This is a genomic window from Dolichospermum circinale AWQC310F, from assembly GCF_000426925.1.
GTDB lineage: Bacteria > Cyanobacteriota > Cyanobacteriia > Cyanobacteriales > Nostocaceae > Dolichospermum > Dolichospermum circinale.
Map to the genome: position 1 here is coordinate 1 of NZ_KE384687.1, position 43675 is coordinate 43675.

The following is a 43675-nucleotide window of genomic DNA, read 5'->3' on the forward strand; positions in this document are numbered from 1 at the left end:
CTTTGCACTTAACCTTCATTTTCTCAAAAGCAGTCATGGTAAAGGTTAGATAGTTTTCGGAGATGTCTATTGAACAAATCTATCGCGGTTTAAATCTTGAACCAGAGAATGGGGAATAATAAAAGCATTACCTAACTAGGGCTTGCTGAATAAACACCGTGACAAATCAATGACTTGAGGGGGATAGAAGATGAATAGGTGCAAGAAAAAGAGTTAAAATGGGTAAAAACCCTTGCATTAAAGCTTAATAAGATATATAAAAAAGCGCAAGAACAAGAAACAGCACCAGAAAAAATCTCGGCGACAGCAGCCATAAAAAAACCCACCTGCGCGGGTTTCCAGTGGAAAGTTAGCAAAGGTGGTTGAAAATCAATGAAATTGAAAATTTAGCTACAAAATGTTTTAGCAGTTCACAAACAAGTTGTAAACTGCTATCAAAACGGGATTGTGTTTTTCTAAATGGGCAGTACCAGACTCGAACTGATGACATCCTGCTTGTAAGGCAGGCGCTCTACCAACTGAGCTAACCGCCCGTTTTCTTCACTCAATTAATATAGCATAGGCTTTGAAAATTTTGCAAGTCTTTTGAGAAAATTTTTTTTGAGGATTGGGAAAGGCTGATGTGAACGGGATTGAGCTATACTAATTGAGGGTTTTACTGTTAATTTGATATTTTTAATTTGCCAAGATGCCCTCTGGTCAAACGCACGATCGCATTACTATCTGGTCTATGCCTGTTGTGGCGGGTATAACGTTGATTTCCACTCACAGCAGTAATATGACTTTGTTAGTGGCGGGTGGGTTTATGTTTGGGGGGCTGATGTTTGGTCCGGATTTGGATATTTACTCCCGTCAATTTCAGCGTTGGGGTGTTCTGCGGTGGATTTGGCTACCTTATCAAAAAAGTCTGCGCCATCGGTCTTTTTTATCTCACGGTCCGATTATTGGTACAACATTAAGGGTGGTGTATCTGACAACTTTTTTAGCATTGGTGGCCATTGTGCTGGTGATGATTTTCACCAAGTTGGGAAATGTGGCTTGGAACTGGGGCGAAGTGTGGGGAACTGTGGGGAAGACCATCTATATATATTATGGAGAATTTTTTGCCCTCTTTGTCGGCTGTGAACTCGGTGCAATGAGCCATTCCTGTAGTGATTGGACTGTTTCCGGTTATAAACGATTTCAAAAACAGGGTATTCAAGGTTTACTTCCCCGTGGCAAAATTAAGAAACGTAAAGTTAGCCCCAGTCGTCGCAGTGTCAAAAAGCGGTAAAAATATGGCAGTTAATCAGACTTTAGAGGCATTACAAGAGTTAATAAATGTAGTAGCAAAATTGCGATCTCCCCAAGGTTGTCCTTGGGACTTGGCACAAACCCCATCAAGTCTAACTCCCTATGTAATTGAAGAGGCTTATGAGGTAGTAGACGCGATTCAAACTGGGGATAAACAGGCTATTGCTGAAGAATTAGGTGATTTATTATTACAAGTAGTACTACAGGCGCAAATTGCCAGTGAAGCGGGTGATTTTTCTCTGCAAGAAGTAGCTGAAGGTATTGCTCAAAAGTTAATACGTCGTCATCCTCATGTATTTGCTGATGTGACTGTAGAAAGTATGGAAGAGGTACACAAAAATTGGGAAATGATTAAAGCAGCAGAAAAAGGAGAAACTGTAGAAGAACAAAAACTCAGTCATAAATTAAATCGTTATCGTCGCAGTCTTCCCCCCTTAAATGCGGCCATGAAGATATCTGAAAAAGCTGCTCAGGTTGGTTTTGAGTGGAATAATGTAGGTGAAGTTTGGGGCAAATTTCATGAAGAGTTAGGGGAATTTCAACAGGCTTTAGCTGAGGAAACCAAAGAAAGACAAGAATCCGAATTAGGTGATTTACTATTTGCCATTATTCAAATTGCCAGATGGCATAAACTTGATCCTAGTGCGGGTTTACAAGGGACAAGTCAGCGATTTATTCAAAGGTTGCAAAAAATGGAGGATGTGATTGAACGTCCGTTGACAGATTATAGTTTAGAAGAATTAGAGTCCCTGTGGCAACAGGCTAAAGCTCAACTTGGTCACTAGGTGCTAAATATACCTTACTTACAGGCAACAATTTACAGCAATTGCAATGTTATATCCAGATAAGAAAGAAGCTTACTTGAGTTTAATTGAATGGAGTAATATACCTGCTAATTCGGTATCAGTATTTGAAAAAACGCTATAGTTATGTACTGCCAATGAATATTCCAAAATTCCCACTTTTTCCTATGCAAAAAAACGCCATTATTGGTGATAAAATTAAGTTTAGCTGATTTATACTCACTCAAACTACATCTCACCTTAAATTGCTCGGCTTTAATCCTCTAATCTATGTCTTACTATAAGTCTTGCTATAAATATTTCGTAATCAGTAGAACTTACGCAAGTGTCAAAGAACATATTTAATACTGTTAGCGCAGTGTATCCTCCTGAGAAAAGTGACTGAGCTTTACGCTTACTTAGTGTTTCTGTAAGATGAAGTAGTTTATATTGGAATTTTGAATTAATCTCAATGGCTGTATTTTCTCACATTACTGTTAAAGTTCCCGCCACGACTGCAAATTTGGGTCCGGGTTTTGATTGCATTGGTGCAGCTTTGAAGCTTTACAATGAATTTGAATTTACTACTCTTAATGTAGATGGTTTAATGATTCAAGTTTCTGGTATGGAGGCGGAAAAGGTACAAACTGATGAGAGTAATCTTTTATATCAGGCGTTTATTAAGTTATATCAGCATATAGAACAAACAGCACCATCAGTAAAAATAAGGATTAAGTTGCGTGTGCCTTTATCTAGAGGTTTGGGTAGTTCCGCGACGGCTATTATCGCTGGGTTGGTTGCAGCTAACGAATTGGCTGGTCAGCCTTTGTCTGAATTCGAGGTGATGAAATTAGCGATCGCTATGGAAGGACATCCTGATAATGTAGTACCAGCACTATTGGGTGGTTGTCGTTTGGCTGCTACTAGTAACAATTGTTGGGAAATTGGCGATATTCCCTGGCATCGAGATATAGTACCAGTGGTAGCAATTCCTGATTTTGAGTTATCCACCTCACAAGCAAGGAAGGTTCTACCCGCAGACATAAGTCGTGATGATGCGATTTTCAATATTTCTCATTTCGGTTTATTGTTACGCGGTTTAGCAACTAATCGAGAAGAATGGTTAAAAGCCGCACTACAAGATAAATTACATCAACCCTACCGTCAAGCTTTAATTCCTGGTTATGATGTTGTTAATAACGCTGCTATAAATGCTGGTGCTTATGGTATGGTAATCAGTGGTGCTGGCCCCACACTTTTGGCTTTAGTAGATACAAGCAGGGCAAAATTAGTAGAAATAGCCATGAAAAATGCTTGGTTGCAAACGGGAATCACTTCAACTGTGCGAATAGTCAACCTAGATATGCAGGGGACGACCACATTTTAAATGTTAAATAATGTTAAATTTTGTATTTTCCATTGGTAATGGGTGATGAAAAACCAATTACCAATTACCCATTATCCATTACCAGTCATAACATATATGGAGAAAATTCAGTCAGAAATAGCAGAACTGAAATCTCAAATCCAGGCACTTAGGCAAGAACGGGCTATGCTGACTAATAATCATGTAGAATTGAGCGAAAATGATTCACATTTAGCCATTGTTGAAGCTTATCGTCGTCAAGCTAGGGAAAATGCCCAATTATCTGCTGAACTTAAAGGCATAGATGATGCAATATCTTTCCTAGAAAAGCAAATAGAACAAAGGAAAGTCTATCTAAATAGGAATTTACCTATTTCTATCCGCATATCCCAACAAGAAGCACAGCTAGAAGAAGCCAAAAAAATCGCTCAAATTCATGCAGAACGGGTCAACGAACTAGCAGGTGAACTGGCCAAGGAAATTAAACTCCTCAAAACCTGCGCTGACGAACTTAGTCCTATGTATTGGCAAGTTTACTATAAACCTTTCATCACGGGCTTTAAGACCATTTCTGTTCCCTATGTTAGATCAGATTGTCAAGTGTGGACAATTGTCAACCGTATTGTTTAAGCATCCTAAACAACCTTGTGAAAATTTAAATTTATCCTTAACCGGGGAATTATAACTAAAGACAGCGACTAATGGCGCTGTTTTTTTGTTGACATCACAAAAATTTACATTTAGAATGGACTTGCACCAGACTTCAGTAGGTATTTATTACTAAAATAATCCACAAAACTGGAGATTTTCACAAGAAATCATTTACAAAAGTAAAAATTTCTTAATATAATGTAAACAAAAGCAAAACCAAAAATATATTGTCAACAGTTATGAATACAATAGAACTCCCTTGGTTATCAGCCATAATTTTCCTGCCATTAGTGGCGGCCTTGGCAATTCCGATTATTCCCGATAAAGAAGGTAAAACTGTGCGCTGGTACGGTCTGGGGGTGGCAATATTAGATTTTTCATTAATTATCTGCGCTCTTTGGCAGGGTTATGACTTGCAAAGTTCAGCCCTACAAATGACAGAAAGCTATTCCTGGATACCCCAAATTGGCTTTAACTGGTCTTTGGGGGTTGATGGTTTATCAATGCCCCTGATACTATTAACAGGCTTAATTAACACACTCGCAGTATTCGCGGCTTGGAAAGTAACCAATAAGCCGCGTTTATTTTATGCGTTGATGTTGGTAATGTACAGCGCCCAATTGGGTGTATTCCTTGCCCAAGATTTGTTAATGTTCTTTTTGATGTGGGAAATTGAGTTAGTACCCGTTTATTTGTTAATTTCCATTTGGGGAGGAGCAAACCGCCGTTACGCAGCTACCAAATTTATTATCTATACTGCTGCTGCATCCATACTTATACTAGTATCTGGTTTTGCCATGGCTTTCTATGGTGATAATTTGACCTTCAACATGACAGAATTGGGAATGAAAGAATATCCCAAAGCTTTAGAACTGGCACTATATACAGGTTTCTTAATTGCGTACGGTGTCAAATTACCTATTTTCCCCTTCCATACATGGTTGCCTGATGCTCATGGTGAAGCGTCCGCTCCTGGTTCAATAATCTTAGCGGGTGTATTGTTAAAGATGGGGGGTTATGCCCTAATTCGTTTTAATGTGGAAATGTTGGCTGATGCTCATATCACCTTTGCTCCTGTTTTAGTAGTTTTAGGTGTAGTTAATATTGTTTATGGTGCTTGTTGTGCTTTTGCACAAACTAACCTCAAACGCCGTTTGGCCTACTCTTCAATTGCCCACATGGGGTTTGTGTTAATTGGGATTGCATCTTATACAGAAATCGGTATTAATGGTGCTGTATTACAGATGGTTTCTCACGGTTTAATTGCTGCTAGTTTATTCTTTTTATCCGGTGTCACTTACGAACGTACTCACACCTTAATGATGGATAAAATGGGTGGTATGGCTAAAGTAATGCCAATAACTTTTGCGCTTTTTACCATGGGTGCAATGGCTTCTCTAGCGTTACCTGGTATGAGTGGTTTCGTCGGTGAATTGATGGTATTCTTGGGTTTTGCTACTAGTGATGTTTACAGTTCCGGCTTCAAAATTGTCATCATCTTTCTCTCAGCAGTTGGCGTGATTTTAACACCCATTTATTTACTTTCTATGCTGCGTCAAGTGTTCTATGGTGACAAGAATGAAGAATTGCATTTAGATGCTGTGGTTCTTGATATTAAGCCACGAGAGTTGTTTATTACTGCTTGTTTGTTAATTCCTATCATCGGCATTGGTTTTTATCCTAAGCTGATCACACAAGCTTATGATGTGAAAACAGTGGAAGTTGCGGCTCATGCTCGTCAAGTTTTACCAATTGTCGCTCGTCAACAACCTGCAAATTTGTACTCACAAATTTTCACCTCACCAACATTAGCTAGTTCCAAAATAGGGAATATAGTTGAATAATTATCAAGTCCAAAATGGCACTGTAGTAAATCTTAAACTTAAATATGAGGGGAATTTGCCAATAAGAAAGATCCTTGATTTTTTGAAGAAGTCAAGGATCTTCATTTTGGCGTTGCTGATTAAGAGTATGATTTTATTTCACGCAGAGGCGCTCCAGGCGCAGAGAGTAAAAGTTTCATTTCTTTGATTTTCCAATTTCATACCTCAATTCAGCAACGCCTTCATTTTTAACATATTTTTAACACTGTATGATTACAGTAATTTTTAGGTAAATAAACCACATTTTAAAGTCTCACGCCAAGGTGCAAAGTCCCAAAGCAAGAAAGGAATATAAAACAAAAGTGTGGTACAAGTACATTAAAATTGCTGTAAATCATTTGGGAATATTTACCATCCTAAACGTTTAGTAATATCGGTTGTGGTCTTGAGTTATTTACTGATTAATTTTCGACTGCCATCTGATTGTAGCATAAATTATGTTTTCTGAAAGCTCTATTTTAAAAATTACGGCATCAGTCTGAATAACCCCAACTTTTTCAAAAAGTCGGGGTTAGGTTTTAGGAATTACTTGTGTAAACCTTAATTCCATGGAGTAATAGACCTAAACTCCATCCTAATATGGGATAAATTGCCCAAAAATATCCGGGACTAACTACTAAATTTAATAACACTAAAAAACCATTAATTGCCATAAAAGCAAATAGGTGTGATTTAAATTCTTTTCGTTGTTGACTATGAGACATTTGTTCTTTTTTCACTTCTACGTTATTTTTTAACCATTCTTGTTCCGCTGCTTGCAAAGATTCTGAAGAAACACCTAATTCTGAGGCTATTTCTATTATTTGCTCTCTTGTATATTCTCCTTGTTGCTTACGTTTAAAAGCTACTTCGAGAATTTGCTGCATTTCTTCTGAATTGTAAGTCATTATCTCCACCTAAAATGGTCAAAAAATACTTGTGAGAGTTGTTTTTGCAACGGTAGCTACACAATGATTTAAAATATTTATCTGTTGTTATAGACTATTGAGAAACATATTTTATATCTAAAAAAATGATTTATATAGTATTTAAAAACACAAATATAGATGAAAGTAAAAATATCAAATGAATAATCAGTGATCAAAGTGACATAATTTGATAAAATCTAAAAGAATATAGGTCTAGTTTACACAACCAAAATGACCAATGACTAATCATTCATCTACCAAACGCTTACCTAATCAACGTTGGCAAATTGCCGCATTAAATCCAGAATTAGCCGAAAAACTGGCAAATTTAACAAATATTTCCCCCATTATCGGCCAATTATTAGTTAATCGGGGCATGGAAACTCCAGAAGATGCAAAGATCTTTTTAGAACCCGAATCTCTGATTTTACCTTCTCCCCTGGCAGAATTTCCCAATTTAGCTGCTAGTTTGGAATTATTAGAAATAGCGATCGCCAATCATGATAAAATAGCTATTTGTGGTGACTATGATGCAGATGGTATGACTAGCACTGCATTACTATTAAGAAGTCTTAGGGCTTTGGGTGCTGATATTGATTATGCTATTCCTAGTCGAATGCACGATGGTTATGGGATTAATAACCGTATTGTTCAAGAATTTTATGATGAAGGTGTCAAACTAATTCTAACTGTAGATAATGGAATTTCTGCTGTTGAACCTATTACTAAAGCCAGAGAATTAGGTTTAAAAGTTATTATCACAGATCATCATGATATTCCCGAAAAATTACCTCCAGCTAATGCAATTCTCAACCCAAAACTAATAGCTGAATCTTCTCCCTATCGGGGTGTGGCTGGTGTGGGTGTGGCTTATATTTTAGCAGTTTGTTTAGCACAACAGTTAGGGCAAATCAAAGGTTTAGTCCAACCACTTTTAGCTTTATTTACTTTGGGAACTATTGCTGATTTAGCCCCTTTAACAGGTGTAAATCGTCGCTGGGTAAAACGGGGTTTAAAGTTATTACCAAAATCTAATTTACCAGGTATACAAGCATTAATTCAAGTTGCAGGAGTGCAAGCTAGTGAAGGAGAAAAAAACCAAAATTCTAAATCTTTAAAACCGGAAGATATTGGTTTTCGATTAGGACCGCGAATTAATGCTATAGGTAGAATTGGTGATCCACAAGTTGTCATTGATCTATTGACAACTGATGATTTTAGTATCGCACTAGCTAAAGCTATTCAGTGTGAACAAACTAATACTCAACGTCAGCAAATGTGTGAGGAAATTGAACAAGAAGCTATTTCTATGGTTGAGGATTTATATATAAACTCTTTACAAAAAGACCGCGTATTAGTTATTATCAAAGATAATTGGCATCATGGTGTTATTGGTATTGTGGCTTCTCGTTTACTAGAACGTTATGGTGTTCCTGTGTTTATTGGTACTTATGAAAATCACAGCATAATTCGCGGTTCAGCGCGGGGAATTCCTGAATTTCATGTATTTGCGGCTTTAGATGGTTGTCGGGATTTATTAAATAAATTTGGGGGACACAAAGCTGCGGGAGGATTTTCTTTACCAGCAGTAAATTTACCAGAATTTCGATTGCGGTTGTCGGAATTTGCAAATAGATATTTAGAAATTCAACACCTCAAACCTCTTTTAAAAATTGATGCTCAAATTAATCTTCACGAAATTAATCAGGATCTTTTTCAACAATTGAATATTCTCCATCCCTGTGGTATTGATAATTCAGACCCTATATTTTGGACTCCTAATGTCCAAGTCATTGAACAAAAAATCGTTGGTAAGGGTCATATTAAATTAACTGTAGTTCAAAATATTGACAATAGCTTCGTGAAAATTCAAGGAATAGCATGGCGCTGGGGTGATTATTTTCCTTTACCATCAAGATTAGATATTGCTTACAAATTGCGGGAAAATAACTTTAATGGTAAAGTTAATATTGAAATTGAGTTAATTGGTGCAAAACTCCCAAATCATATTCTCAAACTTTTCACTAATTCATCAAATTTATCAACGGTGAGTTTTGAATATCAACAGCGTCAATATACTTGTGGAATTTATGACAATGGCATGGGTAAAGAATTAAGGGTGAAAAATTCTGAAGGTAAGGTTTTAGTGATGCGGCCAGATGATAAATTTGGTCTGTTGGGTTTCAACCGCGAAAATGCGGCACAGGTAAACTTATCTCAACCTATATATGAGGGAATTATTGAAAATGCAATGCGGGCTTTATCAACTTGTGTTGCGAATTAAAGATTTAAAACTTTTTTAAGCGGGGATTTAACCCCGGTTATTATCAATGGGTAATAGTGTTTAGATAAACTGTTACCTATTACCCATTAACTAATTTACAGGTTGCCGTTGCGAAATGCTAGGACAAAGATGACTATAGGACCTGAAATCACAATTAGTCCCACGCAAGTTAACTGTAAGACAACTTCCCAATTGATGTTAGCTAAAATGTCCATTTTTTCCTCCCAATGATTTAATGGTTTAAAAAGATTTAATAATTTCATAGCCAAACCCGTAATTCATCATATCTTTTTAGGGGATCTAAAATTTAATTTAGTTCACAAAATTATAGAAAAAGTCATAAAAAAGTAAAATAGCAGGAATAGCAGAAGGTTAAAAATATGGCTACTTGGCAATGTATATCTCAGTGTGGGGCTTGCTGTAACTTAACACCAGCGGATCGTCCAGATTTAGAAGAGTATCTTTCACCACCGGATTTAGAACTTTATCTCAGTATGGTAGGGGAAGGGGGATGGTGTGTAAATTATGATCATGGTACAAGGGAATGTAAAATTTATCCTCACCGTCCTCGGTTTTGTCGTGTAGAAGCGGAAATTTTTGCGGAGATGTATGGTATTGAAGCAGAGGATGTAAATGATTTTGCGATTGATTGCTGTCGTCAGCAGATTGAAGGGGTTTATGGCGATCGCAGTTTAGAACAAATCCGTTTTGATCAAGCTGTCGGTTTTTGACTATCTCAGAATAGATACAAGTAACCATCATCCATCCTTTTTACGTCTGCGAGATTCATAAGATTCTCGAAAACGAGGTTCATCAGGCAATAGTTCCATCGCTTTGCTATAAGCTTGAAGAATCTCAGTTTCAGATGCCCGTAATGAATTTAATGTTTTTGCTAAATCAAACCAACACCAAGCATTTCTGACTTTATCATCAGATAATTGAATGGCACGACGAAGTAATTCTACAGCCTCCCGATTTAATCGTCTTTTTGTGTGCATATCTCTGTTTATTTTCGAGAGATTAATTTTAGTTTGAGCATATTCCTGAAGAGATTTAGGATCATCTTTGATAAATTCATAATTATCGGCAAAAATTCTGTGAGCTTCCTGAAAACGCTTGGCACGTTTATATAGAATTGCTAACTCTACTGTATCATCAACTTGTATGGGTAGAGGAGCTTGTTCTAAAATTACTGAAGCTTCATTAAATTTTCTTTGATCTAAAAGAATTTTTGCCATAGCAGTGTAAGGCAAATGACGATCCATAATAGTCAAGTCAGATTCAATATCCCTAAACAGTTTCTCTGCTATCGAAAAATCACCTAATGATGTTCTATATTCAATAATTTGAGCGATTAATGCTCCCGATTTGGGAACTCGACTCAGGGATGATTCTAAATTTAATATAGCTCTTTGTCGTTCACCTACAGCCCATAAATGAGAACTTTCTCTTAGTGCATGAATAACTATATATTGTGGATGTGCTGGTAATGTTACGCGAAAGTAAGTTCGTGTTTCATCAAAATCAAAGCTGGGATCTGGAGAACCATTTTCTGTCATCTTGCGGCGAATTTTAGGAATACCAGTTCCTCTAGCTTCTGCCAAATCTAAATCCTTTAAAAAATCACCAATTCTCCGATTACGATAAGGAACAGGAGGAATCATTGCCTTTGGTTGAAAATGTTTCATTTCAATACCTGGAACTGGTCCAGGATAGCTAATAATCTCTAAACGATCAGGATAAAGATAAACTTTTACTGGTTCTTGAACCCCGTCATAACTACGATGGTAAACCGCATTCACTAAAGCTTCTTCCATAGCTTCATAAGGAAAAGCAACAGTTCTCTGAGCCGTTGATTGATTTGGAACTTTACGAACCATCGTTGTACTAAAGTTATTCAAATAATCTAAAGCTTGACGAAGTTGATGATGTAATGGTCCGCGAAATATTTTTTCTTCTATTAAATTTCCTCCGGCATCATCACCAAATTGTACAATCTCAATTCTTGCACCAGGGAAATATTGCTCTGGATTATCAACAAAGAATAATAAAGCAATATTTCTTGGTACTTCATGACTATTAATTGGTGTAGTAATTCGCATATTTCGATATAGGTCTAATTCGGGAATTACATTACCTGGTGCAACTAATTCACTCTTTATATCTGATAGGAAATTTCTGACCAGAGTTGGAGAAATGACATCAATAGACACGGCCGAATTACGACGATCATCAAATGGAACTTTTGCCGCCATTTGCATTAATTGAGTTAATATATCACCTCTAGCTTCAACAGTTTCACTTCCTTGTCGAACATAGTATGCTCTGTCTCTGCCGCTTAATGTTTTCGGAGCTTGATATGGACGAACATCCCCTCCTGACACCCAAATTACTAATATCTGCTTATCTTGATATATTTCAGGAGAAATAACTGGCTGATGTTCTGGATCAATTCGCTTGCAATTACCACGAATCCATTTCTGAATTTCATCTAAATTTTGATCTTCTAGTCCATGGGGAGGAAGAATAGGCTGACCGTTTTTATCTTCGATGCCAATAATTATATACCCACCATTTAAGTTGAAAAAATCATTGGCAAAAGCACAAATACTATGCAATACACTTTCTGCAATTGGCTGTGACCAAGTTTTTTTAAATTCTCTCCTCACGGACTCAACCGAGCGAGCGTGAATTAGATCTTCAAGATTAATAGGTAATATTTTCATACTTATTTTAAGTTTGCATAATATAACAACTGAGTCTGTATCAATCTACTCGCAGTAGCACTTTATTATCTCTATCGAAGTGTTTATATATAAATATATTAAAAAATCCTGTTGCAATTTATGATAACAATATGAGAAAATGAAAGGAATATGAAAACAACTGAAAGACCAAACTAACGACCGTGAAAATTGATACTGCACCATTCAGCATTCCTAAATTATCTGCAACCGAAAACCAGTCACATCAGCCTATAGTTAAGGATGATCCCAAAGGCAAAACATCTGTATTTATGGTCTTTGGGACAACCTTTATAACGATTTTTCTCGCGGAAATTGGTGATAAAACTCAACTTTCCACCCTGTTAATGAGTGCGGAATCCCATGCCCCTTGGGTAGTTTTTCTCGGTTCTGGTGTAGCATTAATTACTACTAGTTTATTAGGAGTATTATTAGGTGGTTGGATTTCTACGAAACTCAGCCCTAAAACGGTTGAAAAATCAGCCGGGGTTATGTTGCTACTAATTTCCCTGATGTTGGTCTGGGATGTCATTCAAGGTTAGTTTTTGTAATGTAATATTGTCAATTGAGGAAAATATGGACTGGAATCTTTTAGGGTTAAGCTTTGTGACAGTGTTTTTATCAGAATTAGGTGATAAGAGTCAGTTAGCAGCGATCGCTCTTTCTGGACAAGGACAATCTCGAAAGGCTATATTTTTTGGTACAGCTGGTGCTTTAGTCTTAACTAGTCTTTTGGGAGCATTAGCCGGTGGTGCGGTATCCGAGTTTTTACCTACACACATTTTAAAAGCGATCGCTGCCGTCGGGTTTGCTATCCTCGCTATCCGTCTACTCTTACCTAACACTGATGAGGCTTAGACTTCCCGCCAACACCAATTCAAAAGTATACCTCCTGCTATAACCTTAAAAGCCTCTAGCAGGAAGTAACCGCTGTGTAATAAGTTCATGATTGCCGGAACAGGTCCACTAGCGATCAAGCTGAAATTAGCTCCTAGAGCGCACATTTGGGGAGTTAAGAAATAAGTATCTAGTAATGCGACTGTTAACAATATTCCAGATAATGCAATACTACCCAAACGCCAATGAGATTGAGTTTTGCTAATAGCCAATACAGAAGTTAAAACCACAGTAGCAGCTAATAATTCTAGGCGATTAAAATTCCAAAAAACTACATAACCTGCTACAGAAAAACTAGCTTCGTTCATCATGCCAGCAAAGTAAAGACTAGGCATAATTACCCAATCTAAAACCAGACTAGCACTCAGCCAAAAGCCCAAAGTCAAGAGAATGGCTATTTGCCAAGTTGAGCGTTTAAATTCCAGATTAGAAATAGCGTTCATAAAAATAATTGCTTTGTTGTATTCCTAGTATCTAACTAAGAGAAGAATTTGACAACAAATATAAATTAATTGTTACAAACCCAAAATTTTAGTTATTAGTAGATAGATTTGTTAACAAATTTGAAGTTTGATTAAGAAATAATTGAGAATAGCAATATTTTACGTATTCCTTATTTACCGGTGAGTTTTCAGGAAACAGACAAGGGATAAAGCCATCAATATTTTTAATTATTTATTAACAATGTTTACTAAAAATAAAATAGTATTTTCATGTCGAATTAGGTTCGACATAGGACTCAGATTTGATTAGGTATTAATGAAGATATACGTTGATTTTTCACAAGGAATATCAGGAAATGAAGTGCGGGATATGAGCTAGAAAATCCTCAGCTATTTTTTCCACTTCTTGACGGTTAATTTTCCCTTGGTTATTACGGGGTAATTTAGCTAGGGAAATCCAATGTTTAGGAATTTTGAATTTACTCAGTTGATTTTTTAGTTGGGTTTGAATTTCTCTATGGGAAATATTTTCATCTTTGGGAACATAAATCGCTGTTAATGCTTGTCCCCAATATTTATCAGTTATTCCAATTACACAAACATCAGTTACCATTTGAGTTTTTCTAATCGCTGTTTCAACTTCTAGGGGGTAAATATTTTCCCCACCAGTAATGATTTTGTCGCTATTTCTGCCCATGATATGTAAATAGTTTTGATTGTCTAAAAAACCCATATCATCAACTACAAAATTCTTTCTATTTTCCCATATTTGTGGATAATAACCTAATGCTAATGATTTACTTTGAATATTTATATTTCCTGGTTGATTATCAATGATGATTTTAGCATGAGGAAGAATTTTACCACTATTAAATTTACCTTTTAAAAATTCATCAGGTTTAAGAGTTGCAATTTGAGAAGCGGTTTCTGTCATTCCATAAGTAGGTGCTAATCTAATTTGATGAAATCTCGCTTTTTCTAATATTTCTTCCCAAGGTGGCGCACCCCCTAAAAAAACAGTAGCAAATTTTGATAGCCATTGGGTTAATTCTGGACTTTGCAGGAGTTTTTGTAATTGGGTGGGAACTAAAGATATAAAAAATTCTGCTGGGTTAATATTTGGTATTTCACAAGTTTCTAATTTTTTAGATGTGGTAATTACTAATTTACCTCCCGTTGTCAAAGAACGCATAAATTGCATTAATCCACTCACATGATATAATGGTAATATACAAAATGAATTAACTGAATTTATGGCAAAATATTCTGTAAATCCTTCCACAGACGCTGTTAATGTTTCCCATGTATGAATAGCAAATTTAATCTTTCCTGATGAACCACCAGTAGGAATCATAATAGTATTATTAATTGGTAATTCATAATTAGTAATTACTGATTTTAAAAAGTTATTTTCTCTTCCTAAAACTATATCTGGTTGGACTAAATTAAAAACTTGTTCCCATTCATCTTCACCCCAATCTGGGTTACAAAGAAAAACTGGACATTCAGCCGCACAAGCAGCAATAAAACTGGCTATAAATCTCACTGGTGATCTTTCCGCAATCATGATTTTTGGAGTTGACAACTGGGTTATTTTTAAATATAATTCTGTTGCTATCCGTGGTAATTCCTGGCTATGATCACAAATCAGCCAATTATGATTTTGGACATTATCTAAAAGGTTTTCCATAGATTTTCTAACCAGTTTAATTCTTGTTCTTCAAAAAAGTGATTAATACCAAAACCAACAGCACGGTTATTTTTAGATAGTTCTGCTGCTAATTGTAATGAGGCTTGTCTCCCAATTTCTGTTTCAAATACAGATGAAAATACAACGTCAATTTGATGTTTTTTGCAAAACTCTTTTAACCTAGATGGTGAACCAAATATTGCCGGTTTAATCACAAAAATTCCTCCCCAACCGTGTTCAAAGCATGATTTTAATTGTTGGAGATTGGCGATAGATTCATCTAAGGCTATAGGAGTGGAATATAAATTACTTAATTCCCGCATTTCTCTAAATTTATTTGGTGGTAAAGGTTGTTCGATAAATTCGATTTTAGGTAAGAATTTATCACACTTATTCAACCATAATTCAGCCTGTTGATATGTAAGTCCACCATTAGCATCTAAACGTAATTTGGCTGAATTTGGTAAGCTGGAAATTAGTAAATCAAATATTTCTAACTCCTTAGTTATATCATCAACAGCAATTTTCCATTTGAATGTTTTATATCCTTGTTCCCATAAGCTATTCCATTGATTTAAAGCTAAATTTCCCGCTGATAATAAGCCGCTGTAGGTAAAATTTAAATTAGCATCTAGCGATTGGAAATCACGGCTACACAAACGAAACCCACCTGCGTGGGTTGAAGATTCAAAAGCAAATTGACAAGCTGGTAAGTTATCGGGAATGGTAAAAATTATCTCTTTGGTAATTGTTTTTGGAAGTTGACGACAAAAATCTAAAGCTTGTTCTATGGTTTCTGAACCAAACCAAGAAATGGGGGAGATTTCTCCCCAAGTAACATGATTTTCCCCATTAATTAAGCGAATAATTACGCTTTCGCGGATTTCCCAAACCCCATGATTAGTAATAATAGGATTTGTGAATTTTTGGCTAAAGTAACGAAAAGAAAATTGATAAATCATTAGGTACTTGCAAATAAAAAAACCTCTCGACCTCTCATTTCTCCGTGTTCTCTGTGTCTCTGTGGTTTTTTCCTGATTCAGATCACTTATTTCCCGAAAATTCCTTAACCAAATATAAATCCTAAACCTAAAAATAAGCAACTTAAAAAATGAACATTAATAGCGATAAATTTAGAATTACTAACTTTATCTGGTTGGTGATGATTTTCTAAAACGTGACGACATAATTTCACCGCAAAAGGTAAACTCAAGAAACTTAATAATGTGCAAATTGGGAAAATATTCAAGATGACAAACAGCAATATTAAAGGATAAATAATAGTAGTAAATACCACTAAAACCTTTGCACCTGCTTGAGTTCCTAAGCGGACAATTGGAGATTTTTTCCCTGCGGCTATGTCATCTGCAACTTGATGAAAATGGGAACAAAATAGCACTAAACTGGTAACAATGCCTAAAATTATGGAAGCTGCTAAATTCGTACTAGACCAGGTTTGAGTTTGGCTATAATAGGCTGCACCCATACCCAAAGGACCAAAGGCAAAAAAACAGAGAATTTCGCCTAAACCTTGGTATCCTAGACGAAAAGGAGGACCTTGGTAGATATAGCCCAAACCGCAGCATAATAAAATTATGCCGATAATTGTCGGATCTTTTTGCCAAAGAGCGATCGCTATTATTCCCAACAAACCCAAACCTAAACACAGGTTTCCCACCCAAAACATTAGGGTTTTATTACCAGTTAAATTCACCAATGAATGATGTTTATTCTGATCAATTCCTGTTTCGGCATCAAATACATCATTACTAATATTTTCCCATGCTAAAATTAGAATTGATGCAGCGATAAATAGAGAAAATATTGTGAGATTAAAAATCTTTGTTTCCCTAAATGCTACAGCCGAACCTACCCAAATCGGCATAATAGCAACACTGTACATTGGCGGTTTAATTGCCGCCATCCATAGTTTACCTTGAGGTGGTGAAATTTGATTTGAAGTCATCGGTTTTGATTAGTTAAATTACCAGAATTTTAGTTGTCAATTAGATCTTATAATTTTATCCGGCACTTGACCAGTCATTTTAGATTTGAGAGTTGGCTTGTTTATCTGTTTATATCCTACTCTTGTCGGTGTAATCAATCTAAAATTGTTTAACTTTGGTAAATTACCAAAAAATGCTAATTTTATGATTATAGGTTCACATCCTACAATAAAATCTGCTATCTTGTCACCAAAACAGGATAAACTCCCGAATCACCCTTAGTCTATGCTGGTTAATGGTAACTGAATTATGTTACCTATAGAAATACCATCATGACTTATGACATTTTAGGAAGATAACTTAATAAAAATTAACTTATACATCCATGACCATTTCACCATGTCGCAGCCACACCTTTGTAGACTACAAATACCTCAATCAATTACTATTAGAGGTTCAAGAAAATTGCTGTCTTCATAAGAATAGTAAAATTGTTAGCATTCCCGTGGAGATTGGTTTAGTTGATCCTTTGCTGGTTTTCGATAAATTTAGTCAAAAAAACACCAAAAACTTTTATTTTGAAAATAGAAGTAATGGTGAAGCGATCGCAGCAATTGATACTGTAGATAAAATAGAAATTTTTGGTAAAAATAGATTTATAAAATCAGAAGAATTTATCAAAAATTGTCTGAAAAATATAATTTCTATTTCTCTGCAAAATCAAACCTTTTCCCAACCTCATTTTTTTTGTACTTTCAGTTTTTTTGATCAGCATGAACAAGCCGATTATCCATTTGCTTCTGCTACGGTTTTCTTGCCTTGTTGGCAAATTGTATTAAGAAATAATTGCTGCACATTAATAATGAATACAATTATTAATTCTCAGGTAAATGTTACAAAATTATTAGATAATTTACAAGGCCATTTAAAAATTATTAAATCTTTGATAAATTACTCCATAAGTATTGATAAATTTTCCTTAAATCGCTATAGAAAAATTACTAAAAATGGTGATAAATTTAAAAATTCAGTCTCATCAATTTTAGAAATCATTCAATCTCAACATTTAAGCAAAATTGTTTTAGCTGATACCTTGGATGTCAGCAACAATCAGGATTTTAACTTACTACAATCTTTAAATAATCTGCGTCAATTGCATCCTAATTGTCATGTATTTTCTACCAGTAATGGTCAAGGACAAAACTTTATTGGTGCTAGTCCAGAACGGCTAATTAGTATTCACAAACAACAGTTAATTACTGATGCTTTGGCAGGTTCAGCACCGAGAGGTAAAACACCTATAGAAGATGCTGCAAATGCTAACAACTTAGTTAATAATACTAAAGAAAAACACGAGCATCAACTTGTTCTGGATTTTATTACTCAACATTTATCTCAACTAGGTTTATTCCCACAAGTTTTAGCTCCCAGACTCCGACAATTATCCAATATCCAGCATTTATGGACACCAATTACTGCTGTAGTCCCGACTAATATTCATCCCTTACAAATCATTTCTAAACTGCATCCCACACCAGCAGTTGCCGGTGCAGCAAGAGATATTGCTTGTACCGAAATTCGCCGTTATGAAAATTTTGAAAGAGGTTTATATGCAGCACCTTTAGGTTGGGTAGACGGAGAAGGAAATTGTGAATTTATTGTCGGAATTCGTTCGGCTTTAATTGATGGTAATTATGCTAGACTTTATGCAGGTGCGGGTATTGTTGCCGGCTCAGATCCTCAAAAGGAATTTGCAGAAGTGCAACTTAAACTACAAGCTTTATTAAAAGCCTTGGTTTAACATTTTTATCATTACCTCGTTTACCTCGTTCCTAGAATCTCCTCTAGTCACTAGCCACAGAGTCCGCAATAAGCATTCCCAGTCAGAGAATGGGAACGAGATTTTCACAATAAGATTTTAACAACAATATGATTATAAATCTCGATGACTAAATGATTTTGCATTTGCACCAGTGTAAGTTTTCACAATATGTCCATTACCAGACATTTGATATTTGTATGTGATCAAACCCTCCAAACCAACAGGTCCACGAGGTGGCATTTGTTGGGTACTAATTCCCACTTCTGCACCGAAACCATAGCGAAAACCATCAGCAAACCGGGTAGAACAATTATGATAAACTCCCGCTGCATTTACTAACCCTTGGAAAGTTTCTGCTGCTGTGATATCTTCTGTAATAATTGCTTCTGTATGCCGAGAACCATAATTATTAATATGGGATATTGCTTCTGTTAAAGAATCCACAATTTTTATGGCTAAAATTAAATCACTGTATTCTGTTCTCCAGTCTTCTTCTGTCGCGGCGGCAATATTAGGTAAAATTTGTAAACTGCGTTCATCTCCTCTTAATTCTACATTTTGTGCTGCTAAAGCTGCAGCAATTTGAGGGAGAAATTCCCCCGCAATACTACTATGAATTAGCAATGTTTCAATGGCATTACAAGCAGCAGGATATTGAATTTTAGAATCTACAGTAATACTAATAGCTTTGTCAATATCCGCTTTTTCATCTACATAAATATGACAAATTCCATCAGCATGACCTAATACTGGAATCCGAGTATTATCCTGCACAAATTTCACAAAAGCATTAGAACCCCTGGGAATAATTAAATCTACATATTTATCTAATTGCAACAGTTCTAATATTTCTTCCCTAGTTGTTAACAATTGCACCGCGTCAGCATTAACCCCAGTCTGAGATAATCCTTGTTTAATAGCTTTCACTATCGCTTCGCAAGAATTTAACGCTTCCTTACCACCTTTGAGAATTACACCATTACCTGATTTAATTGCTAAAGAAACAATTTGAATAGCTGCTTCAGGACGCGCTTCAAAAATAATCCCTAAAACACCCAAGGGACAAGTAATACGTTTAAGAATTAAGCCACTGTCAATTTCTCGATTAATTTGTACCTGGCCAATTGGATCATCTAGTTTACCAACATCTCGCACACCCGCGATCGCATCTCTTAATTTATGTTCATCTAATTGCAACCTTTTATAAAGAGGTTTAGCGATTCCTGCCGCTGTTGCTGCTTGACAATCAGCCAAATTTGCTTGCAAAATATCATCCTTAGCTGATTCTAACCCCTGAGCGATCGCTTCAATCGCTTGATTTTTCTCTTCAGTGGAAAGAATGGCCAGCTTACTTGCAGCTTGACGAGTTTGTTGAGCAATCGCACGTAGAGGAGAAGCAATGTTAAGACTAGTCATAGCACCTAATATCTTTCAAATGTAGCCACAAGTTGTTTATTCCCATCCTATCAATTTTCCCGTTGTGCATTTACTAGGTTAATGAGCGATCTGATCTTGTCAGCTAGATTTTGAGCAAAAATTAGCTATTTCAGCTAATTTTTACCCAATTTTCAGAAATTCACCAAATCAAGTTTAGAGACTTAACCTTGTCGAACCCGACGCTCAAATTCTGCGGAAGTTTTTCCAACCACATCCAATGCTAAGGGATATATATCATTGTGATCCTGCTTTAACCAGCCTAAGAGATTCGCAATCTGAGCATTTCGTAAATCTAAATCAGTCTGAAAAATGATTGAAGTGGCCATCGCTTCAGCATATTGACGTGGATGACCTTTCTGTACAAAAGTGTTCACTAAAGCAGTTAAAGCTTCCTGTGGCACATTAGCAGGATTTCCTTCTGTGGACATAATTTTTGAAAAAAATAAACTTAATAAATTAGAGTAATTTATCTAAACAAGTAGATGCCATTAGTAACATTACTTAATTTCCTCCATGTCAGCCTAAGGACACTTACGTAAGCTTACTGAAAATAAGCTCAACCTATTGACAAAATACATAAAATATGAATTATGCTCTCGCGGTATTTAAAGGTGATTTTTCGATGATTTATTAGGGAAGCCTTTGTTGCTTTACCCATAAGCTGTTCATCCCAACCTAATTTACAAAAGCCTTGTAAAACCCAGAATAATTCATCATTACTAACCTTTATTTATACAAATAAAACATGATCATACTTGATTTTTTGGACAGGAATCAATAATTTAATCCAAATAAAATCAGAAATATTATCTAGATTTTTTCAGTAGTACGGATGCGGTACTCATGTCCTTTTAATGGCTTTTTGGCTCATAAACTTTACATTTATTTACAGAAAAGTTCTTTACATCTTCAGAAATCAGTGATATTCATATAAATGTGGGTCGAGCGAAATGCTCAACCGAAAATCAAAACAACAACAAGGACTTAAAACAATGGCAGTTGAAAAAACCAATTCTTCCTCCAGCTTGGCAGAAGTTATTGACAGAATCTTAGACAAAGGTATCGTAATTGATGCTTGGGTTCGTGTTTCCTTAGTTGGTATCGAATTACTAGCAATTGAAGCTCGGATCGTTATCGCTTCCGTTGAAACCTACTTGAAATATGCTGAAGCAGTTGGTTTAACCCAATCCGCAGCAGTACCTGCTTAATTTTAATAGCGAATATTCAGAATTAAATTGATGTTTGATTCTGATATTGATTCTGCTTTTTTTAATTATCTATAGATTTGGAAATCAAGATTTCTCAAAGGATATTACAAAGAAGTATGAATCCTTAAAATACATTCACTGAAAAAATTGCCAGTGAATGTATTTGATGCCAGTTTACTATTTTATTTTCTGGAGAATTTCATGATTTCTTTAATGGCAAGAATCCGACAAGAGCATCAGTCAATAGCTGAGAAGGTTGCTCAACTGGCTCTAGAGACTAATGAGTTCTTGTCCGCTACCGCAGATCAAAGACAAGCTCAAGCTCAAAAACAAGCTCAAGAATTGCTAGACTTCCACAAAGAACTTCAAGCAACAACTGAGCAGTTCTTATCAGAAACAACCCAAGCAAGACAAGCTCAAGCTCAAAAACAAGCTCAAGAATTGCTAGACTTCCACAAAGAACTTCAAGCAACAACTGAGCAGTTCTTATCAGAAACAACCCAAGCAAGACAAGCTCAAGCTCAAAAACAAGCTCAAGAATTGCTAGACTTCCACAAAGAACTTCAAGCAACAACTGAGCAGTTCTTGTCAGAAACAGCTAAAGCCAGATTTGCTCAAGCTCAAAAACAAGCTCAAGAATTGTTAGCATTCTATCAAGAACTTCGAGCGACAACCGAGCAATTCTTATCAGAAACAGCTAAAGCCAGATTTGCTCAAGCTCAAAAACAAGCTCAAGAATTGCTAGACTTCCACAAAGAACTTCAAGCAACAACTGAGCAGTTCTTATCAGAAACAGCTAAAGCTAGATTTGCTCAAGCTAAACAACAGAAGGAATCTCTCGTTAAGTTCCGTCAAGATTTGTTTGTAAGTATCTTTGGTTAATCTATACTCTGAATAATTCAGTTTATTGGAGAATAGGGTTACATAATAAAACCCCCAATCTTACAGTTAAAAGACTGGCAAGATGAGGGGGTAATTAATAAAATTCAACAACAACAAGTTTTGGTGTGAGAGTTAGGAAGTCTATATTTATACTATGTTTTTGTTAGAGTAAACAATTAGTTAGAATTAATGCCTCTAACCTGATAAAAATAGGCATCCTACCGCATCAAACCAATGATATGATATTAGCGCATAAATTTTAAAAAAGCATTATATCATTCTTTTTTTCTACCCATCTTAATTTTCTCTTAACTGTTTACCATATTCAACTTATGAGCATCACCAAGGTTAATCATAAAAGAGCGGTTCTTCGGCTTCGTCCAGGTCAGTTTGTAGTCACACCTGCCATTGAGCGAGTAGTAATTCGGGCCCTGCGCTATCTCAGATCAGGGTTTCCTATTCACCTCCGCGGACCTGCAGGGACAGGAAAAACAACTTTGGGTATGCACTTGGCTAACTGTCTTGACAGACCAGTGATGTTACTGTTTGGAGATGACCAATTTAAAAGTTCGGATTTAATTGGTAGTGAATCCGGTTATACCCACAAAAAATTACTCGATAACTATATACACAGCGTTGTTAAAGTCGAAGATGAATTTAAGCAAAATTGGGTTGATTCCCGATTAACTTTAGCTTGTCGTGAAGGCTTTACTTTAGTATATGACGAATTTAACCGTTCACGTCCTGAAGTTAATAACGTCCTACTGTCAGCATTAGAAGAAAAAATTCTCAGTCTTCCTCCCAGCAGTAATCAGCCAGAATACCTGAGTGTTAATCCCCAGTTTCGGGTGATTTTTACATCAAATCCAGAAGAATATTGCGGGGTTCACTCGACGCAAGATGCTCTAATGGATAGATTGGTTACCATTAATATGCCTGAGCCAGATGAGATCACTCAAACAGAAATATTAATTCAGAAAACAAACATAGGCCGAGAATCTGCTAACCTAATAGTTAGATTAGTCAAATCATTTCGTCTGGCTACAGGGGCAGAAAAAACTTCCGGTTTACGGTCTTGTTTAATGATTGCTAAAGTCTGTGCGGATCATGATATTCCGGCTTCAATAGAAGATTTAGATTTTCGAGAAATTGCTATGGACATTCTGTTTAACCGCGCTCAGTTGTCTATCAGCGAATCCACTGATATTTTTATGGGATTACTTGATCAATTCTCAGCCGAAGAAATCAAGGTACTAAATGACACCCAGTTCTCTGCCGATGAACTTTTGATTAACAGTTCCCAGTTTACAACCCAAGAATTAGTTACTCAGCCAAATACAGAACTGGCCAGTGATATTGCCCAGGAGCTACGCAAAACAGAACAAAATTAGGGTATTAACCTTACGCAATAATAGGGTTTTCACTCATATCTTGTGTAAGTCCTGTTCCTTGTAAAAATTAAGTTTGCAACTACCTGGTTAAGCAAAAAAGTGAAGGATGAACGGGAATTCAAAAAGCCTTAAACATAGAGCGCGACATGAGCGTAAAAGCTCTATGTTCTTTGCATAAAAATTTTTAGCTTGCAAAGTCAATCGTGTTTATACCATTCAAGAGTTTAATCATTTGTGAATTCTAATCCAACACTGCCTACACGTCATCAAACAAACTCAAGTCGAACTATTAATACATCTACCCAAGGTTCGACTTTAGCGGACATTCTCGAAAGGGTTTTAGATAAAGGGATTGTGATTGCTGGAGATATTTCTATATCTATCGCGTCCACCGAACTGATAAATATTCGGATTCGCCTGTTGATTTCCTCCGTGGATAAAGCCAAGGAAATGGGCATCAATTGGTGGGAAAACGATCCTTACCTCAGCGCTAAGGCTCAAGGTTTGGTTGCAGAAAATGAACAACTTCGGCATCGTTTAGAAACTCTAGAATCCAAACTAAATTTGCTAACATCTTCTAGTAGTCTCAAAGAGGAAATTCCTTTACCAACAGATACTAAAGATGATTTTTTTCAAGAGAAGGAGGATAATCTATCACCTTTACATGCACCGATTGAAGTTCTAGATTTTCAAGCTCAAACCAGTCAAGAAGATTCATCACCTGTAGATACACAAGTGGAAATTATAGATCTCCAAGTTGAAGAGAATCAAGAAACTCCATTATCTTTAAACCCAACCATAGAAATTACAGATTTCCAATCAGAAACTAGTGAAGAAACTTCAACGATAGATCTCCAAGTTGAAAGTAATCAAGAAACTCCATTATCTTTAAACCCAACCATAGAAATTACGTATTTTCAACCGGAAACTAGTGAAGAAACTTCAACGATAGAACCAACGATTGACCTTTAACCTCAACTGAAAATGTAGAAGTTATGAGTTATCCACATCTAATTAATCAAAGCTGAGACTTTTAAAACTTTAATAGTCAACTTGTATCAAAGACATTTAAAACTTTAGGTTGCATCATCAAAATGCTTTGCACTCCAGCTGATAACTTCGACGAGTCACTGACTACCGTTTCTAAATCTAAGAATGAAGCCGGTTTAGCCCCTTTGCTTTTGACTGTATTAGAATTGCTGCGTCAGTTGATGGAAGCTCAAGTAATTCGGCGTATGGAAGAGAATTTACTCAGTGAATCTGAATTAGAACGGGCAGCAGACAGTATTCAAAAGTTAGAAGAACAAATATTACATTTGTGTGAGACTTTTGAAGTTGACCCAGCAGAGTTGAATGTAAATTTGGGAGATTTTGGTACTCTTTTACCACAATCTGGCTCTTATTATCCAGGAGAAACTGGTAGTCGCCCTTCCGTACTGGAATTACTAGATCGGCTTTTAAATACCGGAGTTGTTCTAGACGGTGAAATAGATCTAGGTCTAGCTCAACTTGATCTTATTCACGCTAAATTACGATTAGTTCTGACATCAAAACCAATTTAATACTAGTTTATCAGTCCTAATTTTAGGTTTAATTTATTTAAAACTTATGAACACAGATTTGGCGCATAAAAATTTTGGTCTTTATTTGTATGGCATTTTCCCAGACACAATTCCTGAAACTCTTGAGATTAAAGGATTGGATGGAAAATCTGTTCATAGCCAAGTAGTTGATGGGTTTACTTTTTTATATTCACAGGCCTGTCAAGAAAAATATTTGGCTTCTCGCCGTAATTTGTTAGCTCATGAAAGAGTTTTAGAGCAAACAATGCATGAAGGTTTTCATGTTCTTTTACCTTTGCGGTTTGGATTAGTTGTTAAAGATTGGGAAACAATCATGAACCAACTAATTAATCCTCACAAAGAACAATTACATAAATTGTTTGAAAAATTGGCAGGACAAAGAGAGGTAAGCATTAAAATTCTGTGGGATGCTAAGGCTGAATTGCAAGCCATGATGGAGTCTAATCATGAGTTGAGGCAGCAGCGCGACAACATGGAAGGTAAAAAGCTAACTATGGAGGAAGTGATTCAAATAGGACAATCAATTGAAAGTAATTTGCAAGCCCGCAAACAAGCTGTAATTGAAGTCTTCACCAGAGAGCTAAATCCTTTAGCTCAAGAAATTGTAGTCAGTGACCCCATGACGGAAGAAATGATTTACAATGCAGCCTTTTTGATTCCCTGGGATAGCGAACCTCTCTTTAGCGAACGCGTCGAAGCGATTGACAAAAAGTTTGGTACGCGCCTACGTATTCGCTACAACAATTTTACTGCCCCTTATACATTTGCCCTGCTTGATTCATAGGAGTTATTACGATGTTGACTCAACTTTTACTATTGCCAATCATGGGTCCACTTAATGGAGTTGTCTGGATTGCAGAGCAAATCCAAGAACGGACTAATACTGAATTTGATGCTCAAGAAAATTTGCATAAACAATTATTAAGCTTACAACTTTCTTTCGACATTGGCGAAATTTCTGAAGAGGAATTTGAGATTCAAGAAGAAGAGATTCTTTTAAAAATTCAAGCTTTGGAAGAGGAGGCACGCTTGGAACTAGAAGCTGAACAAGAGCAAGCACGTTTGGAACTAGAAACTGAACAAGAGCAAGCACCCTTGACACTAGAAGTTGAACAAGACGAATTTGAAAATCCACCTCTGTTTACACGGAACATTGATACATATAGGCATCTTGTGACACTATAGGTGACGGGACGGGAAATATATCTCCCCCTCTGCCGGATTTAACCCTTTGAAGATACGGTAATTACGAATTGCGAATTATACTATAACTAGTACAATATCCAAATAACGTTTAAGATGATCATAAAAAAACCCGCATTGGCGGGTGAATTATGGAATATCTGTTCATATTTTGCCAAATTGATCAAGATTTCGGATATTAATATTCAATCTCAAAAGTTTGGTAATTATTCGATTCAACAAAGGAGTTTGAACTGACTATGTTTTGAGTAGCACTAGGCTGAGGTTGACGCAATTTTTTAATCGTTTTCTCTGTATCCTCTATCTGGCTATTAAGGATGTCTAAACGCTGTTGCAATACGGCAGTCCGTTCCTTGATGTAACATAGTTCTCTCTGAATACGTTGCTTTTCCGTCACCATTTTATAAAGCTCTAATTGACTTGAAGCATCAGATTGATTTCTGGGCATGGTACTAACTTTAGCTCTGATAATACTGGGATTGCGAACATTTCTCATGAGAAATACCTGAATATTTCCTAGCATTATAACTAAGTTTTTGTTATTGTAAATCCCTAAATTATCCAGGTATAGATGAAAAAATTTATTCGGTATGGCAATGAATACGAATCTTAGGTAATTAATACCAGCAAATATTATTTTTATCTAGGTAAAATATATGGAATTAGAAAATTTCTACACTTATGCTTTTTTAGAAATACCCAGATTTCCCTTGGTTTTACCACAAGGCGCTGCTAATCAAGTAATACTGATTAATGGTTCGGGAATGTCGGCTATTGTCGAGCCAGGAATATCCTTGGAATCATTTCAAAATAATGATGAAAAAATTATCCAGATGGCTTTATCTCATGATCGAGTGATTTGTGAACTTTTTCAACAGGTTACAGTTTTACCCTTGCGTTTTGGAACTTGTTTTACTTCCACAAGCAACTTACTAAATTATCTAGAACTCCATAGACAAGAATATCAAGACAAACTAGAAAAAATTAATGGTAAAATTGAATTTACTTTAAAATTAATCCCGCGGACAATGGAAGAACCAGCAGCATTGGAAAGAGGAGGTAGGGATTATTTTTTAGCTAAAAAACAACGCTATCAAGACCAGAATAACTTTAGAATTGCTCAAGCCGCAGAAAAACAAAATCTGATTGATTCAATCACTAAAGTCCATCAATTGCCACTTGTTATTCAGGAAAAAGAAGAAGAAGTAAATATTTACCTATTGGTTAAGTCCCAAGATAAAACTTTGCTTTTAGAACAATTTTTAAATTGGCAAAAAGCTTGTCCACGTTGGGATTTACTTTTGGGAGAGTCTCTTCCTCCGTACCACTTTATTTAATGATTATTTATTAGTGTTTTAGTGATTTATTAAGTTTAATATGAACCAGTACGACTCATTTCATTTAATCATGTTTAGTGGTAAGGGTGGAGTTGGCAAAACTACCACTTCTTGCACTTTTGCTCGTTATTGGGCAAAACAGTTCCCGGAAGAAACAATTTTGTTACTTTCTACAGATCCAGCACATTCTTTAGGAGATGTGTTACTCACAGAGGTGAAAGATTATGCTTCACCATTACCAGATTTGCCCAATTTAAGTGTTCAGTCCTTAGATGCTGAAAAACTGCTGTTAGAATTTAAGGCCAAATATAGCAAATTTTTAGAATTACTGGTTGAGCGAGGAAGTCTAGCAGACGGACAAGATTTAGCCCCAGTTTGGGATTTGGACTGGCCTGGTTTAAACGAATTAATGGGATTACTAGAAATCCAACGTCTACTATCTGAAAAAAAAGTAAACCGCATAGTAGTTGATATGGCTCCTTCTGGTCATACCTTAAACCTGTTGCGATTGGAAGACTTTTTAGATGTGATTTTGAACTCATTAGAGTTATTCCAAAAAAAGCATCAGGTGATCACAGAAACTTTAACCGGACGTTATACTCTCGATGAAGTTGATGACTTTTTAGCTGATCTGAAATTTCAATTAGCAGAAGGTAGACGACTGCTACAAGATGATCAATTCACAGGTTGTATAGTTGTTGCTGTCTCTGAACCTATGTGTTTTGCCGAAACTGAGCGATTTATCGCCAGTTTAAAAAAACTAAATGTTCCCTATGGAGGAATGGTAATAAATCGAATTGTCAGTGATTCATCTATAGAGCCAGATCGCTATGCCGAACAGCAAAACTTTATCAATAAATTCTTAAAAATTTCTCAAAATAAACCTGTTTTTACAGTACCACAACAGCAATTCGCACCATTAGGAGGGTTAGCATTAGATAATCTAGCAGCAGAAATTCAATATATTGATCATGTGGAACTCGCTGCTCCACCACCAATTCAATGGCCGACTAAAATTACACCTAGCTTTGCTGACTTTGTAGCCGAAGGCTGTCAATTGATTGTTGTTGGTGGCAAAGGAGGAGTTGGTAAAACTACAGTGTCAGCAGCCATGGCCTGGGCGCTGGCTAATCGTTACCCTAACAAAAAAATTCGCGTCATTTCTATAGATCCTGCTCATTCCTTGGGAGATGCTTTTGGTGAAAAATTAGAACATGAACCAAAATTATTAGCTCCTAATTTAACTGGACAGGAAATTAATGCTGAGAAAATATTAGATCAATTTCGTGCAGATTACCTTTGGGAATTGGCGGATATGATTAGTGGTGAAGGAACAGAAGCAGACTCAACAATAAATATTGCCTATCTTCCAGAAGCTTGGCGGCAAATTATGTCTCAAGCTTTACCAGGTATTGATGAGATGCTATCCCTAATCACCATTATGGATTTATTAGACAGCAACGAGCAAGATTTGATTATTCTAGATACAGCACCCACAGGTCATCTTCTGCAATTTTTGTCAATGCCAACTGCATTAGGAGATTGGTTATCTTGGATATTTAAGCTGTGGATGAAATATCAGAATGTCCTGGGTCGAGTTGATTTCATGAAGCGGTTGCGAAGTCTGCGCGAACAAGTTGTTAAAGCTCAAAAGAAATTAAAAGACCCAAAACACACTCAATTTGTGGGTGTCATTCAGGCAGAAGCAGCAATTATAGCTGAACACATCCGCTTAACGAAATCTCTCAAAACTATAGGAATTCAACAGCGTTATGTGGTACAAAATCGCTACACACAAGATGTAGAGATTGAGAGCAGTTTGTTTTCACAGCAAACAATTATTCGCTTACCTAACTTACCCAGATCCGTCGAACCCATTGCCAGAATTAAAGCTGCTGCCGATCTTTTATTTTAAGTGGATAATATAGTCAAGAAAAAATGGTTTTTTTAGAGTCAATTTTTGGAGGAATGTGATGAGTGATTTATTTAAGGGATTCGAGCAGTTATTAGAACTGGTAAAAACTCTCGAAGAAAAATCAGAAAACGGAGAAATCAAAACCAATGTCCAGTTTAACTCCCGCCCATTAAGCAGTATTCCCAGAACAGGAAATATCCCCCGTACCAGTAATATGGGGGGTAATATGGGTAATATGGGTAATGACGTGGGTACAAGTCGCATGAACACTCAATCCCCCCCGGCTTCTGGTGCATGTCCCTCAGATCCAGTTGTTCCTCCCGATCCTACTTCAGGTATTGCTCTTAAAGATATCGGTGGACTGAGCGAAATTCTTAAAGAACTCAAAGAACTGGTTGCTATTCCGTTAAAACGCCCTGACCTATTGGCTAAATTAGGACTAGAACCCACCCACGGCGTATTATTAGTTGGTCCTCCAGGCACCGGTAAAACTCTCACAGCCCGGGCTTTGGCTGAAGAACTGGGCGTTAACTACATTGCTATTGTTGGTCCTGAAGTCATCAGTAAATATTATGGTGAAGCGGAACAAAGATTGCGCGGTATTTTTGAAAAAGCCGCCAAAAATGCTCCCTGTATTATTTTTATTGATGAAATTGATAGCCTCGCCCCAGACCGCAGTGCGGTAGAAGGGGAAGTTGAAAAGCGCCTCGTTGCCCAATTATTAGGCTTAATGGATGGTTTTTCCCATAGCCCAGGGGTGATTGTTCTCGCGGCTACCAACCGCCCTGACCACCTTGACCCAGCCCTGCGAAGACCAGGACGATTTGACCGGGAAGTCCAGTTTCGCATTCCTGATATCAACGGCCGTAAAGAAATCCTGCAAATTCTCACCCGTTCTATGCCCTTGGATAACACCGTTGACCTCGATTTTATCGCAGAGCGGGCGGTGGGATTTGTGGGGGCTGATTTGAAGGCCGTTTGTCAAAAGGCGGCTTATAGCGCCCTCCGTCGTCAAGTTCCTTCTATAGAGGTGCAAGCTCCAGAAAACATGACGGTTACTCAAACTGATTTTTTACAGGGACTAAAGGAAATCAAACCGGCTGTACTTCGCAGTGTGGAAGTTGAAGTTCCCCAAGTTGCTTGGGATGATATTGGTGGTTTAGAGAATATTAAGCAAACCCTCCGAGAATCTGTAGAAGGGGCGCTACTTTATCCAGAACTTTATCTACAAACTAAGGCTATTGCTCCCAAGGGGATTTTGCTATGGGGTCCTCCGGGAACTGGTAAAACTTTATTAGCAAAGGCTGTGGCTTCCCAGGCCAGAGCTAATTTTATTGGTGTCAATGGACCGGAATTACTAACCCGTTGGGTGGGTGCAAGTGAACAAGCAGTGCGGGAATTATTTGCTAAGGCTCGACAAGCAGAACCCTGTGTCATATTCATTGATGAAATTGATACCTTAGCTCCAGCAAGGGGAAGTTATAGCGGTGATTCAGGCGTGAGTAACCGGGTAGTAGGGCAATTATTAACTGAATTGGATGGTGTAGAGGCGGGTGCAAGTATTCTGGTCATTGGGGCTACAAACCGTCCTGATGCTCTCGACTCAGCATTATTACGGGCAGGTAGGTTAGATTTACAACTTAAAGTAGATTTACCTGATTTAGCTAGTCGTTTAGATATTTTGCGGGTTTATACTGAGGGACGACCATTATTAGACGTGAATTTAACATATTGGTCTGAAGTCACAGAAGGTTGGAATGGTGCTGATTTAGTATTGCTGTGTAATCAAGCTGCTGTGGAAGCTATTCGCCGTTTCCGAGCGCAAGGACAGACGGATCCTGCTGATATCAGAATTACTAATGATGATTTTGAATATTCTCATCAGGTTTTAGTCAGTCAACGTCATGCTTAGTTAGATTTTCGCTGTTACCCCTGGCTGCAAGTAATTTGTCCGGGGGTCACAAAGCATAGAAAAGTAAGTGCAATGGCCATACTACTGGTAATTGTTTTTAGCCTCGCTACAACTGGATACAATTGTTATGAGTTGATTTAGCCGCTTTACAGCAGTTTCCGATCTGATAACGTATCTAGGTTTTCTTTGGGTACTTTTTCAGCAACTCCTACTTAGCGAGCATTGGTAAAATAGGTTTAAAAATCTGATTCAGAACATTATTTCTAATACGAATAGATATATCCCACATTCCGCAATCTAAACCATAAGCCATGATTTCTACTCCCATATCTTCTCTATTTAATCTTACACTCTTTTTGTCTCATTCTTAAGTTAAACTACTATATTTATTCGTTTCACTTTCTCACACCATTTCCGTTTTAATGCTACTCATTCTCATTAAGCTTCTTTCTCTTTAATTTATCTTTAGTTTTTATGTACTACTTTAAGGGCTTTTCTGATCTGTGACAATTGAGGGTGCGGAATGTCGGTTTAAACCCAATTTTTTGATGATTTTTTAGCGAACTGCTTGCAGCAGCGCTTCGCTATGGTTATTTATCTGGACTTAATCCGCAAAAACTGAAACGACCAAATATACTTCATACAGATGATGGTTAATTTGTACAGTGGGTGAGTCATATATTCCCAACTCCGTAACTCCTGGATTTTCCTGTGAAGTATTTAAGTATGGTATTACATAAATGCACATCTGGAGATAAATATTGTATGGACAATTCCTGAATCGTCCATACAAGGGTTTTCGGTCACGCAGCCCATATTTAATTTAATTTCCAGAAGATATCTCATCTAAAACTGCTCAATGCCAATGTTTACCTAAATCACTTGACTAATATCTATCTATAGGGTTATACTCATTGACGTTTGGTGAAACATCAAAATAAAAAAGAGACATTGCATTTAATTATTTATTGGTCAAATATCGTCATTTATTTTTTCATTGATTGTGGGAGGTAAGAGTTTTAAAAATTGTATCATTTAGCTCGTAGTTGGCGGATGACACGCCCGTGAGTAGTATCCGATCACCTACCTAGTATCTCCTGACTGTTTAGGGGATATTTGTGCCGATGTGCGTGACAATATGAAAAATCAAAAATCAGGTGCGTAAATTTATCTAATTTCTGGGAATCTTCTCACAGCGATCATAATTCAATAAAGATTTGGTAAATTTAGTTAGTTAATCTGGGAGTATCTATGACATCATTGGTGGAATTAAAATCAGAGGTATTAAGTGATTCACAATCCCAAGTGGAGGGGTCGCGTTGGCTGATTTTTGGTGGTGGAGATCATGCCATCAAATTTGCTCAGATGCTGTTAGCTCACAAACCATCACAAGAATTAGTTATTCTCACAGAAAATCCCCATAATATCTTTGATATCTCCAACTTAGAAGAAACCGAAACCCAGATAACTTATGGGGGAAGACTAAGCGATTTATCCAACTGGAGTCAACAATCCTGGTCTGGCGTGGTAGTGGAGACCCAAACAGGCCTCCATGAGACACAAGTGCAAAGTCTGATGCAAATGCGACTAAAAGGTATTCCGGTTTATCGTCTACCCGATATTTGGGAAACCTTATATCACAAACTCCCTCCGTCCCTACTTGAGGATGAGTGGTTTACCTTTAGTAAAGGCTTTCGACTAGTATCTAGTAATACTAATCAAAAAATCAAGAGATATACAGATTTAATAGTCACTATGCTATTATTTGTATTGCTGTTTCCGCTCATGGTTTTGGTAGGACTGATGATTAAACTAGATAGTCCAGGTCCGATTTTCTATAGCCAATTGCGAACCGGACTCAACGGTAAACCATTTCGGGTTTACAAGTTCCGTTCCATGTATCAAGACGCTGAAAAACAGGGCGCACAATGGGCAAGCCAACGTGATTCCCGTATTACCAGAGTAGGACATTGGCTACGACTCCTGCGAATTGACGAACTACCCCAGATTTGGAACGTGTTGCGCTCAGAAATGAGCCTGATTGGTCCTCGTCCAGAAAGGCCAGAATTTGATGTCAAGCTCAAAGAAGCGATTCCTTACTACGAACTGCGTTATTTAGTCAAACCAGGAATCACAGGCTGGGCGCAAGTTCTTTATCCCTATGGTGCTTCCATAGAAGATGCCTACGAAAAGCTGTCCTACGACATATACTATATGAAGAACTATTCGCTCTGGTTGGATTTAGTTATCGCTTTTAAAACCATCAAAGTCGTCTTATTAGGTAAGGGCAGATGAATCAAAAAGTCTTGGTGACAGGCGGTGCAGGCTATATCGGTTCTCATGTAGTCCGTCAACTGGGAGAAGCTGGTTATGACGTAGTTGTCTATGACAACTGCTCCACAGGCGTGACCAATTCCGTACTCCATGGTCAACTAATTATTGGTGATTTAGCAGATATAGACCGCCTTTACCAAGTCTTTGCCAAGCATCAATTTAGTGCAGTACTTCACTTTGCCGCCAGTCTAGTTGTCCCAGAATCGGTTGCGTACCCCCTTGATTATTACGCTAATAACACCCGTAATACCCTAAACCTGCTCCGCTGTTGTAGTGTCATGGGCGTTAACCAATTAATTTTTTCTAGTACGGCCGCAGTTTATGGCGAGCCTCAAGAAAATCCGGTTACGGAAAATACTCCAACCCTACCGATTAACCCCTACGGACGCTCCAAATTGATGAGCGAATTAATGATTCGAGACTACGCCCTAGCGTCTCCTATGCGATATATAATATTGCGTTACTTTAACGTCGCCGGAGCCGACCCTGGTGGAAGAATCGGACAAAACTCACCGAATGCAACTCACTTGATTGCAAATGTTTGTAATGCTGCCCTTAAACGCCAATCAGAATTAAAGATATTTGGCACCGATTTCCCCACCCCAGATGGTACAGGAATCCGAGATTATATCCATGTTGAAGACCTGGCCACAGCCCATGTAGATGGTTTACGCTACTTGCAACAGAACGGAGAAAGTCAAATTCTCAACTGTGGCTATGGCAAAGGTTATAGTGTTAGGCAAGTTGTGGAACAGGCGAAAGCTATTTCTGGGGTAGATTTTCCCGTGATTGAATTAAAACGTCGTCCTGGAGACCCAGCCTGCGTAACAGCTTGTGCGGATAAAATTAGGCAGGTATTGAATTGGCAACCCAAGCATAATAATCTGGATGATATCATTTATAGTCATCTAGTTTGGGAAACCAGAAAGCTAAAAGATACAATATAAACCACGGGTTAGGGCAACAGGTGAGAGGGTTGGGTAGGTGTCAGGTTAACTGTAGTAGAGACGTTCCATGGAACGTCCCTACATAGATCAGACACTTTTAGAATGAAGCAGGAAGAAAAAACAGGAAGAATGTTAACATTAGTTGGCTTTTTTGGAGCGGATAACCTCTCACATTGACCACAGAAAGAAAAAAATCTGGTAATTGTTAACTTATGTTAACTTTTTTGGCGGAACTTATTTAGTCTACAAAATGTCTCTAATGTGGATAAATAAGTGATAAAATCAGTATATTTTATGAAATTAATATATGTCTATTAACCAAGAAGACCAAGATTCCATTGATATTCAACAGTATTGGCTGATATTAAAAAGACGTTGGTTCGTCGCCTCAGTTGTGATGGCCTCCGTCATCTCAGCTACAGCCTTTGTCACTTACACACAAAAACCAGTTTACGAATCACAAGGTAAGCTCGTTTTTACCAAAAAAGATGCGGCTTCATCCTTGTCAAGTCTATCAGACAAGATGGGAGAACTAGGCGGACTCACAAACCTCAGCAACCCAGTTGATACCGAGGCCGAAGTCATTCGTTCCAATCCCATTGTCACGAAAACTATTACCGAACTAAAGCTCAAGGGTAGAAAAGGCGCACCCATGACCATGGATGATTTCCTGAAAATACTCAAGCTCAAGACTATCCGGGGGACGGATGTGATGGAAATTTCCTACAAGAGTACCGATAAACGAGAAGCCGCCAATGTAGTCAATTCCTTGATGAAATATTACCTGGCTAGTAATGTTAGCACTAACCGCGCCGAGGCGATCGCTGCCCGGGAATTTTTGTCTAAGGAGTTGCCAAAGGTAGAAAGACGAGTTACGGAAGCAGAAATAGCTCTGCGTCGGTTTAAAGAAACGAACCGAGTCGTGGCTTTGGATGTAGAAGCCAGAGTGAGTTTGGAATCCTTAGGAAGGCTAACTGAGTCCATTACCCAAAGCCAAGGGGAATTGGCAGCAGCTTATACTCGCTCAGTAGCATTACAAAATGAAATGAAACTGACTACACAACAAGCCGTTGATCTGAGCAGTTTAAGTCAATCCCCTGGGGTACAGCAGGTTCTAACAGAATACCAAAAGACACAACACGACCTAGCGATAGCGCGAACCCTTTATACCAATGATAATCCCAAAGTTGTTGATTTATTACTCAAAGAAGCAGCCCAGAAAAAAGAACTAGAAGCGCGAGTTACCGAAACCGTTGGTAATTCCAACTCCTTACCCAAAGAGAACTTGCAAATAGGAGAACTGAAACAGGCATTAACTCAGGATCTAGTCAAGTCAGAGGTAGAAAGATTGGCCTTGACAAACCAAGTCGGGGAATTACGAAAGGTATTTATGGTCAATAAAAGCCGTTTAGATAGCTTACCTCGACTCGAACAACAACAGTTACAGCTACAGCGACAGTTGATGGTAGCACAAACCACCTACCAAGAACTGCTGAGGCAATTCCAGTTAGTTCAAGTCATGGAGAATCAGAATGTAGGTAATGCCCGGATCATTTCTGAAGCTTTAGTGCCTGAGATTGCCGTCTCTCCCAAAAAGCCACTAAATTTAGCACTAGGTGGTTTTTTGGGAATCCTCCTGGGTGCAGGGACCGCACTCCTGTTAGAATCTATGAACCAAACCCTGAAAAATATTGAAGAAGCCAATCGGTTCTTGGGCTTCCCCCTGCTGGGGACAATTCCCCAATATGGTGAAAAAAAGAGGAAAAATACCGTGGAAGGTCTGCTGGAAGTGCCTTTGCTGGATCAACCTTATTCACCAGTCAGTACATCCTTGGAAATGCTCAATACTAACCTGGGCTTCACCATTTCTGACAAAGAGTTACAGGTGATTTTGGTCACTAGTTCAACAGCTGGAGAAGGTAAATCTTTTGTGGCAGCCAATCTGGCTGTAGCCGCATCCCATGTGGGAAAACGCGTGCTGTTAATAGATTGTGATATGCGTCGTCCCCGTCAGCACCGCATTTGGGAAATACCCAACCTGCTGGGCATGAGTAATATCTTAGCCGGTCAGAACGAGGTAAAACCAGCTATCCACACAGTATTCTCTAATGTGGATATGCTACCAGCCGGAAAAATTCCACCTAACCCAGTGACACTTTTAGATTCCCAGCGTATGGCTGACTTGATTGAGGAAGCCCGCCAGGATTATGATTTTGTGGTCATTGACACGCCACCCTTGACAGCCGTTACTGATCCTCTGATTATCGGCAAGTTTGCTGATGGCTTATTGCTAGTTGTCCGTCCTGGACGGGTGGAATATTCAGCGTTGAAGTCCGCGAAATCATTACTCAATCAATCAAAAGTGCCTGTTTTGGGCATGGCCGTGAATGGTGTTAGTGAAGAAAGCGGTTATGGTGGTTACTACTATTATAGAGGTTATAGGGGTTACTATCGAGAAAGAGAAGAAACCACTAAGCACAACAAGTCTGTGGAAATTAACTTGAAATAGGGCTTGACTTTACTCCCTGCTCATGCAACACTATAAAAATAGGATGTGTCATCCTTGATTGGTTAGACACAAAAACAGTTTTTACATCTGTAGCATTAATTGAATTATCATTATTTTGGGAGTTGAGCTTTGATGGTCTTAGGATCTCAGTTCCTCCCTCGCAACCTACTAGTAACTGAGAAGGCCGGAGCATGGGAAAGCTCTGTCTAATTATGGTATGATGGTACTATAGTGCGATCGCTAACCAATTCAATACTGATGGAAAAAACCGATTGACCTTAGTTAACTACGTTAGTTGTGTATCTCGGCTACCCCAATCATAAATATATGACCATCAGTGCCGTAAAAGATCTTACAAAAGATATTTCTTTAGAAAAGTTCTTAATGATGCCGGAGACCAAGCCCGCGTTAGAGTTCTTGGCTGGAGACATTATTCAAAAACCTATGCCTAAAGGAAGACACAGCCGACTGCAAGGGAAACTTGGCAGCCAAATTAATTTGGTGAGTGAATCTGAAAAAATTGCCTATGCTTTTCCTGAACTCAGGTGTAGCTTTGGTAATCGGTCAATTGTTCCTGATATAGCAGTTTTTACATGGGAGCATATTCCCTTCCTGGCCAATGGAGAAGTCCCAGATAGATTTGAACAATCTCCAGATTGGGTAATTGAGATTCTTTCTCCTGAACAGAAATCAAATAAAGTGATTGGGAATATCTTACATTGTATAGAGCATGGGTGTAAATTAGGATGGTTTATTGATCCTGATGATTTAAGTATTCTAGTATTTTTATGCGATCGCCAACCAATGCTGCTGGAAAAAACCGATATTCTACCTGTATTGGCGGGAGTACAGTTAAAATTAACTGTTGATGATGTATTTGGCTGGTTGAAAATGGCTTAATTAAGCAATACCTTAGACAAGTTATCTCCTCGCCACCAATGTTAAATTAGTCCTTATGGGGATGCCATCGCAGGATACTATGACTGAATCAACATTGCCGAAACTAAATAACCCACAGATAGATATAGATAGTTTATCACCAGATTTTGTTCAGCCGCCGACACAAGACGAATTACTTTACGATGATGGCATTCCCATGGAGACCTACCGCCATAAACTGCAAATGGATTTACTAGTTGATCCTTTGTCATATTGGCTACGCGATCGCAATGCCTTTGTGGGCGGAAATATGTTTGTTTATTTTAGCCCCCATCAATTAAAAAATCATGATTTTCGCGGTCCAGATATGTTTGCCGTGCTAGATGTTCCCAAAGGTGAGCGTAAATGCTGGGTAACTTGGGAAGAGGGTAAAAGTCCAGATGTAGTAGTAGAGTTACTGTCTTCAAGCACCGCGTCGCGGGATAAAACAGAGAAAAAAGAAATTTACCAAAAACGGCTGCGAGTACCAGAGTATTTCTGGTTTGATCCCTTTAATCCCAGTGATTTTGCTGGGTTTAGTATGGGCAGTGATGGTTATGAACCGATAATTCCCGATGCCCAAAATAGACTGGTTAGTAAGCAGTTAGGGTTAGCCTTAGTGCAGTGGTCGGGGGTGTTTGGCTATGCCGATACTGTTTGGTGTCGGTGGGCAACTTTCGATGGGGTTCTTTTACCTACGGAGCATGAACTAGCTCAGGAAGCACAACAACAAGCCCAGGAGGCACAACAGCAAGCCAAAGAGGCACAAGAGCAAGCCCAGGAAGCTCTACAAAGAGCAGAGGGAGCAGAATTATTACTAGCACAAGAGCAACAGAGAATGGAAAAGTTGCTGGCACAATTACGGGCAAAGGGAATCAATCCCCATGAACTCTAATAGAATCAAAAAAACTATAAAACTATCAAGAATTTCTCTAAAATCACCATTGCTAAAATCTAGAATGAAATAACCCGGCATACAAACCATACTCCCCAAAGAGTAAAATCATGTCTTATAATCAGTACAAAAATATTGCCCAAGTCTTAGGGGACTTTCCTTTAACTTATCAAGAAGAGAATTTCATCCAAGAAAATCCCTTAGAAATTGATGATTACTTTCGTAATCGTTTTGAATTGGTTTTACGGGAAGGGGTTGTATTTAACTCAGAGTATGCTATTTGTGAAGGAGTTATTTTTCCCATTTTAATTGAAATTTGGCAAAAGTATAAGGATAAGTTATTAGTATGGAGTCATCAGCCGTTAAATTTTGATGAAAGACTATCAGGTATCCCTGATTATATTGTTGCCAAAAGATCACCTAGAGGCAAAATTGTTTTTGAGTATCCTTATCTAATATTAGTAGAGGCTAAAAAAGACAACTTTGAGGAAGGGTGGGGACAATGTTTAGCCGAATTAATTTCCGCTCAGAAGCTAAACAATCAACCGGAACAATTATTATATGGTATTGTTTCTAATGGTAAAATATGGGAATTTGGACAACTGCGAGAACAGGATTTTATTAAAAATATCCAGGAATATAGTATATCTAATTTAGATAAATTATTTGCCGGACTTAACTTCGTTTTTGGACAAAGTTAGTTCTTTATGCCAGGAAATATGCCTAAAATGAAAATTAGCCCATGCTAAGTAAATTAAATTTCAAAAAGAAGCTGTCATTTCTTAAATCAAGTGATAAACTAAGAGGAATTATTGCGAATACAGGTTGGTTATTTGCAGACCGCATCCTACGCATGGGTGTGGGGTTATTTGTGGGGGTTTGGGTCGCTCGCTACTTAGGAGTACAACAGTTTGGGATTTTTAACTATGCTACTGCTTTTGTGGCTTTATTTAGTACCCTTTCCACCCTTGGTTTAGATGCCATAGTAGTCCGCTCTATAGTCCGAGAGCCTGAGAAGAGAGCGGAAATTCTAGGAACAGCTTTCTGGCTGAAATTGTTTGGTGGTGTTGCCGCTTTAATACTAGCTGTTAGCTCTATTATTGCGGTGCGTCATGATGACCAATTGACTATTTCCCTAGTAGCGATATTGTCATCTGTAGGGATTTTCCAGGCTTTTGATACAATTGATCTTTGGTTTCAATCTCAGGTACAGTCAAAGTATACCGTAATTGCTAAAAATACGGCTTTTGTCATCACTGCTTTAGTTAAAGTAGCTTTGATCAGTTTTCATGCTCCATTAATTGCTTTTGCTTGGGCAGGATTAGGAGAGGTAAGTTTAGGGGCGATCGGTTTGATCATATCCTACAGAGTTAGGGGTTATTCACCTTGGTTGTGGCCTTGGAGTTCACCACTTGCTAAGACCCTTCTCAAAGAAAGTTGGCCTTTGATATTGTCTGGTTTAAGTATCATGATCTACATGAAAATTGACCAGATTATGTTAGGGGAAATGATTGGTGATAAATCTGTGGGTATTTACTCTGCTGCAGCGAAGATTTCTGAGGTCTGGTATTTTATTCCAATGGCTATTGCTTCTTCAGTTGCTCCTTCGATCTATGCAGCTAAGGAAGTAGGTGAGGATATATATTATCGACGAATAAAACAGTTGCTTAGACTGTTGGTGTTAATTTCCATTTTAATCGCTGTGCCAATGTCCTTTATCTCTGGTACATTAATCACAACACTTTTTGGTAACAATTATGCCGAATCCGGAAATATATTAGCAATACATATTTGGTCATCCATATTTGTATTTATGGGGGTAGGGACATCATCTTGGTTTATAGCGGAGGGCTTAACAGTGTTTTCTCTGCGTAGAACCCTAATTGGTGCAATTACAAACATTGTGTTAAACTTGATTCTAATACCTGGTTATGGTGGAGTTGGTGCAGCTATAGCTACTGTAATTTCTCAAGCATTTGCTTCTTTTTTGAGTAATGCGACTCATCCCAAAACTAGAAAAATATTTAATATTCAGGTTAAATCTCTTATACCGTTTAGTTGGTAAATTTGTTGTAATTTATTAATTGAAATAATTATGAAAACTCCAGTTGCATTTATCATATTCAACCGTCCAGATACAACCAAAAGAGTATTTGAAGCCATTCGTCATGCTAAACCTCCCAAACTTTTAGTTATTGCCGATGGACCTCGTGCAGACCGTCCGGGAGAAGCAGAAAAATGTGCTGCTGCCAGGACGATTATTGAGGGTGTGGATTGGGAATGTGAGGTATTGACTAATTATTCAGATGTTAATTTAGGATGTAAAATACGGGTTTCCAGTGGATTAGATTGGGTATTTTCTGAAGTTGAAGAAGCTATTATTTTAGAGGATGATTGTCTACCTGACCCTAGTTTCTTTCCTTTTTGTGAAGAACTTTTAGAACGTTATCGAGACGATACAAGAATTGCTGTTATTTCTGGACAAAATGTACAGTTTGGTCGCAAACGAACAAATTATAGCTACTACTTCTCTCGCTATAATCACTGTTGGGGGTGGGCAAGTTGGAGGAGAGCTTGGGAAAACTTCGATTATGATATGAAGTTATGGACTTTAGTTAGGGATAATGGCTGGTTAAAAGATATATTAAAGGACGATGATTTAGTAAAATGTTTCACTAAAATTTTTCAAGATGTTTATGATGGTAAGATAAATAGCTGGGCGTACCGTTGGACATTATCTTGTTGGCTACAAGGACAACTAAGTGTGTTATCTAACATTAACTTAATATCTAATATCGGCTTTGGTGAAGGCGGGACTAATACAAAAGAATCTGTGTCCATATTTTCTAATATGCCTACTCAAAAGCTAGAATTTCCTCTGCATCATCCACCATTTATGATTCAAGATACAAAGGCTGATCAGATTACTGGCAGGAATTTATACTGCTCGTCTTTAAGCAGTCGCGTTAAAGCAAAGATTAAAAAGATTTATCATAAATTATTGTGTTAATAAATTACTTGATGCTGGTTTTTATTTGATTTGCCCACAAGGTAATGGTAATTTTATATTTGTAAATAAAAATGATTAAACCACTGCTAATTAGCACTAATGATATTAATGGGGGTGCTGCCCGCGCCACTTATCGTTTACATCAAGGCTTAAAAAGTATTGGTGTAGATTCCCAAATGCTTGTACAAAACAAGCAGAGTGATGATTACAAAGTAATTTCTCCAGCAAGCAAACTAGGTAAAGGTATTGGCAAATTAAAACCCACTCTCGATAGTCTACCATTACAAATTTATCCCCAGCGCGATCGCTCTACTTATTCCGTTCAATGGCTACCAGATAACCTAGCCGCAAAAGTAGCTCAAATTAATCCTGATGTGATTAATTTACACTGGATTAATGGTGGCTCTCTAAAAATAGAGACTATTGCTAAATTCAAAAAACCCATAATTTGGACACTGCATGATATGTGGGCATTTACAGGAGGGTGTCACTACAACGGAGATTGTATGAATTACACAAACTCCTGTGGGGCTTGTCCTCAACTACACAGCAATAGGGAAAAAGACTTATCGCGCTGGATTTGGCAACGTAAAGCCAAGGCATGGCAAGACTTAAATTTAACTATAGTTACTCCTAGCCATTGGTTAGCTAAATGTGCTGCTTCTAGTTCCTTACTAAAAAATGTCAGAATTGAGGTTATTCCTAATGGACTGGATACGAAACAGTATAAACCAATCGAAAAATCTGTAGCGCGATCTATTCTCGGTTTACCTGAAGATAAGCAACTTGTTCTGTTTGGAGCTATGAGTGCAACGAGCGATCCTAGAAAAGGTTTTAATTTTCTACAATCAGCTTTACAAAATCTCACCCAATCTGGGTGGGGAGAGCAAGTAGAATTGGTTGTATTTGGATCTTCTCAACCTAAAAACCCTACTGAACTTGGCTTTAAATCACATTATTTAGGTAGATTAAATGATGATATTTCTCTCTCCTTAGTTTATGCAGCGGCGGATGTATTTCTTGCTCCTTCTGTGCAAGATAATTTACCAAACACGGTTATGGAGTCTTCAGCTTGCGGTACTCCTTGCGTAGCGTTTGATATTGGCGGTATGTGTGATATGATAGAACACCAAAAAAATGGCTACCTGGCTAAACCTTTTGATGTCGAAGACTTAGCTAGAGGAATTAGTTGGGTATTAGAGGATGAAGAAAGCTTACGAAAGCTAGGCATTAATAGTCGTGAAAAAGTTGAGCAGAACTTTACTTTAGAAATACAAGCTAACAAGTATATATCTGTATATCAAGATATATAGAACATAAGAGTATCATGGGAATTGGGATGCGCGATATAAAGTTATGTTTTTCCAACATTTTTCTATAGCGGTATGCACTTGAGTGAGATAGAGTTAGCAAATTGTCAAGCCTGTAGGGGCGCAGGGTCTGCGCCCTCGATTGTATTGCATCCCAACAATAACCGCTATAAGA

The 43675-nt window shown here is 37.6% G+C and carries 39 protein-coding genes, 1 tRNA gene and 1 pseudogene; 30 read left to right on the top strand and 11 right to left on the bottom strand.

What is annotated here, in order from left to right:
• Window positions 1-198 precede the first annotated feature (198 nt).
• Window positions 199-366, top strand: a complete 168-nt coding sequence (locus ACIR310F_RS25660; RefSeq protein ID WP_155963808.1) for a hypothetical protein — start codon at window positions 199-201, stop codon at window positions 364-366.
• A gap of 94 nt (window positions 367-460) precedes the next feature.
• Here ACIR310F_RS25660 and ACIR310F_RS0113345 read toward each other — a convergent pair.
• Window positions 461-533: transfer RNA gene (locus ACIR310F_RS0113345), tRNA-Val, on the bottom strand.
• Between the two features lie 155 nt (window positions 534-688).
• On the opposite strand from ACIR310F_RS0113345, the gene ACIR310F_RS0113350 reads away from it, so the two are divergent.
• The 5 genes from ACIR310F_RS0113350 (at window position 689) to ACIR310F_RS0113370 (ending at window position 5936) form a co-directional block, all read left to right on the top strand.
• On the top strand, window positions 689-1273 hold the full coding sequence (locus ACIR310F_RS0113350; RefSeq protein WP_028084256.1) for a metal-binding protein: 585 nt from the start codon (window positions 689-691) through the stop codon (window positions 1271-1273).
• A 4-nt stretch (window positions 1274-1277) separates the two neighbouring features.
• The gene (mazG, locus tag ACIR310F_RS0113355) at window positions 1278-2078 is read left to right on the top strand and encodes a nucleoside triphosphate pyrophosphohydrolase (RefSeq protein ID WP_028084257.1); all 801 of its coding nucleotides are present in this window, start codon (window positions 1278-1280) and stop codon (window positions 2076-2078) included.
• A 469-nt stretch (window positions 2079-2547) separates the two neighbouring features.
• A complete protein-coding gene (gene thrB / locus ACIR310F_RS0113360; RefSeq protein ID WP_028084258.1) occupies window positions 2548-3462 on the top strand; it encodes a homoserine kinase in 915 nt (304 codons plus the stop codon).
• A 96-nt stretch (window positions 3463-3558) separates the two neighbouring features.
• Complete coding sequence (locus ACIR310F_RS0113365) at window positions 3559-4071, top strand: AAA family ATPase (protein ID WP_028084259.1); 513 nt, start codon at window positions 3559-3561, stop codon at window positions 4069-4071.
• 260 nt (window positions 4072-4331) lie between these two features.
• Window positions 4332-5936 carry an NAD(P)H-quinone oxidoreductase subunit 4 gene (locus ACIR310F_RS0113370; RefSeq protein ID WP_028084260.1) on the top strand — a complete coding sequence of 535 codons (1605 nt, stop codon included), beginning with the start codon at window positions 4332-4334 and terminating at the stop codon, window positions 5934-5936.
• A 557-nt stretch (window positions 5937-6493) separates the two neighbouring features.
• Here the strand turns inward: ACIR310F_RS0113370 and ACIR310F_RS0113380 are convergent.
• Window positions 6494-6862 (bottom strand): 2TM domain-containing protein, encoded by a 369-nt coding sequence (locus ACIR310F_RS0113380; protein WP_028084262.1) that lies wholly within the window; start codon window positions 6860-6862, stop codon window positions 6494-6496.
• Window positions 6863-7121: 259 nt separating this feature from the next.
• On the opposite strand from ACIR310F_RS0113380, the gene recJ reads away from it, so the two are divergent.
• On the top strand, window positions 7122-9167 hold the full coding sequence (gene recJ, locus ACIR310F_RS0113385) for a single-stranded-DNA-specific exonuclease RecJ (RefSeq protein ID WP_028084263.1): 2046 nt from the start codon (window positions 7122-7124) through the stop codon (window positions 9165-9167).
• Between the two features lie 95 nt (window positions 9168-9262).
• Here the strand turns inward: recJ and psb30 are convergent, their stop codons facing one another.
• Window positions 9263-9382 carry a photosystem II reaction center protein Ycf12/Psb30 gene (psb30, locus tag ACIR310F_RS0113390; RefSeq protein ID WP_028084264.1) on the bottom strand — a complete coding sequence of 40 codons (120 nt, stop codon included), beginning with the start codon at window positions 9380-9382 and terminating at the stop codon, window positions 9263-9265.
• A 165-nt stretch (window positions 9383-9547) separates the two neighbouring features.
• On the opposite strand from psb30, the gene ACIR310F_RS0113395 reads away from it, so the two are divergent.
• Window positions 9548-9898 carry a YkgJ family cysteine cluster protein gene (locus ACIR310F_RS0113395; RefSeq protein WP_028084265.1) on the top strand — a complete coding sequence of 117 codons (351 nt, stop codon included), beginning with the start codon at window positions 9548-9550 and terminating at the stop codon, window positions 9896-9898.
• Between the two features lie 27 nt (window positions 9899-9925).
• Here ACIR310F_RS0113395 and ACIR310F_RS23700 read toward each other — a convergent pair whose 3' ends face one another.
• Window positions 9926-11893, bottom strand: a complete 1968-nt coding sequence (locus ACIR310F_RS23700; RefSeq protein ID WP_051289631.1) for an RNA-binding domain-containing protein — start codon at window positions 11891-11893, stop codon at window positions 9926-9928.
• Between the two features lie 182 nt (window positions 11894-12075).
• Between ACIR310F_RS23700 and ACIR310F_RS0113405 the strand changes: the two genes are divergently transcribed.
• Both ACIR310F_RS0113405 and ACIR310F_RS0113410 read left to right on the top strand, forming a co-directional pair.
• Window positions 12076-12453, top strand: coding sequence for a TMEM165/GDT1 family protein (locus tag ACIR310F_RS0113405; protein WP_028084266.1), 378 nt, complete (start codon window positions 12076-12078; stop codon window positions 12451-12453).
• Window positions 12454-12487: 34 nt separating this feature from the next.
• Window positions 12488-12769 carry a TMEM165/GDT1 family protein gene (locus ACIR310F_RS0113410; protein ID WP_028084267.1) on the top strand — a complete coding sequence of 94 codons (282 nt, stop codon included), beginning with the start codon at window positions 12488-12490 and terminating at the stop codon, window positions 12767-12769.
• Here ACIR310F_RS0113410 and ACIR310F_RS0113415 read toward each other — a convergent pair.
• From ACIR310F_RS0113415 to menA, 4 genes are all read right to left on the bottom strand, one after another.
• The gene (locus ACIR310F_RS0113415) at window positions 12766-13251 is read right to left on the bottom strand and encodes a DUF4149 domain-containing protein (protein WP_028084268.1); all 486 of its coding nucleotides are present in this window, start codon (window positions 13249-13251) and stop codon (window positions 12766-12768) included. The genes ACIR310F_RS0113410 and ACIR310F_RS0113415 overlap by 4 nt on opposite strands.
• A 349-nt stretch (window positions 13252-13600) precedes the next feature.
• Window positions 13601-14941 carry a 2-succinylbenzoate--CoA ligase gene (locus tag ACIR310F_RS0113420; RefSeq protein ID WP_028084269.1) on the bottom strand — a complete coding sequence of 447 codons (1341 nt, stop codon included), beginning with the start codon at window positions 14939-14941 and terminating at the stop codon, window positions 13601-13603.
• The gene (locus ACIR310F_RS0113425) at window positions 14926-15903 is read right to left on the bottom strand and encodes an o-succinylbenzoate synthase (protein ID WP_028084270.1); all 978 of its coding nucleotides are present in this window, start codon (window positions 15901-15903) and stop codon (window positions 14926-14928) included. The genes ACIR310F_RS0113420 and ACIR310F_RS0113425 overlap by 16 nt, the downstream gene beginning before the upstream one ends.
• Window positions 15904-16007: 104 nt before the next feature.
• Window positions 16008-16907 (bottom strand): 2-carboxy-1,4-naphthoquinone phytyltransferase, encoded by a 900-nt coding sequence (gene menA, locus ACIR310F_RS0113430; RefSeq protein WP_028084271.1) that lies wholly within the window; start codon window positions 16905-16907, stop codon window positions 16008-16010.
• Between the two features lie 365 nt (window positions 16908-17272).
• Here menA and ACIR310F_RS0113435 point away from each other — a divergent pair, with 365 nt between their 5' ends.
• On the top strand, window positions 17273-18688 hold the full coding sequence (locus ACIR310F_RS0113435; RefSeq protein ID WP_028084272.1) for an isochorismate synthase: 1416 nt from the start codon (window positions 17273-17275) through the stop codon (window positions 18686-18688).
• A gap of 132 nt (window positions 18689-18820) precedes the next feature.
• Here ACIR310F_RS0113435 and ACIR310F_RS0113440 read toward each other — a convergent pair whose 3' ends face one another.
• Together ACIR310F_RS0113440 and ACIR310F_RS0113445 are read right to left on the bottom strand one after the other, a co-directional pair.
• Complete coding sequence (locus tag ACIR310F_RS0113440) at window positions 18821-20125, bottom strand: glutamate-5-semialdehyde dehydrogenase (RefSeq protein WP_028084273.1); 1305 nt, start codon at window positions 20123-20125, stop codon at window positions 18821-18823.
• Window positions 20126-20307: 182 nt separating this feature from the next.
• The gene (locus ACIR310F_RS0113445) at window positions 20308-20574 is read right to left on the bottom strand and encodes a hypothetical protein (protein ID WP_028084274.1); all 267 of its coding nucleotides are present in this window, start codon (window positions 20572-20574) and stop codon (window positions 20308-20310) included.
• Window positions 20575-21138: 564 nt separating this feature from the next.
• Between ACIR310F_RS0113445 and gvpA the strand changes: the two genes are divergently transcribed.
• From gvpA to ACIR310F_RS23705, 7 genes are all read left to right on the top strand, one after another.
• Window positions 21139-21354 (top strand): gas vesicle structural protein GvpA, encoded by a 216-nt coding sequence (gene gvpA, locus ACIR310F_RS0113450; RefSeq protein WP_015080752.1) that lies wholly within the window; start codon window positions 21139-21141, stop codon window positions 21352-21354.
• 201 nt (window positions 21355-21555) lie between these two features.
• Window positions 21556-22236 carry a gas vesicle protein GvpC gene (gene gvpC / locus ACIR310F_RS0113455; protein WP_028084275.1) on the top strand — a complete coding sequence of 227 codons (681 nt, stop codon included), beginning with the start codon at window positions 21556-21558 and terminating at the stop codon, window positions 22234-22236.
• A gap of 332 nt (window positions 22237-22568) precedes the next feature.
• Window positions 22569-23627, top strand: coding sequence for a gas vesicle protein GvpN (gene gvpN / locus ACIR310F_RS22500; RefSeq protein WP_051289633.1), 1059 nt, complete (start codon window positions 22569-22571; stop codon window positions 23625-23627).
• A 234-nt stretch (window positions 23628-23861) separates the two neighbouring features.
• On the top strand, window positions 23862-24599 hold the full coding sequence (locus tag ACIR310F_RS26900) for a gas vesicle protein (protein ID WP_081677596.1): 738 nt from the start codon (window positions 23862-23864) through the stop codon (window positions 24597-24599).
• A gap of 122 nt (window positions 24600-24721) precedes the next feature.
• On the top strand, window positions 24722-25189 hold the full coding sequence (locus tag ACIR310F_RS0113470; protein WP_035367986.1) for a gas vesicle protein K: 468 nt from the start codon (window positions 24722-24724) through the stop codon (window positions 25187-25189).
• Window positions 25190-25235: 46 nt separating this feature from the next.
• Window positions 25236-25994: a gas vesicle protein GvpF gene (gvpF, locus tag ACIR310F_RS0113475; RefSeq protein ID WP_028084277.1), complete on the top strand. Its 759-nt coding sequence runs from the start codon at window positions 25236-25238 to the stop codon at window positions 25992-25994.
• A gap of 11 nt (window positions 25995-26005) precedes the next feature.
• On the top strand, window positions 26006-26395 hold the full coding sequence (locus tag ACIR310F_RS23705; RefSeq protein WP_051289635.1) for a gas vesicle protein GvpG: 390 nt from the start codon (window positions 26006-26008) through the stop codon (window positions 26393-26395).
• Window positions 26396-26591: 196 nt separating this feature from the next.
• Here ACIR310F_RS23705 and ACIR310F_RS0113485 read toward each other — a convergent pair whose 3' ends face one another.
• On the bottom strand, window positions 26592-26936 hold the full coding sequence (locus ACIR310F_RS0113485) for a gas vesicle protein (RefSeq protein WP_231387529.1): 345 nt from the start codon (window positions 26934-26936) through the stop codon (window positions 26592-26594).
• Between the two features lie 133 nt (window positions 26937-27069).
• On the opposite strand from ACIR310F_RS0113485, the gene ACIR310F_RS0113490 reads away from it, so the two are divergent.
• From ACIR310F_RS0113490 to ACIR310F_RS0113550, 12 genes and pseudogenes are all read left to right on the top strand, one after another.
• A complete protein-coding gene (locus tag ACIR310F_RS0113490) occupies window positions 27070-27750 on the top strand; it encodes a GvpL/GvpF family gas vesicle protein (RefSeq protein WP_028084279.1) in 681 nt (226 codons plus the stop codon).
• A 70-nt stretch (window positions 27751-27820) separates the two neighbouring features.
• Window positions 27821-29665 (top strand): ArsA family ATPase, encoded by a 1845-nt coding sequence (locus tag ACIR310F_RS0113495; protein WP_028084280.1) that lies wholly within the window; start codon window positions 27821-27823, stop codon window positions 29663-29665.
• A gap of 58 nt (window positions 29666-29723) precedes the next feature.
• Window positions 29724-31577 (top strand): AAA family ATPase, encoded by a 1854-nt coding sequence (locus tag ACIR310F_RS0113500; protein ID WP_028084281.1) that lies wholly within the window; start codon window positions 29724-29726, stop codon window positions 31575-31577.
• A 1305-nt stretch (window positions 31578-32882) separates the two neighbouring features.
• A pseudogene (locus ACIR310F_RS22515) lies at window positions 32883-33872 on the top strand (sugar transferase); the annotation flags it as partial.
• Window positions 33869-34858, top strand: a complete 990-nt coding sequence (gene galE, locus ACIR310F_RS0113515) for a UDP-glucose 4-epimerase GalE (RefSeq protein ID WP_028084282.1) — start codon at window positions 33869-33871, stop codon at window positions 34856-34858. The pseudogene ACIR310F_RS22515 and the gene galE, both read left to right, overlap by 4 nt.
• Before the next feature lie 307 nt (window positions 34859-35165).
• Window positions 35166-37367 (top strand): GumC family protein, encoded by a 2202-nt coding sequence (locus tag ACIR310F_RS22520; protein ID WP_035367987.1) that lies wholly within the window; start codon window positions 35166-35168, stop codon window positions 37365-37367.
• 327 nt (window positions 37368-37694) lie between these two features.
• Window positions 37695-38267 (top strand): Uma2 family endonuclease, encoded by a 573-nt coding sequence (locus ACIR310F_RS0113525; protein WP_028084283.1) that lies wholly within the window; start codon window positions 37695-37697, stop codon window positions 38265-38267.
• Between the two features lie 79 nt (window positions 38268-38346).
• Window positions 38347-39180, top strand: coding sequence for a Uma2 family endonuclease (locus tag ACIR310F_RS0113530; RefSeq protein WP_155963810.1), 834 nt, complete (start codon window positions 38347-38349; stop codon window positions 39178-39180).
• A 110-nt stretch (window positions 39181-39290) separates the two neighbouring features.
• Entirely contained in the window at window positions 39291-39881 is a 591-nt protein-coding gene (locus ACIR310F_RS0113535) for a hypothetical protein (protein ID WP_028084285.1), read from the top strand.
• 41 nt (window positions 39882-39922) lie between these two features.
• Window positions 39923-41245 carry a flippase gene (locus tag ACIR310F_RS0113540; protein ID WP_028084286.1) on the top strand — a complete coding sequence of 441 codons (1323 nt, stop codon included), beginning with the start codon at window positions 39923-39925 and terminating at the stop codon, window positions 41243-41245.
• 30 nt (window positions 41246-41275) lie between these two features.
• Entirely contained in the window at window positions 41276-42190 is a 915-nt protein-coding gene (locus ACIR310F_RS0113545; protein ID WP_028084287.1) for a hypothetical protein, read from the top strand.
• Between the two features lie 74 nt (window positions 42191-42264).
• Window positions 42265-43503, top strand: a complete 1239-nt coding sequence (locus ACIR310F_RS0113550) for a glycosyltransferase family 4 protein (protein ID WP_028084288.1) — start codon at window positions 42265-42267, stop codon at window positions 43501-43503.
• The last annotated feature ends 172 nt before the right edge of the window (window positions 43504-43675 follow it).

Coding starts and splice junctions, on each gene's coding strand:
- ACIR310F_RS0113350 (WP_028084256.1), top strand. CDS start 689: ATGCCCTCTGGTCAAACGCACGATCGCATTACTATCTGGTCTATGCCT.
- mazG (WP_028084257.1), top strand. CDS start 1,278: ATGGCAGTTAATCAGACTTTAGAGGCATTACAAGAGTTAATAAATGTA.
- thrB (WP_028084258.1), top strand. CDS start 2,548: ATGGCTGTATTTTCTCACATTACTGTTAAAGTTCCCGCCACGACTGCA.
- ACIR310F_RS0113365 (WP_028084259.1), top strand. CDS start 3,559: ATGGAGAAAATTCAGTCAGAAATAGCAGAACTGAAATCTCAAATCCAG.
- ACIR310F_RS0113370 (WP_028084260.1), top strand. CDS start 4,332: ATGAATACAATAGAACTCCCTTGGTTATCAGCCATAATTTTCCTGCCA.
- ACIR310F_RS0113380 (WP_028084262.1), bottom strand. CDS start 6,862: ATGACTTACAATTCAGAAGAAATGCAGCAAATTCTCGAAGTAGCTTTT.
- recJ (WP_028084263.1), top strand. CDS start 7,122: ATGACTAATCATTCATCTACCAAACGCTTACCTAATCAACGTTGGCAA.
- psb30 (WP_028084264.1), bottom strand. CDS start 9,382: ATGGACATTTTAGCTAACATCAATTGGGAAGTTGTCTTACAGTTAACT.
- ACIR310F_RS0113395 (WP_028084265.1), top strand. CDS start 9,548: ATGGCTACTTGGCAATGTATATCTCAGTGTGGGGCTTGCTGTAACTTA.
- ACIR310F_RS23700 (WP_051289631.1), bottom strand. CDS start 11,893: ATGAAAATATTACCTATTAATCTTGAAGATCTAATTCACGCTCGCTCG.
- ACIR310F_RS0113410 (WP_028084267.1), top strand. CDS start 12,488: ATGGACTGGAATCTTTTAGGGTTAAGCTTTGTGACAGTGTTTTTATCA.
- ACIR310F_RS0113415 (WP_028084268.1), bottom strand. CDS start 13,251: ATGAACGCTATTTCTAATCTGGAATTTAAACGCTCAACTTGGCAAATA.
- ACIR310F_RS0113420 (WP_028084269.1), bottom strand. CDS start 14,941: ATGGAAAACCTTTTAGATAATGTCCAAAATCATAATTGGCTGATTTGT.
- ACIR310F_RS0113425 (WP_028084270.1), bottom strand. CDS start 15,903: ATGATTTATCAATTTTCTTTTCGTTACTTTAGCCAAAAATTCACAAAT.
- menA (WP_028084271.1), bottom strand. CDS start 16,907: ATGACTTCAAATCAAATTTCACCACCTCAAGGTAAACTATGGATGGCG.
- ACIR310F_RS0113435 (WP_028084272.1), top strand. CDS start 17,273: ATGACCATTTCACCATGTCGCAGCCACACCTTTGTAGACTACAAATAC.
- ACIR310F_RS0113440 (WP_028084273.1), bottom strand. CDS start 20,125: ATGACTAGTCTTAACATTGCTTCTCCTCTACGTGCGATTGCTCAACAA.
- ACIR310F_RS0113445 (WP_028084274.1), bottom strand. CDS start 20,574: ATGTCCACAGAAGGAAATCCTGCTAATGTGCCACAGGAAGCTTTAACT.
- gvpA (WP_015080752.1), top strand. CDS start 21,139: ATGGCAGTTGAAAAAACCAATTCTTCCTCCAGCTTGGCAGAAGTTATT.
- gvpC (WP_028084275.1), top strand. CDS start 21,556: ATGATTTCTTTAATGGCAAGAATCCGACAAGAGCATCAGTCAATAGCT.
- gvpN (WP_051289633.1), top strand. CDS start 22,569: ATGAGCATCACCAAGGTTAATCATAAAAGAGCGGTTCTTCGGCTTCGT.
- ACIR310F_RS0113470 (WP_035367986.1), top strand. CDS start 24,722: ATGCTTTGCACTCCAGCTGATAACTTCGACGAGTCACTGACTACCGTT.
- gvpF (WP_028084277.1), top strand. CDS start 25,236: ATGAACACAGATTTGGCGCATAAAAATTTTGGTCTTTATTTGTATGGC.
- ACIR310F_RS23705 (WP_051289635.1), top strand. CDS start 26,006: ATGTTGACTCAACTTTTACTATTGCCAATCATGGGTCCACTTAATGGA.
- ACIR310F_RS0113485 (WP_231387529.1), bottom strand. CDS start 26,936: ATGCTAGGAAATATTCAGGTATTTCTCATGAGAAATGTTCGCAATCCC.
- ACIR310F_RS0113490 (WP_028084279.1), top strand. CDS start 27,070: ATGGAATTAGAAAATTTCTACACTTATGCTTTTTTAGAAATACCCAGA.
- ACIR310F_RS0113495 (WP_028084280.1), top strand. CDS start 27,821: ATGTTTAGTGGTAAGGGTGGAGTTGGCAAAACTACCACTTCTTGCACT.
- ACIR310F_RS0113500 (WP_028084281.1), top strand. CDS start 29,724: ATGAGTGATTTATTTAAGGGATTCGAGCAGTTATTAGAACTGGTAAAA.
- galE (WP_028084282.1), top strand. CDS start 33,869: ATGAATCAAAAAGTCTTGGTGACAGGCGGTGCAGGCTATATCGGTTCT.
- ACIR310F_RS22520 (WP_035367987.1), top strand. CDS start 35,166: ATGTCTATTAACCAAGAAGACCAAGATTCCATTGATATTCAACAGTAT.
- ACIR310F_RS0113525 (WP_028084283.1), top strand. CDS start 37,695: ATGACCATCAGTGCCGTAAAAGATCTTACAAAAGATATTTCTTTAGAA.
- ACIR310F_RS0113530 (WP_155963810.1), top strand. CDS start 38,347: ATGACTGAATCAACATTGCCGAAACTAAATAACCCACAGATAGATATA.
- ACIR310F_RS0113535 (WP_028084285.1), top strand. CDS start 39,291: ATGTCTTATAATCAGTACAAAAATATTGCCCAAGTCTTAGGGGACTTT.
- ACIR310F_RS0113540 (WP_028084286.1), top strand. CDS start 39,923: ATGCTAAGTAAATTAAATTTCAAAAAGAAGCTGTCATTTCTTAAATCA.
- ACIR310F_RS0113545 (WP_028084287.1), top strand. CDS start 41,276: ATGAAAACTCCAGTTGCATTTATCATATTCAACCGTCCAGATACAACC.